This window comes from Salinicoccus luteus DSM 17002 (assembly GCF_000712035.1).
GTDB lineage: Bacteria > Bacillota > Bacilli > Staphylococcales > Salinicoccaceae > Salinicoccus > Salinicoccus luteus.
In genome coordinates this window covers 1-57,671 of sequence record NZ_JONV01000008.1, presented here as the reverse complement: position 1 = coordinate 57,671, position 57,671 = coordinate 1, and the positions used below count along the sequence as shown (strand labels likewise).

Genomic DNA, 57,671 nt, shown 5'->3' with positions numbered 1-57,671 from the left:
TCGCCGGTGGACACGGCACAATGTATGACTTCCCCAATCAGCCCGATATCCAGAACATCCTGGCATTCTTCAAGGATGACGGCCGCATCATCAGTGCGGTATGCCATGGTCCCGCGGCATTCGCCGATGCCAAGACCAAGGATGGCAAATATGTTGTGGACGGCGTCAAATTGACAGGCTTCACGAATGAGGAAGAAAAAGCCATGGGACTTCTGGACGATATGCCGTTCGCACTGCAGTCGAAGCTTGAATCCCACGGAGCGGGATTCGTTGTCGGAGAAGCGATGGAGGAACATGTCGTTACAGACGGAAACTTCATCACCGGCCAGAATCCGGCATCCGCAGAAGCTGCAGCGAGAGCTGTCGTCAACAGGCTGAAGTAGCACACTCCCCCCGGATGACCGGGGGTTTTTCTAATACATATGCCTTACACTAAAGATACTATATAATCATCTTAAAATGAACATCCAAATCTGCCCATTAAAAGGGAGCATCTTTTGATGCTCCCTACTTGTTATCCAATACCCTTTTCATCTCCTGCACTTTGCCCACGTGCATCGCTTCATGCAGGATGATGAAGGCGAACTGCTCCCTGCGGGTCGTCATGCCCATGAATTCCCTCGGAAGATCTTCTTCGAGAACCGCTTCGTCCAGATCCTGAAGTCGTTCAGGCTGTCCTTTGAGCAGTGCTTCGATTTCATCGGTCCCGGGCGTGTCTCCATCAAAATCATCCGGGCTTGTACCAAAAGCAAAATATTTCTTATACCGCTTATGCGTATCGGTGTTCTTGTCCGTCAATGCGGCAGTCACCATTTCCATCATCGTAGCGATATGCCCGAGCTGCCAGTGGACGCTGTTCGGAAATCCTTCCGGAATGATATGCATGTCTTCCTCTTTCATCCCATCGAATAGATCAAGCGTCCATCCTCTCGTCTTTTCCAGTTCAAACAATAGAAGTTCCTTGCTCATAAAAATCTCCCTTCCTGTTTTTATTCATTATTCCTCTACCCTGATTCGGGAATTTCATTCATGGTCCCCACCCTGAAACTCTGGACCGCTTTGATGGACAGCCGGTCCCCTTGAAAGTTATATTCGACATAATAAACAATGGAGGTAAAAATATGACACGCCTACTGCTGAACCTGGTGCTCATGGGCATCATCACGCTCGCAATCTACTGGCTCATCACTGCATTCGTGCCGACGATGGGCACCTACGCCATACCGATCGCACTGCTTCTCGGCATCACCCTGGGATTCTTCATCTATATCACAATCGACAACAGGATTGGATGAATCCAGGCAAAATCCTTGATTGTTTCGAAAATCGGAATATAATAGTAATATTGATTTTAAAGAAACAGAGGTATTTGCATGGAAACATCCGAAAGACCCACGCCGGACTACCGCCTTATATTCATACTGCTCTCCGGCGCTTTTGTCGCACTCTTGTCCAATACGTTCCTGAATGTCGCCCTGCCATCCATCAAGGATGACTTCGGCATCACCACTTCCACAGTACAATGGGTCTCTACAGCATATATGCTCATCAGCGGAATCGTCATACCGACGACCGCCTTCCTGATGCAGAGATTCAGCGCAAGGAAACTTTTCCTGGCAGCGATGCTGCTCTTTCTCTCCGGCACGCTGATCGCAGGCTTTTCGCCCGCCTTTTTAGTCCTGATCCTGGGCCGCATGATCCAGGCTTCCGGCTCGGCCATTCTCATGCCCCTCTTGATGAACGTCATGATCACAAGTTTTCCTCCGGAACGCCGGGGGACTGCGATGGGCATGTTCAGCCTGGTCATGTTCTTTGCACCGGCGATCGGCCCGACCCTTTCCGGGTTCATCGTACAGAGCTACTCCTGGCATTACCTGTTCTTCATCATGGTACCGGTACTTCTCGTTGTGCTAAGCATCGGATGGTTCAAGCTGCCCGAGACGGAGACTGCATATTCCACCAGGATCGACATTCCATCCGTCATACTGTCGACCCTCGGGTTCGGCGGCATACTGTACGGCTTCAGCTCCGCAGGAAACAGCGGATGGCTGAGGGCTGATGTCATCGTCGCACTGCTCATCGGCTTCATCAGCGTGTTCTTCTATATCCGGAAGCAGACACGCATGCGTGAACCGATGCTCAACTTTTCGGTATACAAATTCCCGATGTTCACACTGTCCTCCCTGCTGATCGGCACAATGAACATGGCCCTTTTCTCCGGGATGATCCTCATGCCGATATACCTTCAGGATATCCAGGGGATCTCCCCGCTCGAAACGGGTCTCCTGCTTCTGCCGGGGGCGCTGATCATGGGGTTCATGAGTCCGGTCTCCGGAAAGCTCTTCGACATGTTCGGCCCGAGGAACCTCGCCATATTCGGACTCGTCCTGACCGTCTCGACGACATTCTTCTTCAGCCGGCTCACTTTTGATACGAGCTATACGTTTCTGATCATGCTCTACTCGGTCCGTGCATTCGGTATGACGCTCGTCATGACACCGGTGATGACGAACGGAATGAATCAGTTGACGCCGAAGCTTACACCGCACGGCTCCTCCATCAACAGCATGCTGAACCAGGTATCCGGCGCCATCGGCACGGCGCTCCTGATCACCATCATGCAGAACACGATGAATGCAAGGCTCTCGGGTGTCTCCCAGCCGGATGCGATGATGATGGACCAGGCGATGCTCGACGGCATCAACTTCGCTTTCCTGATAGCCACCCTGCTGCTCGCAATCGCGCTCATACTGTCGTTCTTCCTGAAACGCGTCACGACCGATGAAGTCCTTGGGGACTCGATGACGAAAGCACGGCCGATAGAGACCGCAGAAGAGAAATGAAAAAATCGCTGACCCATTTTTATGGGTCAGCGATTTTTTTAGTCATGTGACACCGGCTTCCTCAGTGTGAATGAAAGCAGCAGGCCGATGAGTGAAATGATGGCCGCTGCAAGGAAGGCCGTGTTCACCCCATCTATCATGCCCTGCATCCCTTCTGACGGGTTGGCGGTATGGGTCATGATCGATACGAGCAGTGCCGTGCCGACCGCCCCTGCAATCTGGCGCATCGTATTGTTCATGGCTGTGCCGTGCGGTACGAGCTTTGGAGACAACTGGTTCAATCCGGCTGTCGTCACGGGCATCATCACCATCGCCACGCCGAGCATTCTGAAGACATTGACGGTTGCCAGGTAGGTGAAGGTGGTATCCACTGTAATCATCGTGAACAAGTATGTCGTAATCGTCACGAAACTGAGGCCAATGATTGCCAGCCATCTTGCCCCGAACATATCGAACAGCTTTCCGGTGACCGGACTCATCGAACCCATGACCAGCGCCCCCGGCAGAAGCATCAGTCCGGATTCAAGCGGTGTGAACCCCATCATATCCTGCATCAGGATCGGCAGGATGACAGCCCCGCCAATCATGGACATGAAGACGACCATGCCGAGACCCGTCGTCAGCGCGAATATCTTGTCCTGGAAGACCTTGAATTCGAGAATCGGCTGTTCGAGCTTCTGCTGGCGCATGATGAACAGGAACAGGGTCACTGCGCCCAGCGCGAGTGAACCGAGCACCGGTGTGCTCAGCCAGCCGCTGCTGCCTGCGATGCTGAAACCATAGAGGAGCCCGCCGAAGCCGAAGGTGGACAATATGATCGATGGAATGTCGAGCTTCGGATTCGTACGCTCCGTCACATTCCTAAGTATGAAATAGGCGACGATCAGGTCGATGATGACGATCGGTATGATGATGAAGAAGAGGCCTCTCCAAGGGTAGCTCTCGACGAACCAGCCGGACAATGTCGGGCCGATGGCCGGCGCGAAACCGATGACCAGGCCGAACATGCCCATCGCCGTGCCCCGTTTCTCAAGCGGATAGATCAGGAAGATGATCGTCTGCATCAACGGCATGATGATGCCTGCCCCCGAGGCCTGGAGTATCCTTCCGACAAGCAGGATCTCAAATCCTGGTGCGAGTCCGCAGACGAGTGTACCGAACCCGAAAAGGCCCATCGCCGTAAAGAATAGTGCCCGTGTCGTAAACTTCCCGATCAGGAATGCGGTAATTGGAATCATGATGCCGTTGACCAGCATGAATACCGATTGGAGCCACTGGGCGACATCCGCTTCGATCTCCAGATCCTCCATGATCGGCGGTATGGCTGTAGCCAGCAGCGTCTGGTTCAGGATGGCTGCGAATGCGCCGGAAATGAGTACAGCCATCAGCGGCAACCTTTTTATGGGCGCTGAAGACTGCTGTGCACTAGCTGACATAAAAATCCTTCTTTCTATAAATAAAACGAAACAATATGATATTTTTCAAAAACAACATATATAATACTGCCTCAACGAGGAATAAATATCAACTACTTTTGTTCGGCGGCATTGCGGCTGATGCCGGTGATCACCTTCACCGCCTGCTCCATATTATCTACTGAAATATACTCGAATTTTCCATGGAAGTTCTCTCCACCGGTGAAGAGGTTCGGTGTCGGCAGCCCCTTGTAGGACAGCTGAGAGCCGTCCGTACCGCCCCTGACCGGTATGATGACAGGGGTGATATCGAGGGCTTCCATCGCCTGTTTTGCATATTCGACGATCTCCATATGCGGTTCGATCCGATCCCGCATGTTGTAGTACTGGTCATTCATGTCCAATATGACACGGTCTTCTCCGTACTGTGCCTTCAGTGCATCGGCATGGGAGGCCATCTGCCCTTTACGGTCCTCGAATGCATCTTTGTCGAAGTCGCGGATGATGAAGTTGACTTCCGTCTTCTCCACATCCCCGGTGATGTTGATCAGATGGAAGAATCCTTCATACCCTTCCGTATGCTCGGGTGAATCTTCAGCATTGAAGCGGGTGATGAATTCGGCAGCCATGCGGCCTGCATTGACCATCTTGTTCTTGGCTGTGCCGGGATGGACGCTGTTGCCGATGAAGGTCACTTTGGCCGCTGCTGCATTGAAGCTTTCGTACTGCAGTTCACCGAGCGGTCCCCCATCCACGGTATAGGCGAAATCCGCACCGAAACGTTCGACATCGAAATGGTGGGGGCCACGTCCGATCTCCTCATCCGGAGTGAATGCCACCCTTATCTTTCCGTGCTTCACTTCCGGATGGCCGATGAGATATTCCATTGCCGTCATGATTTCTGCGATGCCCGCCTTGTTGTCGGCGCCAAGGAGTGTCGTCCCATCCGTCGTAATGAGCGTGTGGCCCCTATAGCCTTCAAGCTCCGGGAACTGCTCTGGGGTGAGTGTGACTCCAAGCGCTTCATTCAGCACAATATCCCCGCCTTCATAGTCGACCACCTTCGGATTGACACCCCTGCCCGTAAAATCCGTCGCGGTATCCACGTGGGCGAGGAAGCCGATGACCGGTGCCCCATCGGTATTTGCAGGCAGTGTTGCCATCAGATAGCCGTTCTCATCCGTTTCCACTTCCTCCATACCGATCTCTTTCAGTTCTTCCTCAAGCAGGCGGATCAGATCCCACTGCTTGTATGTAGAAGGTATGGAATCACTTGAGGCATCGGACTGTGTATCGATTTTGGCATATTTTGAAAGTCTTTCAATCAGTTGAGTACGCAATTCATTCATCTCCCATGTTTTTTCTTCATTTTACCATACCATCCGTCCGTTCTTTTAATGAAAGGAAAGATTCAGTGGTAGAATGGAGGCAATATGATAAGGGAGGAATCTTATGGAACTCGGAATCAGTACATTTGCAGAAACATTGCCGGATCCGCACACCGGGGAGACGATCACCCATGCCGAACGGCTGAGGGATATCGTCCGGGAGATCGAGATGGCGGACCAGGTCGGACTCGATGTCTATGCCGTCGGGGAGCACCATCGCTCGGACTATGCCGTCTCCGCGCCTGAAGTCATCCTGGCAGCAGGCGCCGCACGCACCAGCAGCATCAGACTGTCCAGCGCAGTGACGGTGCTTTCCTCGGACGATCCTGTGAGGGTGTACGAACGGTTTGCGATGCTTGATGGCATCTCCCGCGGCCGGGCGGAAATCATGGCCGGCAGAGGATCCTTCATCGAATCGTTCCCCTTGTTCGGATATGACCTGAATGACTATGATGCGCTTTTTGAAGAGAAGCTCGACCTGCTGCTCCGGCTCCAGAAAGGCGGTCCCATCCATTGGAATGGGAGACATCGTGCACCGATCAACGGACTCGAAGTATTCCCAAGGCCGGAGCAGGAGACGCTGCCCATCTGGATCGCCAGCGGTGGTACGCCCGATTCCACAGTCAGGGCCGGCAGGCTCGGACTGCCGCTCGTACTGGCCATCATCGGCGGACGGCCACAGAATTTCGCACCCCTTGTCGAACTGTACAAGCAGACGGCGGCCCAGGCCGGCCACCGAATCGAGTCGCTCGGCATCGCCTCCCACAGCCACGGTTTTGTATGGGATACGGATGCTGAGGCGGCGGACCTGTTCTTCCCATCGACCCAGCAGGGCATGAACAGGATCGGCGCTGAGCGCGGCTGGGGCAACTACACACGCCGGAGCTTTGATATAGCCCGGTCGGATAAAGGAGCGCTCTACTGCGGCAGTCCCGAAACCGTCGCCAGGAAGATCATTGATTTGAGGAAGCATGTCGGCATCAAGCGGTTCCTGCTTCATACACCGCTCGGGACGATGCCCCATGACCAGGTCCTGAAATCCATCCGACTGTTCGGCGAAAAGGTGGCGCCCATCGTAAAGGATGAAATTGCACGATGGGAAGGAAGATAGAATACAAAAATGCATCCCTTCAGCGGAAGGGATGCATTTTTCAGGAAAGCACCTTCAGATCATCAAATCCATATACCAGTTCGACATGGACAGAATTGCCGATGGCCGTCTCTTCCTTGCCGATCTTGTGTCCTCCGAGCTTTTCATAGAACCCGCGTGCAGGATTGTCTTCAAGGACGGATATGACCATCTTTTCAAATCCGCGCTCCAGAAGGTCTGCAGCCACCGCGCCGACCAGCTGCCTGCCTCCACCGCTCTGCTGGGCGGATTCATGGATGTAGATGGCATAGAGTTCCCCGTCATACCCCACATATTCGCCTGAACGTTCAGGGCCGCCGATCGCAAAGCCCACAACTTCACCGGAACCATCCTCAAGGAGGAATATCGGATTCTCCTCAATTGCACGTGTCCATACTTTTTCACGGTCCTCATACTTCAGGTTCTCCAGATAGCCTTCATCAATGATGCCACGATAGGTCGTGCGCCAGCTGTCGACCTGCACCTTCGCAATGGCAGCCGCATCATCGGCCTCGGCCTTCCTCATATTGAATTCCATATTCCCATCCCCCTCAGAAATTTATAATAGATCGGTCTTCAGCCGGCTGTTCAGCCGGTGGCGTTCAACCGCCAGTCCAACCAGACGGTCCAGCAGTTCAGGATAGCTGATGCCCGATGCTTCGAGCAGTTTCGGATACATGCTGATGCTGGTGAAACCGGGAAGCGTATTGACCTCATTGACGATGACCTCGCCATCCTCAGACAGGAAGACATCCACCCGCGCCATGCCTTCGCAGTCGAGTGTCCTGTAGACTGTGCGGGCAGTCTGGCGTATCTTTTCAGCAATCGGCTGTTCGAGCTTCGCCGGGATTTCCAGTGCCGCCCCGCTCTCATCGATATATTTCGATTCATAGGAGTAGAACTCGGTATTCGCAACGATTTCACCCGGTACGGAGACGGTCAGGTCCGTATTGCCGAGGACGGAAACTTCTATTTCGCGCCCCTGGACTGCACTTTCGACCATCACTTTCGTATCGAATTCGAATGCCAGTGCGAGGGCTTCATGGAACGTCTGCTCATCCGTCACCTTCGATACCCCAACAGAAGAGCCCTGGTTCACCGGTTTGATGAACATCGGCAGGCCGAGATCCGCTTCCACTGCGGCGTAGTCCACCGCGTCCTTCTCCCCATGGTGGAAGACCACCCAGTCGGCCACATTGATGCCCTCAAGCTTCAGGAGACGCTTTGTCATATCCTTGTCCATGCAGACCGCCGAACTCCTCACGTTGCAGCCGGCATAGGGGACGCCGATCATTTCAAGCACGCCCTGGATGATGCCGTCCTCCCCGGCCGTTCCATGCAGTATCGGCAGTACGGCATCTAAGTGGTGCGTCCCCTTTTCGGAGACGAACTGCTGGGACGGCACAATGGACAGGCGGACGCCATTATCCCCATCGGTCAGTGCTTCAATCCGCTCGGACTGGTCCGCAAGAATCCACTCCCCCTGCTTTGATATATGGATCAGATGGATATTGTACTTTTCCCTATCGAGTGCACCCAGTACACTTTCGGCAGAACGCATGGACACTTCATGCTCCGTCGACTGCCCCCCATATAAAATTCCTAAATTCAGCTTTTCCATTTTAACACTCCCAGATCGAGATTTTCTATGTTTGCAAGTCTCCATGATTCATCAATGGAATGGTACTCCTATATTATCACAGAGCACCCGCCACTTCCCTCATTTACATACGCCCGAAAAGAAAAAGTTCAACTGTCCGACGAAATATATTGACAATTCAAAATTTAATTGATAGGATTGGACACAACTTAAAGGAATTGGGTGATTCATATGGACAGCATGTATTATGAAACTCAATTGAATACCTTTTTCTTCAGCTATTTTAGATAGCGTCTATATTCCATCGTGGATATAGGCGGACTGTATCTATGATGGCTGATTTGAATGGAAATTTTCATTCTTGGCCATTTATGAAATCTAAATGGCTGAGATTTTTATTTTTATGGACCATTTGGATTTCTCTTGTATATAGAGCAGTCCGGATGGTCTTTTATTTTATAGATTGGGAGTGGTAGGGATGCTGATCGGATATCAAGGTGTAGAAGGTTCATATAGTGAAATGGCGTGCGGGACTTTTGCAGAGGACGAATCATACGAAATGAAGGGATACCCGACCTTCAAGGCGCTTGTCGACGACTTGATGCGGGACAGGGTCGATTATATCGCCCTCCCCGTCGAAAACTCCACGAGCGGTCCGATTACACGGACGATCGACCTGATGAAATACTTGGAAGTGGATGCGGTGGAGGAGATCTATGTCAAGATCGACCATGCACTGATTACCAGGAAACCGGTGGCCATCGGGGACCTGACGGAGGTCTATTCCCACCCCGAAGCACTCGAACAGTGCTACAGTTATCTGAGCAGCCACCCGCACCTCGCAGTCCGGGAATATTCGGATACAGCGGATGCGGTCAGGATGGTCAAGGCTGCCGACGACCCGACTGTCGCCGCAATCGCCGGCAGCCATGCTGCAGAGATGTACGGCATGCATGTTGTACGGGAGAACATCAGTGACAATCCATACAACACCACACGGTTCCTCTTCTTCAGAAAAGCGGAGAAGCCACGGCTGAAAAACACAAACAAGACATCACTCTACATCGAGACGGACCACAGCACCGGATCACTGAATGGAATACTCAACATCTTCAGCAGTCACGGCATCAATCTGCTGAACCTGACTTCACGGCCGATACAGCACAAGCCATTCTCCTACGGCTTCTTCATCGATGTCGAAAAGGGCACTGACGGCGCACTGCACGATGCCCTAGAAGATATAGAAGCTGTCAGCAGGTACATCAATATTCTCGGCACTTACCAGAAAGGGAAGATCCCCTCCTACGAGGGCGCCCTCATAAACGAATAGGAACCCATCCCCTTTCTTGTGTATAATGGATTCAAATACACAGGAAAGGGTTTAAATATGAAGGACAACAATGCCCAGAAGCTGATTATGGTCTCCATTGCAGGCGCCCTTGCATTTGCAGCACTCGGCATCATCTGGGGGCTTTATGCAGAGAGCCAGATGATTCAGTTCGACGGCTACTACTCATTCATCAGCGTCCTCCTGTCGACGATGTCGATGATGGCACTCCGCTTCATTTCAAAGGAGGACCCAGAACGCTTCCCCTTCGGCAAGGAAAGTTTCATCCCGCTGACCATCGTCATCAAATATTTCGGCATACTGGTCCTCATCCTCATCTCCCTCGTCCAGGCCTTCGTCGCCCTATTCTCTGGCGGCAATGCCATGTCGATGGGATCAGGGGTGCTCTATGCCTTCATATCAGCCGTCGGATGCTACGCTGCCTACTACTATTTCAGGTCGAAGGGCCAGGGCGACGCACTCATCGCCGCCGAAATGAACCAGTGGCGTATGGATGCCCTGCTCAGCATCGGTGTACTCGCCGGCTTCATCATCGGATGGCTCCTGAGCCTGACCGTGCTGGATACGATTGTTCCCTTCATTGACCCCGTCATGGTGATTATTGTTGCCGGATACTTCATCAAAGTCCCCCTGTCCGAGCTGTATGCAGCCCTCAGGGAACTGCTTGAAATGGCACCGCCCCGCCCCATTGCCGAGGCGGTCGAGACGCAGGTCCTTCGCCTCAGCAGGATTCACGGATTCGATGATCACGCACTCAGACTGCAGAAGATGGGCACCAAGCTCTATATTGAAGTTGACTTCATCGTCCCCATGGAGAATGATCTCACCATATATGAGCAGGACGAAATCCGCCATGAACTGAAAAACGGGCTCCGTGGACTCACACTCGATCCGTGGACCACGGTTGTATTCACACATGAAAGCCAATCACAGCAAAAATCCCGATGACAGTGTCATCGGGATTTTTCAGTCTGTTCTAGCTGTTCCTGTACTTCAGCTTGTAGTAGAGATAGTACAGGCTTGGGGTTGCTATCAACGAGAGTATTGTGGAGAACGCAATACCTGCGATGACGGTTACCGCAAGCGGCACGAATAGTACGTCGCCGCTGAATGCCACTGGCGTCAGAGCGATGATGCTCGTGATCGTCGTCAGCAGGATCGGCTTGAAGCGGGCGCGTCCACTTTCATATATCGCTTCGTGTATGTCGAATGCATCACTCTTGCGCCTGGCTTCAATGAAGTCGAGGAGTACGATGGCATTCCTGACCACGATACCGGACAGTGAAACCATACCCATGATGCCGAGGAAGCTGATCGGCGTCTGGGTGACGAACAGGCCGATGATGCCACCACTGATCGCAAGGAAGATGCTGAATACGATGATCAGCGGCATGACGATGGAGTTGAACTCGATCGCAATGACCAGGTATACAAGGACGAGTATGATGCCGAACAGGATGCTGATTTCAACGAAGAAGTCCGTCTGGTCGGAAGTCTCTCCGCCGATGACCAGCTCGCTTGAATCAGGCAGTTCTCCGCGGAACGCTTCGATCGTCTCTTCCGCAGCCGCTTCATCATCTGCATAGACCTTGAGCTCGACCATGCGGTCCCCATCAGTATGATGGATGTACTTGGAGCTTTCCGTCTCCGTCTCTTCGATGAAGTCGGAAAGCGGGAATGTTTCCGGCTGTTCTCCGGTCATCTTGATGATCTCCACATCTTCGATGCTGTAGTCATTCGAATACTTCAGCGTCGTTTCCCGGTTTTCACCATCGACGATGATGCCCTGGATCGGTATGCCCTCAGACAGCATGTTCAGTTCATTCTTCACCTGGGAGATGGAGACATCATTCTCTTCAAGTGCATCGTAATCGATGCTGTAGTTGATGGTGGGTACCAGATCCCCGATATTCGTCGTCACCAGGGCGCCCTCATCCTCGAGTGTCGCCTGGAGACTGTTGGCCCCGTCATTGAGCTGCTCGAGATCCGATTCATAAAGCTCCACTGTGATCGGCGCACCGGCTGGCGGCCCCTGGATGATCGTCTCCATGAATACCGTCGCTTCCGGGAAGGCTTCCCTCAACGGTTCTTCAAACTGGTTGATGGTTTCCGAGGCACTGATCTGCTCCTTGTCGATCTGGAGCGCAATCTGTGCTGTATTGGAGCCCGTCTGATCGAGTGATGCACCAAACAGATTCGGCAGCCCCGTGCCTGTAAACAGCGAGGCCGCTTCCACATGCGGCATTTCATCCAGCATGTAGTCCAGCACTGCGTTCGCGTCTTCATGCGTCTGGTCTATCGTCTGGTCCTCGTCGAAGATCAGGTCGACGGTCACTTCAGAACGGTCCGCTTCCGGGAAGAACTCGAACGGTGTGAACCGTATCAGCCCGAGTGACAGCACACCGATGACCAGTACCGTAAGGAATGTGATGAGCGGCCGCCTGATGATTGCAGGCAGCACCCTGTCCGCGTATAGATTGCCGCCTTTTGTGAACAGCTTGCCCAGCAGGCCCGGATGTTCAGGCACTTTTTTGCGCTTGAGCAGATACCTCGCTGCCGGTACGAATGTCAGTGCCAGCACTGTGGATACGACCATCGTAGTGATCAGTATGCTCGGCAGTGCCTTGATGAAGTCCCCGTTCGCACCGGAGAGCAGCAGCAGCGGCGAGAAGGTGAATACGATCGCCAATGTGGAGGCGACGACGGAGGGTGCGACTTCCTTCACGCCGTTATAGACGCCATCCAGACGGTCATCGCCCAGTGTGAACCTTCTTTCGATATTGTCGTTGACCACAATCGAATCATCCACCAGTATACCAAGTGCGATGATCAGACCGATGACGGAAATCTGGTTCAGGTCCACACCGAACCATGGCACCGGTATGAGACCGATGATGACGGACAGCACCACCGTCGTCATTACAGTGATCGATCCGAACAGGGATAGGCCGAGGGACGCACTGATGATGACGGCAATCAATGCGAGGGCCAGTGACATATAGAGGCCGACGAATATTTCCTCCACATTTTCCCTTTCTGAAGAGATTGTTGTGACATCGATTGAATCAGGAAGGGCGGATATGCCCTCGTCCATGACTGCTTCAACATCTTCCGATACCGAAGGGACATCCTCACCGCTCGACAGGAAAACGGTAAACGAAATCGCCGGCTCCCCTTCATACTCGACGATATCTTCAGGCTTCCCCGTCACCTCTTCGATTCCAGCAATCTCTGGAAGGGCGGTGCTGTCCGCCCCCACCCTCACCTGCTCGAGGACGGAGAGCGGCGGCGCGTCCTCAAAGGACAGCCGGATGATGTTGCCATCATCCTCTTCCTGCCCCAGGATGACCGGGTTCAGCGAGTTTTCTATTTCCCCGAGTATTTCATTCGGATTGACCTGTGCTTCCGCCATGGCATCCCGGTCCAGATTGATTTCGTACTCCTGATCGGTATAGCCTTTGACGGTGACATCACTGATGCCCTCCATCTGGGAGACTTCCCTTTCAAGATTCTCGAGATCACTTCTTATTTCATCCAAGTCTTCCTGCCCGCCGCCATGGAACTGGTAGCTCAGCAGCGGGAACGTATTGCTGATGGACTGGACTTCCGGTTCAGCCGCATTCTCCGGCAGGTCGCCGGAAAGACCGCCGACGAGGTTGTTCACTTCATTGAGGACATCCTTCGTTTCCACCGCATTCGAAACTTCCAATGTCAGTACCGAGACATCATCCTGGGAGACGGACGATACGCTGTCGACTCCGTCCACACTGAATATTTCCGCTTCGATGATATCCGTGATGTTCGATTCGACATCACTTTTGTCGGCTCCGGGCCAGGCTGTTGTCACGTTCACCAGGTTGACTTGGGTCTCCGGTATTTCACGCTGCTCAATCGTTAAAAATGTATAGATGCCAAAGACTGAAACTGCAAATACCATGATGATGAACAGGAGGCTGCGCTCCATGATCATTCCGAATGCTTTCTTCATCCATTTTCCTCTTTCCTGCATGTTTATGTTTCTTCAAGTCTTATATATCATACGATTTAAAAATGAAGTCTGCCAGAGGACAGACTCCATCACAATTCACTGCTGTAGCTGAAATAGATGCCCACAACAAATAATAGGAATGCCGCCATATAGCCCAGAACTGCATATTGGTCCGGTATGACCGTCTGCAGGCCGACCATGGTCAAAAATCCCAGCAGATAGCATATGCCCGCTGCATACTTCATTTCAAGTCCTCCAACTCCGCTGCATAGCCTGATGCCTCCACTACAGTATGAGTGACAGTATGAACAGCACAATCAGGACGACTACAACGATATAGATGATATTTCTCATACTCTACCTCCTCCGGATACGCAATTAGTACACTATACCCGGAGTTTGGAAGAAATAGCGTCCATGGCTCAATTTATTCATCCGCTTCAAGCCATATCGTCTTTTCCTGGAACGGAGTGCGCTTTGCATTGTCCTTCACCACGTCGGGTTCACCGAGGAACACAAGGCCCAGGATCTCCTCCCGCTCGTCCAATTCGAAATACTCCTTGACCTTCGGTGTATTGTATATCGGTCCGCTCCTCCATATCGCGCCGAGGCCCATTTCGTGTGCGGCAAGGAGCATATTCTGCGTCGCTGCTGCCACCGCGCAGACATCTTCGGTGTAGATCGCCTTCGGGTTGTCATCCGGTGAAAGTGCCACGACGATGACCGTCGGTGCGGCAAAGGGCTTTCTGCTGATTTTTTCTATCCGCTTCATCCCCGCCTCGGATTCCGGATCCTCGACACGGCCATGTGCCACTTCCTTCAGCACACGGGAAAGCGGCTTTCTGCCCTCTCCGCTGAGTACGAAGAACTTCCATGGCTCCGTATGATGGTGGTTCGGCGCCCATGTTGCCGCTTCGAGCATCCTCTCGATCTTATCCCGCCCCACCGGGGTATCCTTCAGTTTGGGAATGCTGCGACGGTTCTTTATTGCTTCAAAGACTTCCATTTCCATTGCTCCTATACTATGTATTATAATGACTAATTATAGGTTACCAAACTTTGATGATGCTTTACAAAGCAAATGACAATAATTATCAATTACAATTTCCAGAAGGAGGCCGCATTTTGATACTACTGCTGATACTCGGCATCTTTGCCGGCATGCTCGTTCCGCTGCAGACATCCGTGAACAGCCGCCTGTCCCTGTTCACTAAGTCATTGATACTCGCTTCCTTCTACTCGTTCCTCACCGGAACGATCCTCCTGGCCATCGTCAATCTGATCATGAATCCTGAAAAACTGGCACCCGGCTACATATTCTCCAGGGACCTTTCATACATATGGTTCACCGGCGGCATGCTCGGTGTCGTCTATCTGACGGGGAATATGGTTCTTCTGCCAAGGATCGGGGCTGCACTCACCGTCATCATGACGGTGGCCGGCCAGATGGTCATCGGGCTCTTCATCGATACGTTCGGCTGGTTTGAAGCACCCGTACAGCCGCTCAACGCCTACCGCATCATCGGCATCATCGTAATGATCGGCGGCATCATCTTCATGAACTATAAGAAGCGGAGTGCCCGCATCGCTGAAAGCCGCTCGAATGGATGGCTGCTGCTGGGGCTCTTCACCGGCGCACTGCCACCCATCCAGACCGCAATCAACAGTGCACTCCGGTATGAAGTCTCCTCCTTCTTCCTCGCCTCACTGATATCCTTCGCAGTCGGCACACTGGCACTGCTCGTCCTCTCCCTCGTAATCGCCCGTCGCCTGAGCCTCGCCTTCTTCATTGAAGGCGCCGGCCGCCTGAAGTGGTGGTACCTCGCCGGCGGCCCACTCGGTGCCGTCTATGTCACGACCAACATCATACTGATGCCCCACCTGGGAGCGACACTGACATTGATGAGCGTGATATTCGGCCAGATGCTGATCGGCCTTGCCATCGACCATTTCGGCCTCTTCGGCATACACCGCCACCCGGTGGACGCAAGACGGGTATTTGGTTTCGTACTGATCCTCACAGGCATCATACTGCTGCAGATATAAAAAAGGAAGCGGAGTATCCTACTCCGCTTCCCTGTCTGTTGATTCGTCGTTATTCATCCTGTAAATGAAATAGCCAAAGCCGCCCGCTGTCGCCAAAGCAATGAACTGTACCAGAAAATCTGCCAGGTTCGCCTCCATCTCGATCGCCCCTTCTAAAAAATGTTAAACGAATTATAGCATATGGTGAAAGTGTTTTCACTAGAAAATATTCATATCCTAAAAATTTTTATCGGGCCGGCTTTTTTCCGTACCTGTTGTCCCCCTCACTCGGCATGAGTGAGAATACGAGACCGATGATGTTGACGGCTGCCATGACGGTGATCGCCGTTATTTTCATCCACTTTTTCGTAAACTTCATGAAGACGATCGGAAGAAGGAGGAAGGAGAGCATCTGCGGCAGCTGATACCACCCTGTAATGCCTGCATCCTGATACCGCCGTGCCGTAACGCTCAGGGAAGGAATCATCACAATTGCCGTGAATGCCCCGTCCAGCGGATTATCCCCCTTCCCCTTTGCGCCCACCAGTGCACCGACGGCCGCCATGATGAGGCTTGGAATCCAGTATTCCCTGCGCGTCGCCCTGCCCCTGAACTGGAATGCCTTTTTGAAAAACCGGATCAAATATGTAAACAAGATCTTCCACTCCTTCTGATTTTATTCATTCCGATTATACATCACTCTGCAGCAATGTTTCCATTCCGGGAATCAGGGGCATATAGGGGTGACACCATACAATGGAAAGGAATTTCAGAATGAAAAGGATTCTCATGGGCACCGTGTTCACCATCGCAGGCATTGCGCACTTCCTGAAACCGGAAAAGTTCGCCAATATTACACCGCGTATGCTTCCATTCAGGACATTCATCGCATATTTCACCGGAATGATTGAACTTGTATTCGGCCTCCTTCTGCTGACGAAGAAAGCGACGAACTGGCAGCTTGGGGCCATGCAGAAGTTCCTCTGGGCGGTCTTCCCGGCCAACATCTACATGTATACGCACCAGGATAGGCTCGGCATCTCCCACCTGCCGGACTGGGCACTGCTCGGCAGACTTCCCCTTCAGAAGGTGATGTCCGATACACTTGAAGACATGAAAAGATAGGGCACAGTCACATGTGCCCTATCTTTTTCCCTGTCCCCTTCGTGAGGGCCATTATTTTTTCGGGATAGTCCGTCATGAGCGTCTGCACGCCATGATCGATCAGCTTTTCCGCCTCCCACATCTCATTGACAGTCCATACCCGAATCCGGTCCTCTATGCCGGCAATCCGCCCCGGCTTTTTCAATATCGATTTGTAGCCGACATGCAGCGCCTCAAGCGACAGATCTTCCATCTGGTCTATCGGCCATAAGGGCACTTTGCTCGTCAGCCAGGCAATCCGGGCTTCAGGATCGATCGCCTTCATCCGTATTATGCTCGGCAGATGGAATGAAGAGTAGATGACCCTGTCCGAGCAGCTGTACGCCTCCACTATGTCGTGGACTTTCCCCTCTATCCCTTCATACTCGAAGACATTGGTCTTCAGCTCTATATTCAGCTCAATATCATGATCGACAACCAGTCCCATGACTTCCTCAAGCGTCGGAATCCGTTCCTGCGTCCATATCAGGGGGTCATACTTCTCGAAGGCCCCGAAGCTGGATCCTGCACTGAGTCCCCTGAGTGTCTGGAAACTCATGTCCTTGACTGCGCCGATCCCGTCGGTTGTGCGGTCGACATGCTCATCGTGGATGACGACCACTTCCCCGTCCTTCGTCAGATGGACATCTATCTCCAAACCATCCACGCCGGCATCGATCGCCTTTTGGAATGCCAGCATCGTATTTTCCGGATATTCCCCCATAGCGCCTCTGTGACCAAAGATTTTTGCATGCATCCGTCTTCCTCCCGACCAATGTTATCGTGCAGGGGTGCCTGCGCAGCCCTTCCGATGCTCCGTATACGTTCACAAACCTTCTACCATACACATACCCGCCGAGGCAGCGTTTCTCACTTCCGCTTCCCTGAATCAGTGGAGCCCCTCTTCTCATCTCCCATTTAATCACAGATCAGACGTCCATAATGGAAATTTACATAATCTTAAAGAATATTTACCTGTCTTTAACCATTCTTTCCATACAAAAAGGACGGGCGTCTCCGCCCGTCCCCGCCGCATGCATCAGTCCATGAGCGACCTGATGCGTGCAGCCTTTCCCTTTTTGTCCGCCGCCTTCGTAATGCCGCCGCCCACGATCACGACAGCAGGATCGAGCGGCAAATAATCCGCCAGGTTATCCTCATTGATGCCCCCTGCAACATAGATTCTGAAACTGGAGGACTCAAGGCCGGCAAAACGCTGCTCCGTCATCGCCGAGTCGCCCTGCTGGTCCTTGCCGATATGGGCACTGACCGAAGCGGCGCCGATCGATTTGAGCATTTCAAGCACTTCTGGACCGGAATGGTTCAGAAGATCCACAACCACTTCCCTGCCCTCTCCTGCCGCCACTTCAAGACAGTCCATAATGGTCTTCCTGTCCGCAAACGACATGACTGTGATGATATCCGCCCCGTATGAGAAGGCGACTTCGCTTTCACTTCTGCCGGCATCACATATTTTGATGTCGGCGAGTACTTTTTTATCCTTATACGCATCCTTGATGTCGCGGACGATGCCGAGTCCGTACTCCTTGATGACGCCTGTGCCCACCTCGATGATGTCGACATGGTCCGCCACTTCCTCCAATGTTTCAAAACATTCGTCATAACTCATTCTATCGAGCGCAATCTGAAGTTCCATGATATCCTCCTTACCGGTCTTTTTCATATTCCTGATAGGCGCCCTGATCATCAAAACTGAAGATGTGGCTGACCCTCCTGTTGAAGATCCCCGTCTCTACAACACCCGGGATGGCGACAAGGTTATTATGAAGCCGGTCCATATCCTTCGGATCACTGAAATGGCAGTCCACGATGTAGTTGCCATTATCAGTAATGAACAGGCCGTCCGCCCCGGTACGCATTTCAGTCCGGGCACCAAAGTCCTTTTCGATTATCCCAACTGTCATTTCATATAGATAGGTATTGATCTCAACCGGAATCGCAATGCCATTGAAATCCTCCACCTTCTTGTCCTGATGGGCGATGATGACGATCTGATCCGAGAAGTATCCGACCTGCTTCTCCCTGAGCAGTGAGCCGCCGCCCCCTTTTATCACCATGAGCGCCTCGTTGAACTGGTCCGCCCCGTCTATCGTGACGGGCATCCGCTCTGCATGGTGGACGACGGCGAGCCCATGGCGTTTCAGCTGGTCTTCGGTCTTTTTCGAGGTGGGGATGAAGGCGATACCCAGGCTGTACCTGTCGACGTGTTCCTTTATATAAGGGATGTATCCTTCGATCGTCGATCCGGATCCCATTCCCACCACGCTTTCATCTACGAGAAATGCATTCAGTGCATCATAAACCTCATTCATCTTTCATTCAGCCTCCTTCAGCAAACATGTCTGGAATAATGAATACTATGGCGGGTACGAAAGCGACGAGCAGCAGTACAACCAGTATGATCAGGAGATATGGGATGACGGCGGCAAATGAACGCTCCACCGTCAGCCCTCCGATCTTGCTGGCAATCAGCAGGCACAGGCCATACGGCGGTGTCGCCAGTCCGACCGCCAGTGTCAGAACAACGATGATGCCGAGGTGCACCGGGTCTATGCTGAATGCTTCTGCTGCCGGCAGTACGATCGGAACGAACAGGATCATGGCCGGTATCGCATCCATGAATGTGCCCACAAGCAGGAAGAACACGATGATCAGTAGCAGGAAGAGCCATTTCGCCCCGATGTTTTCCGTGAAGAATTCCTGTGCCAGCGTGCCGAGACGGTAGTAGCTGAGCAGTTCACCAAGCGCACTCGCCGTGGCCAGCGCAAACAGCGAGAGGGCGCTGAGTGACAGTGTATCAAATATGATCTTCGGCAGATCCTTGAGCCGGAGCGTCCTGTAGTAGAACATGCTGATCAGGAGCGCATAGATCGAAGCGATGGCCGCCGACTCCGTAACGGTGAAGACGCCCGTCGTGATGCCGCCGATGATGATGACGATCGTCAGCAGGGCGGGAAATGCAACGAAGAATTTTTTCATCAGCTCTTTGAATGGTACCCGCTTGAATGTCGGATACCCTTTTTTGACGGAGATGAAATATATGAATATCATCATGCCGAGACCAATCAGGATGCCGGGAATGATGCCGCCGAGAAACAGCGCGCCGACGGATGCATTCGCGATGCCGGCGAATATGATCATGGGGATGCTCGGCGGAATGACCACACCGATCGTGGAGGAGGCTGCCGTCACGCCGACGGCAGTCTCACGGTCATACCCGTTCCTGAGCATGCTCGGTATGAGAACCTTCCCGGTCCCGGCGGTATCCGCCTGTGCAGCACCTGACACACCCGCAAACATCATCGATACGAGTACGTTTGCCTGGGCAAGCCCGCCTTTGAGCGGACCGACGACCGCCAGTGCAAGGTCGATCATCTTTTCGGATATCTTCCCGGAATTCATCAGGTTGGCAGCCAGAATGAACAGCGGTACGGCCAACAGGACGAATGAATCCAGTCCATTCAGCATCTTCATCGGCACGATGAGCCCCGGAATGTCGGGAATCGTCATGATGCCGAGCAGAGCCGTAATGCCGATGACGAAGGCGATCGGCACACCGATCACCAATAGTAGTATGAAGACGGCAACAAGTATATAGCCCACTAGCTATCCAGCCCCTTTCCATTCAGATTCCTCAAGTAGCCGAAGGCCCTGCCGATATGCCCCGCCGAATACAGCAGCATCGTCGCCGACATGATCGGCAGCGACAGCCACACGTATCCCTTTTTGAGGAACGGCAGCGTCTCCCACGTGTAGTTCCAGAAGTGGCTGAGGATGACCACGCCATACACCAGCAGCACAACGTTGAATGCCAGCAGCAGGACATCTATGAAGATATCCAGGTAGAGCTTCATTTTCCGCGGCAGCTTCATCTGCAGGAAGTCGAACGTAAAATGCTCCTTCCGGTTCACCATCACAGCAGCCCCCATGAATATGGCCCATATGAAGCTGTAGTTCGCGAGCTCCTCCGTCCAGATGACCGACCACCCCATGAAGCGGGTCAGGATCTGGATCAGTGTCGCAAGAAAGAAGACGAGCAAAAAGAATACCCCGAGTCCAATCTGCACTTTTTCAACCGATTGTATGATTGTTTTCATTTTTCCACCTTCCACTACCCATATTATTTATTCGAGGCTTCTGACTTCCTCGAGCGTCTCTTCCATGTCCAGTTCCTCTGCAAGTCCGTCCTGGATTGGTGCTGCAATCTCCTTGAACGGCTCCGTGTCGATCTGGTTGACCTCTGCCCCTGCTTCCAGTGCAATTTCCTTGTACTCCTCCTCCTGGGCCATCAGCGCCTCCCTTTCGGCTTCGACGGAAGCTTCCGATGCCTCAAGCAGAATCTGCTGGATATCCTCAGGATACTTGTCGAACCGTTCACCATTGGCCAGCAGGAAGCGTGTCGTGTAGTCATGGGCCGTTTCGGTGATGTATTGTCCGTTCCGCGTCGTGTGGTGGTTCTGCTGGACGAAATATGGATAGGCATTCTCGGAGGCGTCCACTACATTCTGCTGAAGTGCCTGATACAGCTCACCCCACGCAACGGAAGTCGGAATCGCACCTGTCTGCTGCCAGAAATCGGCCACCACGCCGGAAGCCTGCGTCCGTATGGTCATGCCGTTCAGATCGGACATCTCCTCAAGCGGCTTCTTGCCGTAATAGTGCCTGGCACCTGCGGACCAGTAGCCGAGCATCTTGAAATCATTGTTCGATTTCTCGTTGACCATCTCGGCAATATCCGCACCGACCGGTCCATCCACCACCCGCTCCCAATGGTCATAGCTGTCGAAGAGGTAGGGCAGTGCGAAGAAGTCGAACTCCGGAATCCCCGTCTGGGTCATGAACCCCGGTGAAACCAGGACGACATCGGCTGCGCCGATCACCAGCTTCTCCACCAGTTCCGATTCTGCAGTGCCGATGGTGCCTGCATGGACTTCCACAGTGATTCTGCCGTCCGACTCCTCCTCTGCAACTTCCTTGAATTTCAGCAGCCCGTCGTGATATGGATTCTCCGTTGACGTCTGGTTGTGTGCAGCAATGATTTTGATCGGTTCCCCTGCCCCTGCATCCGGTGCGCTTCCGCTGCTGCACCCGGCAAGGATGACCACTATGGCAAGCAGTACTGATGTGATGATTGCTCTTTTCATTCAATACACTCCCCTATTCCAGATTAAAATGTTTCGATTTCAGCGCTTCCCTGCTTTTGCCTGATGCTGCATTAAGGTGGATGACCATCGCATCCAAAATCAGGTGCATCGACTGGTCGAACTGGTTGCCGAGCGGCTGGATTGTCGGTATGTCGTTGTTCTTGGTACTCGCTTCAATGAAGAGCACACTATCGAACTGCGCCTTCAGTGCCTCGTCCGGGGACGCTGTAACGAGTGCGCTTCTGCCACCGATATCAGCCACCTTATCCATCATGCTTCCGATCGTCCGCCCTTTTCCCGAACCGCTGAGCACAATCAGCAGATCCCCCGCCTCAAGTGCCGGGGTCGTCGTCTCGCCGACGACATGGACCCGGTAGCCGCTGTGCATCAGGCGCATGGCGATCATCTTCCCGACAAGCCCGCTGCGGCCGTTGCCGTAGATGAATATGCTCCCCGCTTTTTCCACTTCCTGTGCGAGCTGCTCAAGCTCCCTGCTGCTCACCCTGCTGCATACCTCTATTGCTTCTTTGGATACTGTTGAGAGAATTTCATTGATCTTCATATTGTTTCACCGACTCCCTTTCTATCAGATATGGTTGGAACCTTTCTATTCCTGATGCATTTTTGCTGCCGTTCATCATTTCAAATAGTGCACTGACGGCGGCGGTACCGATTTCCACTGCGGGCTGGGCGATGACGGTGATGCCCGGATTGAAGAAATCCGCAAACTCGATGTCATCGATGCTGATGATGGACAGCTCCTCGGGGATCAGAATATTCCTCTGCTTTGCCATCTTCAGCAGTTCGAACAGCGCCAGGTCATTGGCGACGATCAGGGACTCAGGCAGACTGCCCTGGGCAGCCGATTGATCCAGTGACGATACCATCCCCTCCTTCTCCACCTGGATGGATATCGGGCGGATGCCGTATGAACCGCAGAGCTCAAGATATGCATCATACCGCTCCTGCCTTGCGACGATGGCTTCGACAGGCTCGGTCAGAAAACCGATCTCCCGGTGTCCCCTTTCTGACAGGTGGTCGAACGCCATCATGACCGACACCCTGTTATCCAGCATATGGGACTGGATCGGCACGTTTTCTATATACCGGTCGACGAATACGACGGGATACCCCTTTTCGGCAAGTTCCATAAAAAGCGCTTCATTTTTGGCGGTGGGGATCACCACCAGCCCATCGACCTGCTTGGCCATCAGCATGCGGATATAATCCGCCTCCTTATCGGAACTGTTGTCCGTGTTGCAGACGATGACATGGTAGCCATGTCCATGCGCAAAATCCTCAATGCTCCTGATCACCCGCGTCGAGAAGTTGTGCAGTATATTGGCGACGATCACCCCGATCGTCATCGTCCGTTTGTTCTTTAGGGATTTCGCTATATGATTCGGGCTGTAGTCCAGCTTGCGGACTGCCCGGGCAATCCTCTCCCTGGTGTCCGGCCCCATCTTCGTAAAATGACCGTTCAAATAATGTGATACGGTGCTCTTGGAAACATTCGCCTCATGTGCGACATCATTGATGGTGACGTTTTTCATGTAACACTCCTCCGGTTTGGTAAACCGTTTCACTAAAACGATTTACTAAAGTATAAAGGACATGAAAGCGTTTTACAACCATGAATTGATCAAAAACTGAAAATTCATCCCCTTTCGGATATCTGCATATCTGTTGAGTTTACCGGTGGAGTAATGCCATAATGAAAGGGCGGAATCCTGTTATACACCGTGTAATTCAGGGAATAGACAGATTGATGGATCAATATACCAAAGGAGTGGAATTCATGAATCAGGAACAATTCGACAAAGTCAAGAATGGAAAAGGCTTCATCGCAGCCCTCGACCAGAGTGGCGGCAGTACACCAAAGGCACTGCTTGCATATGGTGTCCAGGAGGATGCCTATTCAAGCGAAGATGAAATGTTCGACCTTGTACATGAGATGCGCACCCGCATCATCACTTCCCCTTCATTCAATGCGGACCAGATAATCGGGGCCATCCTGTTCGAACAGACGATGGACAGGGAAATCGAAGGCAAGTACACTTCCGAGTATCTTGCCGACAAAGGCATCGTACCTTTCCTGAAAGTCGACAAGGGTCTTGCTGATGAAAAGGACGGCGTACAGCTCATGAAGCCGATTCCGGACCTCGACAAACTGCTTGAACGTGCAAACGAAAGAGGCGTATTCGGTACGAAGATGCGCTCCAACATTCTTGAGCCGAATGAAAATGGCATCAAGGAAGTTGTAGACCAGCAGTTTGAAGTGGGCAAACAGATTCTGGCAGCCGGCCTCATGCCGATCATTGAGCCCGAAGTCAATGTCTACAGTGACAACAAGGAGAAATCCGAGCAGATCCTTAAGGAAGAGATTGAAAAGCATCTCGATCAGCTGACGGATGATCAGCAGGTCATGCTGAAGCTCTCCATCCCGACAAATGCGAATGAGTACAAATCACTCATTGAGCACCCAAGGGTCCTCAGGGTCGTTGCACTGTCCGGTGGATATTCCAGGGATGAAGCGAATGAAAAGCTCAAGAAGAACGAAGGCCTCATCGCCAGCTTCTCCCGTGCCCTCGCTTCAGACCTGAACGTCAACCAGTCTGATGAAGAGTTCGACAGGAAATTGAAAGAGGCTGTAGATACGATCTACGACGCTTCCGTCAATAAGGAATAGGCTTGTGGCGCCCCTTCCCATGGAGGGGCGCAATTCTTTTTAATTTATTTTGCATTAAGGGTAGACAGGATGCTCTGGATGATGTATAGTAACTGTAATAAGATTTTTAAGTAATGCAAAGCAGTATCTAATTCACATGTTACAAAGAGTAATCGTGATTTGGCCGGTACTTTTTGTAACGTGTGAATTTTTTTATGTGTTAGTGCGCTTAAGATATTATTAAATTTATTTTTGGAGGTCATTTATATGACACAAGGTACAGTAAAATGGTTCAATGCAGACAAAGGTTTCGGTTTCATCGAAGTTGAAGGCGGAGACGACGTATTCGCTCACTTCTCCAACATCGAAGGCGAAGGCTACAAGACTCTTGACGAAGGTCAAGCTGTAGAATTCAGCGTTGAAGAAGGTCAGCGTGGACCACAAGCTGTTAACATCGTTAAACTCTAATAATATTTTAGATAATATTTTAGTAAGTTTATGTTAATGGAAAATCCCCTCTCATAATGAGAGGGGATTTTTTGTGGGCAATTCCAGATTCATGTCACATATGACCAATTTCCATTCTTTACGTATAGAACAGCACCCCGGGGCTCACTTTGCCCCGGGGTGCTGTTTTCTATTATTTTTACATTATGTTCCTAGCCCTTCGTCTGACCCATGCCTTCCACTACATACTTGTAGCTTGTCAGTGCTTCCAGACCCATCGGCCCTCTGGCATGGAGTTTCTGCGTGCTGATGCCGATCTCTCCACCGAAGCCGAATTCTGCACCATCTGTAAAACGGGTGGATGCATTGACGTACACAGCGGCTGAATCCACATCGTTCAGGAAGTCCTGGGCGTGCCCGTAGCTTCCCGTGATGATTGCATCGGAGTGCCCGGAAGAATACTTTTCGATGTGCACGATTGCATCTTCATAGTCCTCCACCACTTTCACGGCGATTTCATTGCCGAGGTACTCCTTCTCAAAGTCCTCTTCTTCTGCCGTTACCGCTTCATTGGTGATGCTGCAGACCGTCTCGTCTCCATGGATGATGACGCCCTTCTGCACCAGGGCATCAGCAAGCGCCGGCAGTGCTTCCTCAGCAATGCTCCTGTCGACCAGGAGCGTCTCAAGCGCATTGCAGACCGAAGGCCTCTGCGTCTTGCCATTGATCAGGATCGATTCGGCCATTTTGAGATCCGCCTGTTCATGGACATAGAGATGGCAGTTCCCCGTACCCGTCTCGATGACCGGCACAGTCGCATTTTTGAGCACCGACTGGATCAGGTTCGCCCCGCCGCGCGGAATGAGACAGTCCAGTCCTTCATTGAATTTCATGAATTCGGCAGCCAGTTCCCTCGACGGGTCAGTGATCAGCTGGATGCTGTCGGCAGGGATGGACGATTTGGAGAGTCCCTCCTGCAATACCTTGACGAGCGCCTTGTTGCTGTTGACTGCTTCCTTGCCGCCCCTCAGAATGACGCTGTTGCCCGCTTTCAGGCATAGGCCTGTAGCGTCGACGGTCACATTCGGACGGGATTCGTAGATGATGCCGATGACGCCGAGCGGCACACTCCTCTTGCTGATTCTGAGGCCGTCCTTGTTCACCCACTGGTCCTGTGTCTTCATAATCGGATCAGGCAGGGCAGCCATCTGCTTGAGGCCATCCTTCATGCCTTCTATGCGGGACTCATTCAATGCCAGGCGTTCCACCATCGCATCCTGGTATCCCGCCTCCTTGCTGTGCATCATATCCTTCTTGTTCTCTTCAAGGATGAATGCCTTGTTCGCTTCCAGTGCTTCCGCCATGGCCAGGAGTGCTTCGTTCTTCTCCCCTGTGCTGCTCTTGCGCAGTGCTTTCGCTGATGATTTCGCAGCCATTCCCATATCTTTGAGAATGTCGTTCATATCGGTTGTAATTTGAACCATCATATCTCCTCCCCTTGCAATGCTGTCTCAAGTATGTTCTTCTTAAATAGCGTGCCTATTTCTTCCCCTTCGAGTATGTTGAATATCAAGGCAGGATTCTCCGCGCTTGTGATGATCATGCTCTTATTGTTTTCTATTAAGTATTTGGCCGCCTTAAGCTTCGTTTCCATGCCGCCTGTGGAGAACAGCGAACCTGTACCATTGGCCATGCTCAGTATATCCGTATCCACCTGGCCGACAGCTGGGATCAGTTTGGCGAATTCGTTCGTGTGGGGATTTTCATCATAGAGGCCATCGACATCGCTCATAATGATCAGCAGGTCTGCATCAACGAGCTCAGTGACGATCGCAGCCAGTGTATCATTCTCGCCGAATCTTCTGTTGTAGGTCTTCTCATCCACCGATATCGCATCATTTTCGTTGATGACCGGTATGATTTTTCTTTCAAGGAGTGAGTTGATTGCGGATTTGCAGTTTGTATAGGAAATCGGGAAGTCGATGATATCTCGGGTCATAAGGATTTGTCCGACATATTGATCGTAATGCTGGAAGAAGCGGCTGTAGAGGTTCATGAGGGCACCCTGCCCGACTGAGGCCAGTGCTTGTAGATCTGAGGTTTTTTCAGGGTATTCTTTCATGTTCAATGTGCATGCACCCACACCGACAGCGCCTGAAGTCACGAGTATCACTTCTTTGCCCTGCTGCTGGAGTGCTGAACAAACAAAGGAAAGTCTGTCCAACTTATGGTAATCAATTTCATCGGTAGTCTTCATAATGGAATTTGTGCCAATTTTAATAACGACGCGTGTACTGTCTTTTAGAAAATCTCTATTCATCTAACCCCTCCTATGAGTGTGTGTAAATGATAATATCTATTAATTATACATAATACTGCATATAAATCCACCTTTTTTCCGAAATTCTTCAAATTATTTCAATGAAAACGTTTCCTTTGTGCTTTTACATAAAAAAATGACCCGGAACATCGAAGTTCCAGGTCATATATCCTTCTTCTATTCGTTCAGCGCGTCATGGATTTCTGCGAATTTTTTGGCCGAGTACTCACTCATGCCCCGGTCCTCCACATCCTCCACATAGAGACTCATAATCATGTCCTTACTGTTCTGGTCATATCCGATGAACCAGCCGGTCTCTTCGCCCCGGGTATCCTGTGATGTTTTGTTTTCACTCGTTCCAGTCTTGCCGGCGAATTGTGCGTACGGCCTTTCGACATCGTCCGGGTGGTTCAGCCTGACGACATCCCGCATGGCTTCTTCAAGATAATCCAGATTCTCCTGGCTTGTGATGCCTTCAATCTGCACATTCTCTTCAGACTCCATCAGAACATGCGGTTCATAGATATCTCCTCCGTTCAACACTGCACCATATATTGCAGTGATCTGGATTGGCGAGATCATCAGCTCCCCCTGTCCATACCCGGTATCTGCAAGGAGTATATCGCTCTCTATCGTGCCGTCATTGGAGACTTGGCTCGTATAGATCGGATAGTCCGTGTCGTACTCCTGTCCGATGCCAAGCGCCTCCATGCCACTCACGAACTGCTCGGCCCCAAGTTCAAGTGCTGTCCGGGCAAAATAGATATTGTCCGAATAGGTCAGTGCCTTCTTCAGGTCGAATGACTCATCCATCACATGGTAGCGGTTCACCTCATAGCCGCCCCATGATTCATCCTGCTGCCAGCCCTTGCCTGTAATCTCCATCTTTTCGTTCTTGTCGAAGTCATCCGAGTTCATTGCAATAATGGAGGTGAGGATCTTCTGCGTCGATCCGGGTGATGTTGCCCTGTTGAATTTGTTCAGCAGTGGATTATCCTCATCCGTTTCAAGCGCTTCATACTCCTCCTGAGAAATGCCGTACATGAAATCATATGGGCTCGGACTCGGATAGCTGACGGTCGCCAGCATCTCCCCGTTGTCCGGATCCATTGCGACACTGGCTCCAGAATCCTCTTCAAGATGGGAATAGATCGTCGACTGGAGGGATCCATCGATCGTCAGATGGATATCCTCCCCATCCTGTGGTTCTGCCTTCATGAGTTCCTCCACTGTATTGCCGGATTCATCGACGATTGAGACGGTATGCCCCTGTTCAGGGCTCAGACGATCTTCATATAGCCGCTCGGCGCCCCTTTTGCCGATCATGTCGCCGGAAGTGTATTCATCCCGCTCTTCCAGTTCTTCCGCCGTTATCGGACCGATGTAGCCAAGCAGGTGGAATGCAGCATCCTCGAGCGCATACTCCCTGGCCTCGGATTCCTGGATTGTCAGGCCGAGATCCTGGAATTCCTCCCGTGCCTCTTCGTCAAAACGATGGGTGTCCTTCACGGGAACGAACATGCCGTCCTCGATCCAGGATTCGTTGAATATATTCCGGAGGCTTTCCTCACCCATATCCAGCGCTTCCCCGGCTTCAAGCAGCTCCGCTTCATCCAACCGGCCGGCTATGTAGCCTACAGTTTCCTTCGTTCCGTTGAAGGCAAGCCTTTCTCCGTTGCGGTCCAGTATTTCTCCCCGCTGGCCTTTGGAGACATCAATCCTCAATTCATTGTCGGCCAGACCCGGGATGATCATATCCGGCGTCCATTCAATGAACCAGTCATTCTCCTCTTCATTGTATGACAGGTCGATCGTGTACTCCCTATTCATTTCTCCATATCGGGTATCCAGCACAAGGTCTCCTGTATACCGCTTCTCCTGGTCATTCTCCTCATTCGACTCCGCACCTTCGATGTTCTCAAGCGTTGCGGTCTCCACGCCCAGGGATTCGTACAGGCTTCTGTTGCGTTCAACGACTTCCTCCTCCGGGTAGTCATCTTTTGCAGATGCACTCAGAAGTGGATATATTTCCTCATAATTTTCATTCTGATAAGCTTCCGTGAACCGGTCGAGCGTCTCCTCCTCCGATTTCTGGAACAGTCCAGAGGTCATCAGAAAATAAAGACCCGCAGCAAGAATCAGCACCGCCGGTATGACCCATATAAATTTTTTCATCTTCACCTCTCCAAACTTTCATTTTCCTCATTATACCAATCATGACCACACCACGAAACCGCAAACGTGCCCCCATTCCAGTGACATGGTACCATAAGGGTACTATTAAAAATCGAGGGGATGCATATGTGCCTGATCATTTTTCAAAAAAACAGTCATCCGGAGTATAAGCTCATCGTCGCGGCGAATCGGGACGAATTCTACGAGCGGCCGACCGCTTCCGCCGGATTCTGGCAGGATCACCCTGAAGTGCTCGCTGGCAAGGATTTGAGCAAAGGCGGCACCTGGCTCGGACTCACAAAGAGCGGCCGGTTCGCTGCCGTGACGAACATCAGGAAGCCTGGGATGGATGGCACCGACAAGAAATCCCGGGGTGCCCTTGTGAGCAATTACCTTACCGGTGACATGCCGCTGGAACAGTACCTTCAATCCCTGGAAGCAGAAAAGGATGAGTACTCTGGTTTCAACCTCCTTGTAGGCAACCAGAATGACATGTACTACTTGAACAATGACGGCATCAGCCCAGAAAGCGTGCCTGACGGTACACACGGCCTCAGCAACCATCACCTCAATACGCCCTGGCCGAAAGTAGTCAAAGGAAGAAGCAGGCTCGAAGAATATCTCCAGAATGAGAGATCGATAGACCCTGATGTCATTTTCGGCATCCTCGCCGACTCTGAGGAAGCGGAGGACAATCTGCCTGATACCGGACTGCCCGAATCGCTCGAGCGGAAACTTTCCTCCCCCTTCATCAGCACACCGGAGTACGGCACCCGGTCATCCACGGTCATTCTCATTGATCACGAAGACAATGCAACCTTCATCGAACGCACCTTCTCCAAAGGTGTTCAGACGGATGAGCAGCGTTACAGCTTCAGAATCGAATAACAAATGCTTCGTTTCAACCAGTGGTTTTGAAACATTTTGCTTCAAAGAATTGTCATGTAAAATTGACCTCAGCCCAAATTTGCCTTATCATTGAAATATAATAAGCTGTCTGAAAATAGCATTCATCTGAAGAATGATCTACATTTTCAGGTTTCCACATAAGTTTCCTGTATCATCAGGAGTTGCAACAGATTGATATCTTTATATAAGTGAGGAGGTCGTCCCATGGCATATGTTATCCTTCAACCGTGTATGTCTGAGAAGTCCGGAGATTGTGTTGAGGTTTGCCCGGTAGATTGCATCGAAGAAGGTCCGGATCAGTTCTACATCGATCCAGACATCTGCATCGACTGTGGCGCATGCGTTGCTGTCTGTCCCGTAGACGCAATTGTCGAAGAGTACGAAATGAACCCGGAAGATGAACCATTCCTGGAAAAAGCAGAGAAGTTTTTCGGAAATAAATAAAAATAAAACCTTTCCGGAGCAGTTTGAGGCTTCGGAAAGGTTTTTTATTTCGAACTTTTAATAAACGACTTCCACACGCATCATAATTTTAATGTTAGAAATAATTCTTTTTATTCAAAGTTAGATATTCTTCAAGACAGCCTGGGTTTGCCAAGGAAGCTTTGTTTTTAACGTCTTGTCCATGTAAGATTGAGCGTACGGCCCCTTCCACTTTTTTGCCATTATTCGTATACGGAATTTCATTTACAAGATAAATACGCCGTGGCACGTGACGTGGGGAAGCCTTCATCCGTATATTCCGACGGATTTCCTCGACTACCTCCTCATCTAGGCCCTCATTTTCCGTCATAATGCACAATGCAACTTCTTCATCATTTTCAATTGGGTAGCCAAATACAAGGGAATCTTTTATTTGAGGCATTTGCTCGACAATCCGATAAATTTCTGATGTTCCAATTCGAACTCCGCCTGGGTTCAGTACTGTATCCGTACGTCCATAAATAATGAATGTCCCTTCTCTTGTTTCTTTCACTAGATCTCCATGTGTCCAGATACCTTCATTTTTCGAAAAATAGGTGTTGAAATAACGATCATCTCCTCCTTCTCCCCAAAAAGTAAGCGGCATGCTTGGAAATCCTTGGGTGCACACCAATTCGCCTTTCTCTTCAATAACAGAACTGCCCGCATCATCCAGAATTTCTACTGCCATTCCCAGAGCTTTGCATGTGATCTCTCCTCGTATAACAGGATGGATGGGTGTTCCCATGAAAAAACAACCTATAATTTCAGTACCCCCCGAAACGGATTCCAATAAGAGATCTTCTTTTATTTTGTCATAGACCCAATCATACTGCTCACCAATGAGCGGCGCTCCTGTTGTCATCAATGCCTTCAGGGCCGATAAATCGTGATTTTCTCCAGGTTCATATCCGCATTTCTCCAATGTGGCAAGATATTTTGGACTTGTTCCGAAATGTGTAATGCCGATTTCTTCAGCAATCTCCCATAAAATACTGTTGCGATTCTTAAGAATTGGTGCACCATCATAAACGACAATGCTCGCTTCGCTGGCAAGACCCGACACAAGCCATGGATACATCATCCATGATGTACTCGTATACCATGACAAAATATCGTCTTTCTTTACATCACAATGAAGCTGATGTTCCTTCACATGTTGAAGCAAAACACCACCGACAGAATGGACAATGCATTTTGGCAGCCCCGTGGTTCCGGATGTATATAAGATATAGAGAGGATGATTGAATGGTACACGTGTGAATGTCGGCTCCTCCATATCATTTGCCAATAATTCGCACCATGTTGACAGTTGAACATCAGAATTCAATGCAAAATCTGTTGTTTCTGAGAGCGAAACCACTGCAGACACACTTTCCAATTCATCACTGACCGCCATTATATTTTCACGAACATTAAAAGACTTACCGTTGTATTCGTACTCCAGAGCAGCAATGAGTACCTTAGGTTGAACTTGACCGATACGATCGATGATTCCTTTGCCTCCAAAATCAGGCGAACACGAACTCCAGACCGCACCAAGTGAAGCCGTTGCAAGTAAAGAAACCAACGATTGCAAGTCATTCTTCACTATACCTGCAACCCGGTCGCCTTTCTCTACACCCAGCTTGCGTAAACCCTCCTGTGCTTTTGCAACCATGCTTCGAAGCTCTGACATTTTAACGCCCTTCTGGACACCATGCTCATTTGCTTCATAGACCGCAATACGGGAATCATTCCCGCGCAGTAGGTTTTCTGCTAGATTTATATCAGCTTCGGGAAACCATTTTGCACCTAACATGCCATCATCTTCTGCCGGAAGGAGAATGGTTTCCCCTTTATCTCCGATAATACCGGCAAAATCCCAAACTGTTGACCAAAACGCTTCCGGCTGTTCTATAGACCAGCGGTGCAGGTTTTCATAAGGTTCAAACGGAATGCCTATTTGATCAGAAAACTTTTTTATATTCGACTCAGATACTCTTCGTTCAGACGGTTCCCATACTATGGAAGCAGCGATCATCCCGGGTTGTCGTTCATTCATTCTTTATCCTCCTTGCTAAAACATGGCCCAATCAAAATGGAAATGCATACTATATTGAATAATCTAATAATTACTATTTTCGGAAATTGCAAGAGACTCTTGCTTATGCTCGCTAGCTACGGATTGCGTTGCCAAACATGTGCCCACCATTACGATAAATGCCAGAACAGACGCAAAGAACATTGCAATATATATATTTTCAATGATATTTAGATTTGTAAAAAATACATACAAGACCGTGCCGGCAATCAAAGATGCGATGGCACCAGGTGCGTTTGATTTTTCCCAGAAATACCCTAATGTGACTGGAGCAATGATGCCGCAAATGATTGCAGAGAAACTGAATTGAATTAGAATAGACAGTGACTCAGGACGCTCCAGCGAAAGATATAATGTTATGAGTCCTGCAAGTATTAAAGAGACTTTCGATATATTTACTGCATTCCTGTCCAGCACACTTAGAGCAATCGGCTTTTTTGATATGACCGGAGCCAGGACCTTATAGAAGTCATTGCCAATACTTGTCGTCAGCCCCAAGTAAAGACTATCCGTACTTGATAGAATCGCAGAGATGAGACCTACAACAATAAGTGCTGCAATGATAGTCGGGAATGACTCAAGGACATATACTGGAATTGCTGCATCTGCACTGGATAAGGATGGGGCGACCACGCGTGCTGCAAGACCTCCGAGCACCATTAATGTTGAAATTAAAAACAGAATCAAACCAGCGGATAATGTAAATGGAGCAAGCTGTTCCTCACTTTCAAGGGATAGTACCTTATTTAGTAGATGAGGCATTAATACAAAACTGAACAATAGAAATTGAACAGCCATTATCGCCATTGGACTATCGTAAGGACCACCTACTGAGAGGAAACCTGTCAGATTCGGATCAATCGCTTCGAGTTTATATGAAAGTTCTCCAAATACGTTCAATCCTCCACCTATTGTCCAAAATAAAGAAATGAAAATAAAAATAGAAATGAGTGCCATCAAAATACCTTGTACACCATCTGTGATGAGCTGTGCAAATGCCCCTCCCAGTCCAATATAAAGAACCGTTATGAGAACCCCAATAATGACTCCCCAGAAATAAGGAATGTTCAAGATGGATTCAAAGATGGTAGCCAGTCCCACATTTTGACCTACAATATAATACACGTTGAATAAAATCAAAATGGCAACAAGCACTTGAAGGGTCTTGCTGTTATATCTCCTTCCAAGCCATTCAGGCAGTGTGGAAACCCCTCCGAATTTTTTGCTGTATCTCCAGAAAGTTTTGGCAAACAAGAGAAGACCAAGCCATGAAACGCCAAAACATCCCAAAGTATACCACAGGACTGACGTACCATATTGATAAGCAAGACCAGGAACGCCAATAAACAGATTGGCACTTGCATATGAAGCTGCAAAGCTTGCTCCAACAATCACAGGGCTCACTTTGCCACGGGCCGTTGCAAACCCAGCCATCGTCCGACTAAAATGAGATCCCTTTTTCCCAATCCATACAACAAGGCAAAAATACCCAACCAGCATAATAGCAATTGTCCAAAATAATGCGTCTGTTGCTGTCGTCATCGCTTATCCTCCCCTCTTTCTTTCATCACATAAATTTTTTTCCATATCAGTAGACCAACTGTCCAAAATAATGCAAGCAATATAAAATATACTCCTATCATGAGGCTCACCCTTCCATCTTATTAGACTCTATTTACACACTGCACGAAAAATCTCTGCTATTCCTGTTCATGTAGGTGAGGGTGAAATGCCTACTTTTGATCATTACTCCCAATCACCAGTTTTTCGGAACTTCTATCAGCAGCGCCATGCCTTGACCGCCTCCACCACACAGTGAAGCAATTCCCTTTCCGCCTCCCCGACGCTGCAATTCTTTTGCTATAGTCAAGACAAGTCGGAATCCGGTTCCACCGAGTGGATGGCCAATTGCTATCGCACCTCCATTGACATTTACTCTGTCATAACCAATTCCAAGGTCTCTGCAACTCGCAATCACTACACTCGCAAAAGCTTCATTGATTTCGAATAAATCAATATCATTTAACGTTAGATTCGTTTTCTCCAGAACTTTTCTGATTGCTTGGGCAGGTTTCGTTTGCAAGCTCGTATCCGGACCAGCAACTTCAGCCCACCCAAGTATGCGTGCCAATGGCATTTTACCAAGCGCATCTGCATTTTTTTTAGATGAAATAATTCCAACACTTGCACCGTCTGTCATCTGGGATGCATTTCCGGCTGTAATTGTTCCTCCCTCAGCAAATGCGGGTCTCAAACTTGCCAATTTATCTATAGAAGAACCGGATCGTATACCTTCATCACTAGAAAAAAAACTCCCAGCCACTTCTAAAGGAACGAATTCTTCCTGAAGACGCCCCGCTTCACTCGCAGCTGTCGCGCGTTCCTGTGACATCTGTGCATATCGATCCTGAGCTTCTCTGTCAATTCCAAAATCCTTATTTTTTCTGTCTGTCATCACGCCCATCGATTCATCCTCCAGTGCACACCATAGACCATCATTACTCAATGTATCCGTCAATTGCAGTGCACCCATGGACTGTTCTTTACGAACCGCAGCAGTATAAGGGGCATTGGTCATCGAATCAAATCCACCTGTGATGTACAACTCTCCTTCATTAAAATGAATACGACGAGCAGCATCAGTTATGGAGGCCAATCCACCTAGGCATACATTATTTAAAGTAATGGCGGGCACAGATAGAGATACTCCAGCCTCTACTGCAACGCTTCTTGCCGGATTCTGCCCCTGGCCTGCCTGGAGCACCTGTGATAGTAGAACACCATCCGCTTCTTTGGCTTCAGGTAGCCGATGCAATAGTTCCCTGACAGCTAAAGTACCTATCTCCTTGGCTTCGAACTCTGATAAGGACCCTTTCCATTTGCCAAAGGGTGTCCGGAGCCCCTCTAAAATCACAATATCCATATACTTCATCCTTTCTTATAACGGTTGCATTCCTTTTGCACAAAACCCCCTTTCTTTAGGAAAGAGGGTTAAGATCGTAAAACATAGTGGCTTCTTCCTCTCATCTTTCAGACATCCCTGTCTGTTGGAAGTAGCATCATTCCCATAAAAGGCGGTTGCCGGGCTTCGTCGACCAGTTCCCTCAGCCAACTCATGATAAGAGCGATCTAATAAAATTGTCTAAATGATACAATGCCTATTTTCAAATTTACTTTTATTCATATCCGCCACCTAAAAATTTATATGTTAAATTCAAATAGTAGTATATTTTTGAATTATTTAATGAGTATAAGCATATCATTTTGGTATGATATTGTGTAACACTTAAAAACTATCTCTCACTATAGTCTCAGACTATAACCAATTTCGTGTAAGGACCTCTGATATGTAAATTTGAGTACAAAAAAGACTACTTCCTGAAATGAAAGGAAGTAGTCTTCAAATTTTTAATACAGACAGCCTCTCAAGTGAGAGAAATCTTTATTACATCATGCCTGGCATGCCGCCCATGCCGCCTGCATCTCCGCCGCCATTCTCTTCTGGGATGTCGGCAACTACCGCTTCTGTAGTGAGGAACATTGCTGCAACGGATCCAGCATTCTGCAGTGCAGAACGTGTAACTTTTGTAGGATCCACAATACCTGCATCGATCATGTTCACCCATTCGTCAGTTGCTGCATTGAAACCGATGCCCGGTTCCTGCGTCTTGAGGCGTTCTACGATGACGGAACCTTCAAGGCCGGCGTTTTCCACAATCTGACGAAGTGGTGCTTCGAGTGCCTTCAGTACGATGTTGATGCCTGTCTTCACATCGCCTTCGGCTTCGATTTCGGAAACTTTGTTGTAGATGTTCACCAGTGCAGTTCCCCCACCGGCTACGATGCCTTCTTCCACAGCAGCGCGTGTGGAGTTGAGTGCATCTTCGATGCGGAGCTTACGCTCTTTCATTTCCGTTTCAGTTGCTGCACCGACTTTGATGACTGCAACACCACCGGAGAGTTTCGCAAGACGCTCCTGAAGTTTTTCCTTGTCGAAGCTAGAAGAAGTCTCTTCGATCTGGGATTTGATCTGACCGATGCGTGCTTCGATGTTGTTCTTTTCTCCAGCCCCTTCGACGATTGTCGTATCGTCTTTTGTCACATTGACTTTGGATGCTGTACCGAGCATGTCGACAGTCGCGTCTTTCAGGTCGAGTCCAAGGTCTTCAGTGATGACCTGGCCGCCTGTCAGCACTGCGATATCTTCGAGCATCGCTTTGCGGCGGTCGCCGAATCCAGGTGCTTTGACTGCGATTGCAGTGAATGTGCCGCGCAGTTTGTTGAGTACCATGTTCGCCATTGCGTCGCCTTCGACGTCATCAGCGATGATGAGGATCGGACGGGACTGCTGCACGATCTGTTCGAGCAGTGGCAGTACATCCTGGAAATTGGAAATCTTCTTATCCGTGATAAGAATATAAGGGTTATCGAGATCCGCTACCATCTTCTCGGAATCCGTCACCATGTAAGGTGAAGTGTAGCCACGGTCGAACTGCATACCTTCCACGACTTCGAGTTCAGTCTTGAACCCGCGGGATTCTTCAATTGTGATGACACCGTCGTTTCCGACCTTCTCCATTGCTTCGGAAATGTATTCCCCAACTTCCGGATCGTCTGCTGAAATTGCACCGACCTGTGCAATGGATTCCTTATCCTGTACGGGACGGGAAATGTTCTGCAGTTCTTCCACTGCAACTTCCACCGCTTTGGAGATACCAGATCTGATGCCTACAGGGTTGGCACCGCTTGTCACGTTCTTGAGGCCTTCCTGGATCATTGCCTGTGCAAGGACTGTTGCAGTCGTCGTACCGTCACCAGCGATTTCGTTCGTCTGGTTCGCCACTTCTGCGACAAGTTTTGCACCCATGTTTTCATATGCATCTTCGAGTTCGATTTCCTTTGCGATCGTCACGCCGTCATTTGTGATGAGCGGTGAAGTGAAGGATTTATCAAGAACGACATTGCGTCCCTTTGGTCCAAGTGTGACTTTCACAGCATTTGCCAATTTATCTACACCAGCGAGCATGGACTGGCGTGCATCTTCAGAGAATTTCAGTTCTTTAGCCATTATCAATCATTCCTCCTATACGAATCTAAATCTAATGCTTTGCGCTTTAATTTTTGGATGTCCTATTCGATGACTGCCAGAATGTCGGTATCGGAAAGGACGAGATAGTCTTTATCATCGTGTTTCAGTTCAGTACCAGCAAACTTGGAATAGACGACGCGATCTCCCTCTTTGACTTCAAGCTCGACGCGGGTTCCGTTATCCAATACTTTCCCTGGACCTACTGCTACCACTGTACCTTCCTGTGGTTTCTCCTTGGCGGATTCAGTCAGAATGATGCCGCTCTTTGTAGTTTCTTCCTTTTGAGTCAAATCGATGACGACTCTGTTGCCTAATGGTTTCAACACGTGAAAGCCCTCCTTTATATAGTACAAACATCATTAGATTTAGCACTCAGGCATTCGAAGTGCTAACAATTAAATAATAATCAAAGTTGGTCAATATTGCAAGTATTTTCTCTTTGCTTTATCACCATTAATTTTTAGGGTAGAATAGCTGTATTGGAAAATGGAGGGTTTATCTTGAGACAGTTATATAGTGCATTGATCATCGTAATATTTTTGGCAGTACAGTTTGCCGTCGTGCCGGTTTCCATCGTCATGGCTGCAGTCAATCCTTCAATTACTGAAGCACAGCTCCTTGACCAGATATTGCCGTATCAGGCGATCGCTTTCGCCATCGGAGTGATTGCCGTCATCGCAATCGGACAGCTCCATAAGAACAAGAACCGGATCGAGCGCGGCCGCCAGGCGGACATTCCCGTAACAATCGCATGGATTGTCGGTGGTGTCGTCCTCGCCTATGCCACACAGGTGATTGCGGGACTTGTGAACGTCTATGTGCTCGGCAATCCGATGGAGAGTGAGAACACCGCCGGAATCATAGATATGATACAATCCGCTCCATTCATGATACTCGTCGTCGCACTGCTCGGCCCCATACTGGAAGAGTACGTATTCCGACGTGCCATATTCGGGGAGATATACGAAGTGGTGCCCGGGCCGAAAGTGGTTTCCTTCCTTGTCGCCGGCCTCGTCAGCGGACTCATCTTCGCTGTCGCCCACTGGGACTTCACCCATGTACTCATCTATGTCGTCATGGCCTATACATTCAGCTTCCTGTATGTCATCACCGGCAGGCTGATTGTGCCCATCATGGTGCATATGCTCATGAATGGACTGGTCGTCCTGCTTCAGCTGATGTTCCAGGATTATATCGAACAGCTTGAAGATATACAGAATGGCATCGGCATGATCATCCGTCTGCTGATGTAGGGGTGCATGTGGCGGGAACGGGAGTGATCCTGTTCCCGTTCTTTTTTGCCCCTGCGACTGCAGGTCCACACATATATTCAAATTAGAACGGATTCCATGAGACAGTCCTCATGGAATCCGTTTTTCAATCGCTTTAGTTTTGTTCTATCACTACATATGATGATGGCACCGTCGTCTCTATCACCTGCTGCTTCTTGTTGTATTTGGATTTGATGACGGATTCTGCTGCGATGTCATATACATCAAAGTGTCTGCCTGGCGCTTCGATCATGATGCGCATCTCGGAATCAAGCTGTGTGATGGTTTCTTCCGTTTCCCCGCTGATGCCGGTGAGCACGACTTCATAGATGTCACTGACATGATGCGCTTCATCAGATGGTGAACGCATCACAGTAACCTCCACGCTGTCGTATGATGCAAACTGCTGGAAGTTCTGGACGGTCAGCTGGACGGCGGAACCTCCGACGTTCAGCACCACCGTCTTGTTTGGACGCATTTCTGCAAATTGGGAAATCAGCGTATCGGAAATGCTGACGGTTGCGGAACCATCTGCGATATATTCATCCGGTACGGCGACATGAATATCCTTGATGTTGTTCCTCTTTATGCCGTCCCCAATATCCGCTTCAGTGACTGCGTAGGCGTCAATCGGCGCCTCCCCTCCCGGAAGCTCGTCCTGGCCTTCGGTAATCACGTCCTCATCGAAATCGACCGTGTATGGATAGGAGGTGCTGTTGCCGGCGGCATCTGCGAATTCAAGCGTCAGATGATATGTGCCGGTATAGCCTGTGAAGTCCATTGCCAGACTTCCATCGGCATTGAGTTCCACTGCTCCTTCCTCTTCCGTCGTGCCATTTGAAAGCAAGTAGGTTGCGTTGATCATGTCGTTCGGATGATAGCTCATGCCGTACATCTCCTGCAATGAAGGCAATGCTTCGATATACAGGTCTGTGACATCCGCAGTGATGATTCCGGATGCAACTGCCGGCTCTGCAACTTGTGTGGCTTCACGTTTGACGAACAGCGGGCCGTCATACTCGAGTTCTATGCCGCCCTCATGCAGTGAAATGGCATCGATGGTGTAGACGCCGTCCGGCACGTCGGAATAGACATACTCGTCATTTTCGATATTGTACATCGTACCGTCGATCGGGACCGTGATGTCGGACTGGATACCCGTTTCGAAGGCGAAGTCTCCGATATAGCCGTCAGCTGCAGGACCGGCTGACGGATTCAGCAGATCGAACCAGCTGAACTGTGTCATTTCCTGCGGGTTGTGGAATGCGGCATATACGGATGTTTCATCCTGTACGCCGTCCCCATTTGGTGACATATGGTAGTCATTCAGTGCGAACTCTGCAAATCCTTGCTTCAGCGGTTCCCCGAATCCGACAGCAAATGGTACGGAATACGTACCGGATCCGCTGGAGACGTTGATGTAGCCCAGGAATTCATTACCCGGCTCTGCTGTTCCTGCAGGGATATCCAGTGTGAATTCCACAGTCTGGCTGCCGTTCACCGTCACCGAGTTCATGCTCGGTGTCAGGGTAGCACCTGCCATGGCGCCTGTCGGTGCCTTGGTCGTAACGACTTCAAAACTGTATGTGCCTCCGGATCCGCTCTCGATGATCAGATCCTTCGTCACCGTCCTGGCAGTGTCTCCCGGACTTTCATATCCGAATGACATCGTTCCCCGAGTATGGGTATGCGTCGTGCCATCCATCGTGGATTCATGCGGCACTTTGATTAGTGTATCCGTCGTTGCTGCCGCGTATGGCTGGACAAGTCCGGCCCCTTGGGCAAACACATCGAATGCTGAAGTATCCAGCACTTTTGCCGTGTTGCTCATTGCGGATTTGACATCGAATGGACCCCACTCAGGATTCAGTTCCAGGATCAGTGCTGCTATTCCGGCAGCATGTGGTGTCGCCATTGAAGTACCCGTGTACTGCGCGTATGCTTTCTCATAGCCGTCTCCGGAAGATGCGAATACCGGAATCGTTGAAAGGATGTTCGTTCCAGGTGCTGTGATATCCGGTTTGATATCGAAGTTTGGTGTCGATGGTCCTCTTGAAGAGGATGCATTCACCTGGTCTCCTGCCGTCATTGTGTCCTCGAAGCTGTTGAACGTAACCTGTCCGCTTCCGGATTCCAATGCAGCGGCAAATTCAGCACCGACTGTGTGTGATATATCCAATGTCGGGATATAGTCGAATGCCGTACCGAGGAATATATCCACCGGCCCCGGCGCATTTGACCCATCTGCCGAGTTGTAGATGATGACGCCGCGGGCGCCATTTTCACGTGCATTCCATATCTTGTCGACAAATGCGATCTCACCGCGCTGGATCAGCGCAATCCTGCCTTCGACATCCACACCTTCAAAGTCTTCAGATGCACCGATTCCCGGTACATTGGCCACTTCCATTGCCGTGTCGAGCTGCGTTTCAGGGTGGGTACCCATCATGAATGCCATGAAGTTGGCATCAAGCGTCTCTGAAAATCCTTCCGCTTCAAGCGTGACGTTGGAAGCGACACGCTGTTCAGGCAGTGTCGTATTGCCGACGCTGATTGCCATCGTACTTGTCGCCGGTCCGCCGACCGTCGACCGCTCAGGACCCGAGTTCCCCGTCGCTGCAAGGGATACGGTGCCAAGCAACATCGCATTGTTCAATGCAAACGAGTTGGCCTGGCTTTCGTCACTCAGCGTATTGCCGAGTGAGAGGTTGATGACATCCATGCCATCCTCCACTGCACCCTCGACGCCCCCGACGATCCATGATGTATAGCCGCTGCCGTATGCGCCGAGCACACGATAGGCATACAGGTCGACTGCAGGCGCCACACCGATCATGCCGTAGTCGTTGTTGCCCTGCGCTGCGATCGTGCCCGCTACGTGCGTACCATGGGTCGTCCAGTAGGAGCTGCCGTTCTGGTCGTATTCAGGCATCCCTTCCGGGCGCTCCTCCGGTTTTGTTTCATACGGGTCATCTGCGGGACGCTCTGTATTGTAGTCTGGGCCGTTTACATAGTTCCTGCCGCCCTTGTATACGCCGGCAAGGTCAGGGTGGTTATAATCTATGCCCGTATCGATGACACCGACTTTGACGCCCTGCCCCCTGTTGCCGAGTTCCCACACCTTTGGAATGCCAAGATGCGTGATGCCTTTGATGTAGTTTGGTGATATGTCTTCATCCGACACATCCGTAAGGCCTTCTATATCCTCATCATGTCCATTGCCTGTCTCAGGATCCAGATGGACGTAGAAGTTCTCTTCGACGAGGGCCACTTCTTCAACTTCGAGCAGCTTGTCTAAATCTTCTGCTGCAACAGTCATAGACTGGGCATTCAGCACGGTATTATATGTACTCCCCTTGGAAAAGTTGATGTTTTTATTCCTCATGCTGTGTTCTGCCTGCTGCTGCTGCTTCTCTATCTTCTCCTTGACCTTTCCAGCATCAAGATTGGACCATTTCTTCCCCTGCGACTGGACAATGCCTTTTTGGAGTCCGACGGAAGGTTCCCTGAAATGTACAATGACATTCACGTTCCCCGACTTGTCCCTCAGGCTTTCCCCAAGCTGGGCCGGCCCGGTCAATACTTCCATCTGGGCCTCTACATTTTCATATTTCTCCAGGTGCGATTCATCCAGTGATGGCGAACGCTGCGGTTTACCGAGCTCATTTGCAAGCACTTCGGAACTAAAAGTACTGAATATCATGAGCATGACGGCAAACAGGAGAAATATCCGTTTGGCTGACTGCATCTATTCTTCCCCCTTTATGTTTCCAACTATTTAAAATATTCTAAAATAAATAGTTGCCATTTATAGGATATACATTTTCGGGGAAAGCTGCAAGAATTATTTCGAATTCCGTAAAAAAACCGGCCGAAGCCGGTTTCTATTCCTTTTCCAGCCGCGCTTCGCATGCTTCAATGACTTTCCTGAGCGCGGTGATTCTGGCGTATTTCTTGTTGTTCCCTGCAACGATGTGCCACGGCGCATGGGCTGTATGTGTCCTGCGCACCATATCTTCACTCGCCTCGACATACAAATCCCACTTCTCCCGGTTCCGCCAATCTTCGTCGGTCAGCTTCCACTGCTTGTCGGGGTCTTTCTCCCTGTCTTCGAAGCGCTCAAGCTGTTCATCCTTGTCCAGGGACAGGAAGAACTTCACGATGATTGCCCCGGAGTTGTACAATGATTTCTCAAAGTCATTGATTTCCTCATAGGCCTGTTTCCATTCCCTGTTCGAAGCGAACCCTTCGATGCGTTCCACCAGTACCCTGCCGTACCAGCTGCGGTCGTAGAAGCCGATATGTCCGCTTCTCGGCACATCCGTGGCAAAACGCCACAGGTAGTGATGGGCAAGTTCGATATCCGTCGGCGCCCCTGTAGCGTTGACCGTGTACCCCGTCGGGTCGAGTGGTTCCCTGATGCGCTTGATATTGCCGCCCTTCCCTGCAGCGTCCATCCCTTCATAGACGATGACCAGGGGAATCTTCCTCTCATAGAGCTGGAACTGGATCTCCCGCATCCTCTCCTGCAGTCCGGGAAGTATCTTCTTGTATTCCTTCTTCTTTATTTTTTCCTTCTCAAAATCGAAGTTGAAGAATTCAGCTTCATAATTCTCGGTGAATTCCCCATCGACCTTCGGCGCTTCCGCCTGTTCCTCCTTCTCAACCCGCTCTTCCAGGCGTTCGATGATGGTTGAGAATAGAGTGTTGATCGCCTCTCCCTTATCTTCAAAATCGATCACCGTCCACGGGCACCGGGTCGGCGCTTCCAGAAACTGCTTCATTTCATTCTCATAGTCGAATTTATCCAGCCGCTCCTCGAATTCCTCCGCCTTCCATTTCAGGACCGGGTTGGACTTGAGCTTTTCAATATGATGATTCCTGACCGCCTCGCTCGTATGCACATAGAACTTTATGATTTCATAGCCATTGTTCATCAGCGTCTCTTCAAAATGGTCGATGTCCTGCTTGATATCCACGTAATCCGTTTTGACATTCTCCTGTATGTTCCGTGTCTTGTAGTCGATGTATTGGGCATACCAGCTTCTGAAATGGATATTGATGTTCCCATTCTTTGGCAGGTGGTTCCAGTACCTCTGCAGGAAAGGGTATCTCAAATCGATCTCCCTCGGCGGACGCGTCGCCATGAAGTCCGTATATTTGGCATCCAGCGCCATATACAGTGCATTCGAAAGGCGTGATTTCCCTGAAGCCGGCGGCCCTTCGATCACTATCATGAGAGGGATGCCCATTTCTTTCGTCTTCCTGGCCATCTCTCCAATTCTGCTTTCCAACACTTCATCTACATCTACCATACAATTCTCTCCTTTTTATCCTTCTCTTCCCTACACTACCCATAAATCAAATAATCTGAACATATTAATAATTTGGATGATTCATCAGCCGATGTGGTAAAATATAACTGTATAAACATTTAGGGGGATGCATATGGCACTTACTTTTAAAGACTATCAATATGAAAGACCCGACCTCGAGAAGATCTCTTCCGAGGTCGATGACCTGCTCAACACATTCAAGACAAAGACATCTGCTGAGGAACAGGGCAGTGTCATTGATGAACTGAACAAGCATTTCAATCATCTGTCCACGATGAGCACCCTTGCCTACATACGGGCATCGATCGATACAAAAGACGAGTTCTATGACGGAGAAAGGGATTTCTTCGACGAATATGGGCCTGTAATACAGGAGATCGACCATAAATACTATCAGGCACTATCTTCGAGCCCATACAAGGATGCACTTGCAGAGCGGTATGGAAAGCAGCTGTTCGCCCTTGCAGACAACGCCATCAGGGGCTTCGATCCGAAAGTGAAGACGCTGCTCCAGAAGGAGAACAGACTCGATTCCGAATACTCCAAACTGCTGGCTTCTGCTGAGATCGAATTCGATGGAAAGGTGCTCAACCTCTCGGAATTCGGTCCCTACGCGCAGCATACGGACCGCTCCATGAGAAAAGGGGCCACTGAAGCGGTGCAGGGCTTCATGGGGGAGCACCTTGAGAAGATAGACCGGATATTCGATGACCTGGTCAAGACCCGGCATCAGATTGCGCTTGAGCTCGGCTATAAGGATTTCGTCGAACTCGGCTACATCCGCATGAACCGCATCGATTATGATCGGGAGATGGTTGAGAATTTCAGGCGCCAGGTGGCGGAGCATGTCGTGCCGCTTGTCACAGAGCTCAAGGAAAGGCAGCGCAGAAGAATCGGTCTTTCCGAATTGAAGTCGTACGATGAATCCTTCGACTTTGTGACCGGAAATGCAGCGCCAAAAGGCGGGCCTGAAGAAATCCTCAAAAATGGAGAGAAGATGTACAGGGAACTATCTCCAGAAACGGATGAATTCTATACGTTCATGAGGGAACGTGACCTGTTTGATGTCGAAGCGAAGAAAGGCAAGGAAGGTGGCGGATACTGCACATTCATTCCTGAATATGAGTCACCGTTCATCTTCTCGAATTTCAACGGCACCCTGGATGATGTCACAGTACTCACGCATGAAGCGGGCCATGCATTCCAGAGCTATATGTCCCGGGGATTCGAAGTGCCGGAATATCAGTTCCCGACGCTCGAAGCCGCTGAGATCCATTCCATGAGCATGGAGTATTTTACCTATCCCTGGATGGAGCTCTTCTTCAAGGAAGACACGGACAAGTTCAAATTCACCCATATGGCGGACAATATATCCTTCCTGCCTTATGGCGTCGCCATCGATGAGTTCCAGCATATCGTTTATGAAAATCCATTCCTGACACCTGAAGAGAGGCGCCAGGAATGGAAGAAGCTTGAAGACAAATATCTGCCCCACCGGGATTATGATGGCATCGAGCCACTTTCCAGCGGATCATTCTGGCACCGTCAGGGCCATGTCTTCGGTGTACCATTCTATTACATCGACTACACACTCGCCCAGGTTTGTGCGCTGCAGTTCTGGAAGCGTGCGAATGAAGACTTCGAGGCAGCCTGGTCGGACTATGTCCAACTGTGCAAATTGGGTGGCTCCCTGCCATTCAATGCATTGGCACGGTCTGCCAACCTTACCTCTCCATTTGAAGACGGATGCCTCGAATCCGTTGTCGGTGAAGTCAAAGACTACCTGAACTCAATAGATGACAAAGCTCTATAAAAACATACTAATCGTAAGAAAAATCCCCATTCACTTGAATGGGGATTTCCTGTTATTTGCATTTATGATTATTCGGCCTTCTTGTAATGAAGAGCAGTATGGCACCTGCAATCAGGAGCGTCGTACCGTATAGGAAAGTATAATCGGCTTCGCCTGTATCAGGCAATGATTCCCGATCTGTTGAAGCCATCACACCCTCTTCATTCTTGATTTCATCTTCAATTTCCAAGATATCCGCGTCATCCACTTCATCTTCAGGTATGATTTTGGACGACATCAGACGGTTGACCCTTTTGTCGAGCAGGTTCAGCTGTTCATCAGAGGTGCCTGGGCTCAATGAAATGCCTTCCAGAATATTGCCATGGTCATAACGGTAGTAATTCTGCCTGTTCACACTTTGAACTTCTGAAGTTTCCTTCTCTGCCTCTTCCGAAAGTGGCTGCTCATCCGAATAGGTTTCAGCTCCACTTTCCTCGTTTCCATAATCTGTGGCTTCGTCATATTCGATTGCCGGCTCTTCTGTGGAAGGTTCGGCAGATGATTCGTCGGTGACTTCCTCTTCCATCGGCTCATCCGACGGGACTTCAACTGTCGGTTCAGATGTTTCCTCTCCAGTCGGCGCCTCGACCGTAGGTTGTTCGGTCGACTCCTCGAGTGTCTCTTCCCCAGTTGGCTCTTCCACCGGTTCAGATGATGTCTCCTCTTCCGGCTCTGTTGGCAGCTCTTCGGTTGAAGTTTCGGATGTTACTTCTTCAGTCGGCTCATCAACCGCCGATTGTTGGATTGACTCTTCAGAGGTTACTTCCTCTGTCTGCTCTGCCACCGGCTCAGATGATATCCCTTCTTCCGGTTGTGTTGCAGGTGCTTCTTCTGTAGAAGCTTCTTCCGTCACTTCTTCGGAAGGCGGTTCAGGTGTCTCTTCAGTGGTCTCCAGAGCAGATTGTCCGGCAGGCTCCTCCAGGGGCTCGAGTGTCTCGTCTTCTTCCTCAACCGGAACATCATCCTGGCTCTCATGGGCAGGTGCCGTTTCATCGGCTTCTGTCTGCATATTGTACTCTGTGATGGCCTCCTGCTGTACTTCCTGTTCTGGTGCATTCTCCGGCGATGATTCGACCAGCAGGTCCTGTTCTGCCGCTTCTTCTGCAGTCTCTTCTGAACTTTCTTCAGTGGATACCGCTTCTTCGATTAATTCCGTACTCTCTTCCGTACTTGGAACTGTTTCTGTTTCATCAGCTTTTATTGTTGTGTTCATATTATATGTGAATATTGTTGATGCGATCAAAAGGGATGCGACACTTGATTTCATCAGTTTTTCTCTCAAAATAATTCCCCCATCAGGCTTTGCCACCAATTTACGAATATCATCATTATATTGGAATGGGGAGACGGTATCCACCAAATTTCCATCTTGTTACATAACCTTAATATAGCAGGAAAATTTGGAATGAATATTTCAGTAGTATTTCAATAAGATATCTTTTATTGAGAAGCCTTTACTATGTAAAAACCCCTTTCATAGTGAAAGGGGTTTGGATCAGTGGGTAATGTCATATGTCTTGATGATCGTATCATAGGCAGAGGCGCCAAGCTCCCGGCAGATATAGAAGAATAGTACATCACAGATGACAAGCTGGGCGATGCGGCTCGTCATGTTCATGTATTGGATATTCGTCTCTTCTTCAGTAATTTCTATTGCGATATCCGCGTTCCTCTTTGCGATGGAGGCATGGTTCTGTGTCAGGATGACCGTTTTGACCCCGAGCTTCTTCGCCAGCTTCACTACTTCCACAATCTCCTTCGTCTTGCCGGACAGAGTGATGAGGAAGAGCACATCATTTTCCGTCGCGTTGGACAGCCGTGTCATGCACAGGTATTTGTCGGCGGTGAAGAAGGCGTTTATATTGACCCTATGTAACTTCTGTTCGAGTTCATTTCCAACGTTCGCCGAATCCCCCACTCCGAATATGAAAGTATTGTCCGATTTGGCAAAAAGATGTGCCGCCTCCTTCATTGCTTTCCGATTGACGATCTTTTCCGTGTTGTAGAGTGCTTGGATGGTGTTTTTGAATACTTTGTCAAAAATATCCTTATGCGTATCCTGTTCAAGGTCGATGACTCTGGATATATTCTCCTTTTCCAGTGTATGGAGCTCTTTTGCAAGCTCCACCTTCAATTCCTTGATGCCTGCAAGGCCGATTCTCTTGGAGAACCTGACGATTGCCGCATCACTGGTATTGCTGTTTCTCGCGATGTCCTTGACCGGCATGTTGATCACTTTCGTGGGATTGTCCAGCATGAAGTTTGCAATGCGCTGCTCCACTGGTGTCATATATTCAAAACGTTTACGAATCTGGCTCAATACCGAAAACATGTCTTCCCTCTCCTCTCACCCTAACCGTGTGTAGATTAATAATAACAAAATAATCAATCAATTATAAGCAGAATTGAAATAAAATTATGTTTAAATACTGAAATTAAGTTTGCTCTACTTCTTTTCGATTACAGGATTGGATGATAGCTGTTTCAGACTATACCTGGTCATCTTGACATGGCAGCTGCCGATCTCCGTGGATACCTCCATGCCCGTTGCCTTTTCTGAAGGAAAGATGCGTGCCGTCATTGCCGCCTCCCCATCATTGGCAAAAACTTCGATGCTTGAGGCATCGACGAATATGTGCAATTTGGAGAGCGGGGAATCAAGCATCACCTTCCGTTCTGTTCCGTCTACATTTTCAGGCATTTCACCACTGAAGGCCGTATCAAGAATGAGCGTCCGGGTGGCGGTATCATAGATAAGGCTTGTCTGTTCCCGCCTGCTCACCCTCAGGTCGATATGAATACGGGTCGCATCGTTCTCGAGCATTTCCAGGACAAGCTCATAGCTGTCTCCATAGAAATCCCTCATCTTTTTTGGTCGATGATCGAAGTATCCCTCGGCGGTCATTTCCGATTCCCTCAGGTTTTTGAGGGCCGCAGCCGGTTTCTGCCTCAGTTTCCCCCATTCAATCGAGAGTTCACGGGGCAGAGTCAGACAGTGCGACCATGCACCATCGGTCGGATAGCCGGTTTCCTTCATGCCCATCCATCCGAGCATCAGGCGTGTGCCGTTGCCGTTGAGGGTTGTCTGGGGCGCATAGAAATCGAATCCATGATCAAGTTCATGAAAAGGCCCGTGGTCCATCGTCAATGAGTCATAATCCATTTCCCCAATGATATATCCCGACTGGTAGATGTTCCAATAGCTGTTCCTGTACCTGTCGAGGCCCTGGGGACAGAACATGAGCACATGGTGACCATCCAGTTCAAAATGATCCGGGGCTTCCCACATGAAGCCGAACTGGTCGAGTTGTGTTGTCAATTCCCCCCTGTACTCAAACGCATCCGGTGCATTTCCGGCAAAGACGAGAACACGGCCATAGTCTTCTGATGTCGCTGCCCCGAGCATCATGAAATATCCACCATCTCCACGCCAGACTTTGGGATTCTTCATCAGCCATCCATATTCGGCTGGTGCGCCCTTTATGATTGGCACAGTCCCTTCGGGGTGGAAGCCATCCAATTTCATCTTAAGGGAGGTGTACTGCTGGAACACTGCATTTGACCGCACTTCCGTATGATAGAGGTGGATATCCCCTTCCCTTACAAAAGCGGAGCCCGAATAGGCTCCGTCCGACAGCATCTTCACTATTCCCCTGTTTTCAAAAGAGACGAGGTCATCCGAAGTCACATGATACAAACATTTCGTCTTTTTGTCTTCAAATGGTGACCATTGATAGAGGATATGATAAGTGCCTTCGTGATAAACGAAGCCAGCAATGGAGTTCATACTGCCGACAATAGGCTGCAAATGATATTTCTGCCTCCACTGGTCTTCCTCGATTCGTTCATTCAATGCTTCGCTGCCTTTTTCATCCAATGCTTTAAATGCTTCAGTGTTCGAATCGAATGTCACTCTGAATACCTCCCTAGTCGGAATCCAAAGATTCTTCTATTGCCTTCTGTTCTGCCTTCAAGTGCCTGCGGTAGCCGATTTTGGAAATGTAGATGCTGACTTCGTAAAGGATGATCATTGGTATAGTCAGCATGATATGCGTCATCAGGTCCGGTGGTGCAATCAGTGCCGCGATGACCAGCAGGATGAAGTAGGCATACTTCCTGTTCTTCCTGAGGAACATCGGCGTCAGCAGCCCAAGCTGTGTAAGGAACAGCACCAGGATCGGCATCTGGAAGATTGCACCGAATGGCAGGACTGTCCTGAACAGGAACCCGAAGTACTGATTGATACCTATGGTCGTCTCGATTCCCATCTCTTCCGAAAGGTCGAAAGTGAACTGGATGATGTAGGGAACAAGAACAAAGTAGCCAAAGGCCATCCCGATCAGCATGAGGACCATGACAATTGGGATATAGCTCAATGTTAATTTCCTTTCATTACCATACAGCCCCGGCGCCACGAAGGCCCAAAGCTGGTACATGATGACCGGCAGGACCACCACAAGGCCGATTATGACGATTACAAGCAGGTAGATCTTCAGCGGGTCCGTGACCTGGAACGCGTGCATCTGGATGGATTCCGCCCATGGTGCATTCTGCATCTGGTATATCAGGGGCTTGGACAGGAAAAATCCTACGATCAGTGCCCCAACAAAGAAATACATGACAATCAGCAGACGCTTTCTCAATTCTTCCAAGTGCTCGGTAAACTCTCTTTTTTCCGAGTCTGCCATCTTACTTTTCACCTCTTTAAAATCTTTAAAAAAAGGTGGCTTTCGCCACCTCCAATTCTCTATGCTTATACTCTAGTTTCTTCAGCTTTTTCGACTTCAACTGCTTCTATCTGCTTCGGCTGTTTTTTCTTTTCTTCTTCTTCTTCGTCGTCATCGTCTGTAGCAAGACCTTTTGTTGCATCTTTAAATTCCTTTAAAGTGGAGCCCATTGCACGTCCAAATTGAGGAAGCTTCTTGGGTCCGAATATGATCAATGCTACAACAGCAATTACAATCATACTTGTCGGTCCTACTGCCATAAGCGTCACCGGCATTAACAGTTCGAGCATAATACCCCTCCTAAATATGTTTCATATAAAAGAATAGCGCCTGCAATTCAACACTCAAATCTATATTGTGTACATAGATTCCATCAGCTACGTCCAATCTGATTGGTGTAAAGTTCAGTATACCTTTAATACCCGCATCAACAAGCCGTTCAGCCATGTCCTGGCTGACCTCTGCCGGCAAGGTAAGTATCGCAACGTCTATGTTATGTCTACTGACCATATCCTCAAGTTCATCTGGATGATATACTAATGTATTATTGATGGATGTTCCAACAATTTCATCATTGCTGTCGAAGGCAGCAACTATGTTCATTCTATCATTTATGTTACTGAATTTGTAGTTTAATAATGCGCTGCCCAGATTACCTGCACCAATGATCGCCACGTTCCTTACTTCGTTCCCCTGGATATGTTCCATGAAGAAGTTCAGAAGGCTTTTGACGTTGTATCCATAACCTTTTCTACCAAGTTCACCAAAATAGGAGAAGTCTCGCCTTATAGTGGCAGAATCAATATCCAATGCTTCACTGATTTCTCTGGAGGATACTCTGTCCACACTGGATTTTTCAGCATTCTTAAAAAATCTATAGTATAAAGGGAGACGTTTCATAGTTGCATTTGGGATTTTCTTTTTACTGTTCAAATGTCCCACACCTCGTTTATTACACTCTGTTGGTACATTATAGCATATCTCAATTTTCATGGTGTAGTCAATGTCATTTAATTTCATCGTTTTTTTAATTTATTTATTGTAGACTTGAAGAAAGTGAGGTAATCAATATGATAGTAATGCAATTGGGAAATGTAAAGAAATCATTCGGTACGGATATGATTTTTGAAAATATAAATCTGGAGATAAAAAAAGGGGAAACCGTCGGCATTGTTGGAAAAAACGGTGCCGGAAAGACGACGCTCATGAAAATAATGGCGGGAGAACTCGGGCTTGATGAAGGTCAGGTCACTACGCCTAAAGGCATCTCCATCGGCTACCTGACCCAGCAGATGACTCTGGAATCCTCCCAGACCGTCCGGGATGAAATGATGCGCCCCTTCTCCCACCTGCTCAATCTCCAGGAGGAGATGCAGAAAGTGACCACCTGGCTCGCGGAACATGATTATGATAATCCTGCCTACAGCGATCAGGTGGACCGGTACGATACCCTGCAGAATTCATTCGAGTCCCAGGGGGGCTATACAATCGATGCCCAGATCAAGACGGTCACAACCGGACTCAATTTCACAATCGATGACCTCGACCGCAATGTCGATGAATTCTCCGGTGGACAGAAAACCCGCCTTGCCCTCGGACAGATGCTCCTGTCGAAACCAGACCTCCTCCTTCTTGACGAACCGACCAACCACCTGGACATGGACACCGTGGCATGGCTCGAACAGTATCTGAATAGTTTCACAGGTGCAATCGCAATCATCAGCCACGACCGGTACTTCCTGGACCGGACGGTCGACAAAATCTTTGAAGTGGAGATGTACAGGGGCACACTCTACCACTCAAACTATACGAGATACGTCCAGGAAAAAGAGAAGAACTACAGCCTTCGGATGAAAGCCTATGAACATCAGCAGAAGGAGATCAAGCAGCTTGAAACATTCGTCGAGAAGAATATAGCGCGGGCCTCGACAAGCAACATGGCAAAAAGCCGCCGCAAGAAGCTTGAGCAGATGGACCGGATGGATACACCGCAGATCGACAGAAAAAGTGCACGCTTCTCCTTTGATATAAAAAGGGAGAGTGGAAACGATGTCCTCCGGATCAATAAACTCGCCATCGGCTATGAGGAGACGCTGAACAGCGGCATCACATTGAATGTCGACAAGGGGGATCGCCTGGCGGTCATCGGGCCAAACGGCATAGGAAAATCGACACTCGTCAAAACCATTGCGAAGAAGTTGCCACGGCATGCCGGAGAAGTCATCTATGGTACAAATGTCTCCATCGGATACTATGATCAGAAACAGGCCGAATTCACTTCTACCAGAAATGTCCTGGAAGAACTGTGGCATGAGTATCCGAACATGAACGAAAGCGATGTCCGCAAAGTGCTCGGACGCTTCCTGTTCACCCAGGATGAAGTGATGAAGAGTGTCAATGATCTGAGCGGTGGTGAGAAGGCGCGTATCCAGCTTGCGAAACTGATGCTCGAAAAGAATAACCTTCTCATCCTCGATGAGCCGACCAACCACCTGGACATAGACAGCAAGGAAGTCCTGGAAGAGGCGCTTCAGAATTTCCCGGGGACCATTTTGTTCGTCTCCCACGACCGCTACTTCATCGATCGCATCGCCACAAAAATCGTGGAAATGGACCTGCAGCATCTCAAGACCTACAACGGCGACTACAGCTACTATCGCCACAAGAAGGAAGAACAGGCCTCCCTCGATATCAAAGTGGAGAAGCAGGAGGATAAAGGACACAATGGCACGGATTATGAACAGCAGAAGCAGAAAAGGAATGAGATGCAGAAACTGAAGCGCAGTGCGAGCAGAATGGAAGAACAAATACAGGCATTAGAGGACGAAATTGCAGAGACTGAGGCGACACTTGCCGACCCTGAGGTATACGAAGATTACGAAAAAGCATCAGAATTCAATCAGCAGTTGAATGTGCAGAGGGAACAGCTCGACACGCTGATGATGGAGTGGGCCGCATTGGAAGAAAAGCTGGAAGAGATATGATCATATTGCGAACACAGGTTCCATTCATGTCCATTTCCCCCTGAATGGATTTAACCACACTTTTATTCACAGCAGGAAGTGCACAGCCGTGCATAATTCAGCCCTTAATCCACAGTCATTAAAACTTATGCACATAGTTATACACAATTATATCCCCAGTCTCCCCGGCGATTGAGCAGTCTTTTTCATTTCTATCAACAAGTTATCCACAGTCTGTTTAAAACAGACGTTCCGTATTGACAAATGGTCAGCACCTAAAAGAGCCATGTCCCCATTTTTTGAGGACATGGCTCTTTACATGCTGTATTCTTCTATATCGATGAAATTCCTTCCATTCAGGTCCAGTCTGCCGAAGGCGTTTTTGTTGTAAAGATGGTAGGCCGCCGCACCGATCATGGCTGCGTTATCCGTGCAGTACTTCAACTGGGGGATGCTGAGCTTTATTCCCTGCTCCTGACAGAGCATTTCAAAGCGCGCCCTCAGTCCGCTGTTTGCGGCTACACCCCCGGCAATGATGAGGTTCTCCACACCGTAGTTCTCCACAGCCAGCATCGTTTTTTTAGTCAGTACATCAACAACGCTCTCCTGGAAGCTCCTTGCCACATCCGCCTTGTCTATTGTGAGGTCCTTCTGCCTATGGTTGTGCAGTGTATTGATCACTGAAGACTTCAATCCACTGAAACTGAAATCATAGCTTCCCGGTTCAAGATAGGGCCTTGGGAAATTGAAAGTGTCTTCCCCCTCCCTGCTCAGACGGTCGATATGGGGGCCGCCGGGATAAGGGAGACCGATGACTCTGGCCACCTTGTCATAAGCCTCACCCACTGCATCGTCTCTTGTCTCTCCGATGACTTCAAATGACATATGATTCTTCATATAGATCAATTCCGTATGCCCTCCGGAAACAATGAGAGAGATGAGCGGAAATTCAAGATCCTCCTCCAGTTGGTTTGCATAGATATGTCCCGCAATATGATGGACTGGAATCAAGGGTAGATCATGGGCAAAGCTGAATGCCTTCGCAGCATTAATGCCGACCAGCAGTGCGCCAATCAGACCCGGTCCCTCAGTCACTGCCACAGCTGAAAGGTCTTCTGGAACGAGTTCTGCTTCTTCCAGCGCCTCCTCTATCACCACCGTAATGGTTTCAACATGATGTCTTGAAGCGACTTCTGGGACGACACCTCCGAAACGCTTATGGCTTTCGATCTGACTGACCACAACATTGGACAGTATTTCGTTGCCGTTCCTGACGATACTGCATGCTGTTTCATCACAGCTCGTCTCAATGCTCAGTATGATCACTTCTTCATTCATTCAAGCTCACCCACATGACATGTGCATCCTTTCCCGGTCCATAATAGTCCTTGCGTATTCCTCCATAGAGGAAACCTTCCTTTTCATACAGCTTCATGGCTCTATGATTATCTATGCTCACTTCCAATGAGAGTATATCTGCAGATTGGCCAGCATACTCCTTCGCATGCTGAAGAAGCCGACGGCCATAGCCATTGCCCTGTTCTTCTTTTGCCACAGCGATGGTCGTAATCTGGCTCTGATCGATGACGAGCCATACACCACAGTAGCCTACTATTTTATCTTCTTTTTCAATGACAAAATAGTACGCGAACTTATTGGCTGTCAGTTCCCTTAAAAACGACTCGATGTTCCATGACGTATTCGGAAATGAGGCTGATTCGATTTCATATACAGCTTCCAGGTCATCGATCTCCATTTTTCTTATGACTGTTTGCGCTCCATCCAATTTTTTTCAGCCTCCGATATTTTTAAGTACTCAGGCACCATCTGATGAACATCTTCACGGCGTAATATTGACTCGAACTTTTCGACGGTGCTGATGCGTGGCGTGGCATGGGTGTATGTACCCAGGTTTCCACTGAATTTTTCCAGGGCATCCGCCAATATGATACCCCCATCGTATTTTTTCAGCTGTGAAAGTACTGTATCGAGTGACATATACCCTGCTTCCATCACTTCTTCAAACGATTTGTCATTCAGTCGGTAGATGGATGTATAGACATTACCCCTTCTGCCATCGAACATCGGTGTCATGATACCATCCCTGCCTGTTGAAGCAGCAATGACAGCCAGGGACGAAACAGAATAAAGGTCTATATCCAATGCCTGGGCCAGTGTCTTGGCAACTGTGACGCCAATCCGGACACCCGTGTAGGAGCCAGGCCCCCGTGCCACGATGATCCGGTCGACATCTCCGCGCTTGTAGCCTGTCATTTCAAAAAGCTCATTGATATATACCATCAATGTAGCAGAATGTGTCTTCTTCACAGTCGTATTTATTTCTGCCAGGCAATATCCATCCCTGTTCATAGCGACCGATAATGGCCTGTTGGAAGTGTCAATCAGAAGGGAAATCATTTTCAAGTGCCTCCAGTATTGTAGTGTATGTGGTGCCCTTTGCAGAAAATCTGAAGCGCCTTTTCTCTTCATCAAGTGTTTCTATCTCAATGGATAGATATTCTTGTGGTAGAAATTCTTCTATATATATCGGCCATTCCACAATAGATATATCATCTTCGTTAAAATATTCATCGAAGCCAAGATCTTCATCACTATCTTCAAGACGATAACAGTCCATATGATGGACAGTACATTTTCCGGTATAGCTTTTAATGATATTGAAGGTGGGCGAGCTCATTCTGCGTTTGACGCCAAGAGCCCGTCCCAGGAATTGGGTGAATGTCGTCTTGCCGGCGCCAAGGTCTCCAGAAAGGAGAATGATAGTTCCCGGCCCTATATTCTTTTCCAAAACACTCGCTAATTTCTCAGTCTCGGACAGGCCGGTGACTTCAATACTGTATTCCATGATCCAACCACCCTCACTAGATTATACTGTCATTATACAAAAAAAGAGACCTGTAAAGGTCTCAATGCGGCTCATCGCATCCATAATTTAATTATGTAAGTAATACTGCCCGGCGGCGTCCTACTCTCACGGGACGTCAGTCCAACTACCATCGGCGCTGGAGAGCTTAACTGCTGTGTTCGGCATGGGAACAGGTGGGGCCTCTCCGCCATTGCCACCGGACAATATAAGGTTGAATGATATACATTCAAAACCGGATAGAAACAATGCGTTGCGCAGAAAACCAACACGGTTTTCATTAATTGAATAAGTCATCGATCGATTAGTATTCGTCCGCTGAATGTGTCGCCACACTTACACGCCGAACCTATCCACCTCATCATCTCTGAGGGATCTAATGGGGAAATCTCATCTTGAGGGGGGCTTCATGCTTAGATGCTTTCAGCACTTATCCCGGCC

At 49.6% G+C, this 57,671-nt stretch carries 52 protein-coding genes, 2 rRNA genes and 1 riboswitch (1 of these 55 running past the window's edge); of the genes, 15 read left to right on the top strand and 39 right to left on the bottom strand.

The window, feature by feature from the left end; all coding sequences use genetic code 11:
- On the top strand, nucleotides 1–383 hold the 3' portion of the coding sequence (locus BO53_RS0105050; protein WP_031546154.1) for a type 1 glutamine amidotransferase domain-containing protein. It extends 283 nt beyond the left edge of the window; the window shows 383 of its 666 coding nt (coding positions 284–666); its start codon lies beyond the left edge, outside the window; it ends in the stop codon at nucleotides 381–383.
- Between the two features lie 124 nt (nucleotides 384–507).
- Here BO53_RS0105050 and BO53_RS0105045 read toward each other — a convergent pair whose 3' ends face one another.
- Nucleotides 508–969 carry a DinB family protein gene (locus BO53_RS0105045; protein WP_031546152.1) on the bottom strand — a complete coding sequence of 154 codons (462 nt, stop codon included), beginning with the start codon at nucleotides 967–969 and terminating at the stop codon, nucleotides 508–510.
- Nucleotides 970–1,121: 152 nt separating this feature from the next.
- Between BO53_RS0105045 and BO53_RS14020 the strand changes: the two genes are divergently transcribed.
- The gene (locus tag BO53_RS14020) at nucleotides 1,122–1,295 is read left to right on the top strand and encodes a hypothetical protein (RefSeq protein WP_169738726.1); all 174 of its coding nucleotides are present in this window, start codon (nucleotides 1,122–1,124) and stop codon (nucleotides 1,293–1,295) included.
- Between the two features lie 78 nt (nucleotides 1,296–1,373).
- Nucleotides 1,374–2,843, top strand: a complete 1,470-nt coding sequence (locus tag BO53_RS0105035; protein ID WP_031546150.1) for a DHA2 family efflux MFS transporter permease subunit — start codon at nucleotides 1,374–1,376, stop codon at nucleotides 2,841–2,843.
- A 38-nt stretch (nucleotides 2,844–2,881) separates the two neighbouring features.
- Here BO53_RS0105035 and BO53_RS0105030 read toward each other — a convergent pair whose 3' ends face one another.
- Together BO53_RS0105030 and pepT are read right to left on the bottom strand one after the other, a co-directional pair.
- The gene (locus tag BO53_RS0105030) at nucleotides 2,882–4,279 is read right to left on the bottom strand and encodes an MDR family MFS transporter (protein WP_031546148.1); all 1,398 of its coding nucleotides are present in this window, start codon (nucleotides 4,277–4,279) and stop codon (nucleotides 2,882–2,884) included.
- Nucleotides 4,280–4,371: 92 nt separating this feature from the next.
- Nucleotides 4,372–5,598 carry a peptidase T gene (gene pepT, locus BO53_RS0105025; RefSeq protein WP_031546145.1) on the bottom strand — a complete coding sequence of 409 codons (1,227 nt, stop codon included), beginning with the start codon at nucleotides 5,596–5,598 and terminating at the stop codon, nucleotides 4,372–4,374.
- A gap of 112 nt (nucleotides 5,599–5,710) precedes the next feature.
- On the opposite strand from pepT, the gene BO53_RS0105020 reads away from it, so the two are divergent.
- On the top strand, nucleotides 5,711–6,757 hold the full coding sequence (locus BO53_RS0105020) for an LLM class flavin-dependent oxidoreductase (RefSeq protein ID WP_031546142.1): 1,047 nt from the start codon (nucleotides 5,711–5,713) through the stop codon (nucleotides 6,755–6,757).
- Nucleotides 6,758–6,797: 40 nt separating this feature from the next.
- Here BO53_RS0105020 and BO53_RS0105015 read toward each other — a convergent pair whose 3' ends face one another.
- Together BO53_RS0105015 and BO53_RS0105010 are read right to left on the bottom strand one after the other, a co-directional pair.
- Nucleotides 6,798–7,313 (bottom strand): GNAT family N-acetyltransferase, encoded by a 516-nt coding sequence (locus tag BO53_RS0105015; protein WP_031546139.1) that lies wholly within the window; start codon nucleotides 7,311–7,313, stop codon nucleotides 6,798–6,800.
- A 21-nt stretch (nucleotides 7,314–7,334) separates the two neighbouring features.
- Entirely contained in the window at nucleotides 7,335–8,396 is a 1,062-nt protein-coding gene (locus tag BO53_RS0105010; RefSeq protein WP_031546137.1) for a D-alanine--D-alanine ligase family protein, read from the bottom strand.
- A 457-nt stretch (nucleotides 8,397–8,853) separates the two neighbouring features.
- Here BO53_RS0105010 and BO53_RS0105005 point away from each other — a divergent pair, with 457 nt between their 5' ends.
- Both BO53_RS0105005 and BO53_RS0105000 read left to right on the top strand, forming a co-directional pair.
- Nucleotides 8,854–9,705, top strand: coding sequence for a prephenate dehydratase (locus BO53_RS0105005; RefSeq protein WP_031546135.1), 852 nt, complete (start codon nucleotides 8,854–8,856; stop codon nucleotides 9,703–9,705).
- A gap of 57 nt (nucleotides 9,706–9,762) precedes the next feature.
- Complete coding sequence (locus BO53_RS0105000; RefSeq protein WP_031546133.1) at nucleotides 9,763–10,671, top strand: cation diffusion facilitator family transporter; 909 nt, start codon at nucleotides 9,763–9,765, stop codon at nucleotides 10,669–10,671.
- Nucleotides 10,672–10,699: 28 nt separating this feature from the next.
- Here the strand turns inward: BO53_RS0105000 and BO53_RS0104995 are convergent, their stop codons facing one another.
- The 3 genes from BO53_RS0104995 to BO53_RS0104985 all read right to left on the bottom strand — a co-directional run bounded on the left by BO53_RS0104995 (nucleotide 10,700) and on the right by BO53_RS0104985 (nucleotide 14,717).
- Entirely contained in the window at nucleotides 10,700–13,711 is a 3,012-nt protein-coding gene (locus BO53_RS0104995; protein WP_031546131.1) for an efflux RND transporter permease subunit, read from the bottom strand.
- 89 nt (nucleotides 13,712–13,800) lie between these two features.
- On the bottom strand, nucleotides 13,801–13,956 hold the full coding sequence (locus BO53_RS14015) for a hypothetical protein (RefSeq protein WP_169738725.1): 156 nt from the start codon (nucleotides 13,954–13,956) through the stop codon (nucleotides 13,801–13,803).
- A 182-nt stretch (nucleotides 13,957–14,138) separates the two neighbouring features.
- Nucleotides 14,139–14,717 carry a nitroreductase family protein gene (locus tag BO53_RS0104985; RefSeq protein ID WP_031546128.1) on the bottom strand — a complete coding sequence of 193 codons (579 nt, stop codon included), beginning with the start codon at nucleotides 14,715–14,717 and terminating at the stop codon, nucleotides 14,139–14,141.
- 119 nt (nucleotides 14,718–14,836) lie between these two features.
- Here BO53_RS0104985 and BO53_RS0104980 point away from each other — a divergent pair, with 119 nt between their 5' ends.
- On the top strand, nucleotides 14,837–15,757 hold the full coding sequence (locus tag BO53_RS0104980) for a DMT family transporter (protein ID WP_031546125.1): 921 nt from the start codon (nucleotides 14,837–14,839) through the stop codon (nucleotides 15,755–15,757).
- Between the two features lie 226 nt (nucleotides 15,758–15,983).
- Here the strand turns inward: BO53_RS0104980 and BO53_RS0104970 are convergent, their stop codons facing one another.
- Nucleotides 15,984–16,391, bottom strand: coding sequence for a DUF805 domain-containing protein (locus BO53_RS0104970; protein ID WP_031546123.1), 408 nt, complete (start codon nucleotides 16,389–16,391; stop codon nucleotides 15,984–15,986).
- Nucleotides 16,392–16,510: 119 nt separating this feature from the next.
- Between BO53_RS0104970 and BO53_RS0104965 the strand changes: the two genes are divergently transcribed.
- Entirely contained in the window at nucleotides 16,511–16,861 is a 351-nt protein-coding gene (locus BO53_RS0104965; protein ID WP_031546121.1) for a DoxX family protein, read from the top strand.
- Between the two features lie 7 nt (nucleotides 16,862–16,868).
- Here BO53_RS0104965 and BO53_RS0104960 read toward each other — a convergent pair whose 3' ends face one another.
- The 8 genes from BO53_RS0104960 to BO53_RS0104925 all read right to left on the bottom strand — a co-directional run bounded on the left by BO53_RS0104960 (nucleotide 16,869) and on the right by BO53_RS0104925 (nucleotide 23,597).
- Nucleotides 16,869–17,636: a glycerophosphodiester phosphodiesterase gene (locus tag BO53_RS0104960; protein ID WP_031546118.1), complete on the bottom strand. Its 768-nt coding sequence runs from the start codon at nucleotides 17,634–17,636 to the stop codon at nucleotides 16,869–16,871.
- 282 nt (nucleotides 17,637–17,918) lie between these two features.
- Nucleotides 17,919–18,536, bottom strand: a complete 618-nt coding sequence (gene hxlA / locus BO53_RS0104955) for a 3-hexulose-6-phosphate synthase (RefSeq protein ID WP_031546115.1) — start codon at nucleotides 18,534–18,536, stop codon at nucleotides 17,919–17,921.
- A 10-nt stretch (nucleotides 18,537–18,546) separates the two neighbouring features.
- Nucleotides 18,547–19,212, bottom strand: a complete 666-nt coding sequence (rpiA, locus tag BO53_RS0104950) for a ribose 5-phosphate isomerase A (protein ID WP_031546113.1) — start codon at nucleotides 19,210–19,212, stop codon at nucleotides 18,547–18,549.
- A gap of 7 nt (nucleotides 19,213–19,219) precedes the next feature.
- Nucleotides 19,220–20,503 carry a TRAP transporter large permease gene (locus BO53_RS0104945; RefSeq protein WP_031546110.1) on the bottom strand — a complete coding sequence of 428 codons (1,284 nt, stop codon included), beginning with the start codon at nucleotides 20,501–20,503 and terminating at the stop codon, nucleotides 19,220–19,222.
- Nucleotides 20,503–20,997 carry a TRAP transporter small permease gene (locus tag BO53_RS0104940; RefSeq protein ID WP_031546108.1) on the bottom strand — a complete coding sequence of 165 codons (495 nt, stop codon included), beginning with the start codon at nucleotides 20,995–20,997 and terminating at the stop codon, nucleotides 20,503–20,505. The genes BO53_RS0104945 and BO53_RS0104940 overlap by 1 nt, the downstream gene beginning before the upstream one ends.
- Before the next feature lie 27 nt (nucleotides 20,998–21,024).
- Nucleotides 21,025–22,044 carry a TRAP transporter substrate-binding protein gene (locus tag BO53_RS0104935; protein WP_031546106.1) on the bottom strand — a complete coding sequence of 340 codons (1,020 nt, stop codon included), beginning with the start codon at nucleotides 22,042–22,044 and terminating at the stop codon, nucleotides 21,025–21,027.
- A gap of 13 nt (nucleotides 22,045–22,057) precedes the next feature.
- Complete coding sequence (gene hxlB / locus BO53_RS0104930; protein WP_031546103.1) at nucleotides 22,058–22,606, bottom strand: 6-phospho-3-hexuloisomerase; 549 nt, start codon at nucleotides 22,604–22,606, stop codon at nucleotides 22,058–22,060.
- Nucleotides 22,593–23,597: a LacI family DNA-binding transcriptional regulator gene (locus tag BO53_RS0104925; RefSeq protein WP_031546101.1), complete on the bottom strand. Its 1,005-nt coding sequence runs from the start codon at nucleotides 23,595–23,597 to the stop codon at nucleotides 22,593–22,595. The genes hxlB and BO53_RS0104925 overlap by 14 nt, the downstream gene beginning before the upstream one ends.
- 245 nt (nucleotides 23,598–23,842) lie before the next feature.
- On the opposite strand from BO53_RS0104925, the gene BO53_RS0104920 reads away from it, so the two are divergent.
- Together BO53_RS0104920 and BO53_RS0104915 are read left to right on the top strand one after the other, a co-directional pair.
- Complete coding sequence (locus BO53_RS0104920) at nucleotides 23,843–24,733, top strand: fructose bisphosphate aldolase (RefSeq protein ID WP_031546099.1); 891 nt, start codon at nucleotides 23,843–23,845, stop codon at nucleotides 24,731–24,733.
- A gap of 246 nt (nucleotides 24,734–24,979) precedes the next feature.
- Nucleotides 24,980–25,180, top strand: a complete 201-nt coding sequence (locus tag BO53_RS0104915; protein ID WP_031546097.1) for a cold-shock protein — start codon at nucleotides 24,980–24,982, stop codon at nucleotides 25,178–25,180.
- Nucleotides 25,181–25,371: 191 nt separating this feature from the next.
- On the opposite strand, the gene BO53_RS0104910 is transcribed toward BO53_RS0104915, so the two are convergent.
- The 3 genes from BO53_RS0104910 to BO53_RS0104900 all read right to left on the bottom strand — a co-directional run bounded on the left by BO53_RS0104910 (nucleotide 25,372) and on the right by BO53_RS0104900 (nucleotide 29,654).
- Complete coding sequence (locus BO53_RS0104910) at nucleotides 25,372–26,643, bottom strand: glutamate-5-semialdehyde dehydrogenase (RefSeq protein WP_425414478.1); 1,272 nt, start codon at nucleotides 26,641–26,643, stop codon at nucleotides 25,372–25,374.
- Nucleotides 26,643–27,479 (bottom strand): glutamate 5-kinase, encoded by an 837-nt coding sequence (gene proB / locus BO53_RS0104905; protein ID WP_031546093.1) that lies wholly within the window; start codon nucleotides 27,477–27,479, stop codon nucleotides 26,643–26,645. Before proB ends, BO53_RS0104910 begins: the two co-directional genes overlap by 1 nt.
- A gap of 177 nt (nucleotides 27,480–27,656) precedes the next feature.
- Nucleotides 27,657–29,654, bottom strand: coding sequence for a penicillin-binding transpeptidase domain-containing protein (locus tag BO53_RS0104900; protein WP_031546091.1), 1,998 nt, complete (start codon nucleotides 29,652–29,654; stop codon nucleotides 27,657–27,659).
- A 126-nt stretch (nucleotides 29,655–29,780) separates the two neighbouring features.
- Here BO53_RS0104900 and BO53_RS0104895 point away from each other — a divergent pair, with 126 nt between their 5' ends.
- Nucleotides 29,781–30,542 carry an NRDE family protein gene (locus BO53_RS0104895; protein WP_031546089.1) on the top strand — a complete coding sequence of 254 codons (762 nt, stop codon included), beginning with the start codon at nucleotides 29,781–29,783 and terminating at the stop codon, nucleotides 30,540–30,542.
- Between the two features lie 225 nt (nucleotides 30,543–30,767).
- Nucleotides 30,768–31,007: a ferredoxin family protein gene (locus BO53_RS0104890; protein WP_031546087.1), complete on the top strand. Its 240-nt coding sequence runs from the start codon at nucleotides 30,768–30,770 to the stop codon at nucleotides 31,005–31,007.
- 94 nt (nucleotides 31,008–31,101) lie between these two features.
- On the opposite strand, the gene BO53_RS0104885 is transcribed toward BO53_RS0104890, so the two are convergent.
- The 5 genes from BO53_RS0104885 to groES all read right to left on the bottom strand — a co-directional run bounded on the left by BO53_RS0104885 (nucleotide 31,102) and on the right by groES (nucleotide 38,523).
- A complete protein-coding gene (locus tag BO53_RS0104885; protein WP_031546085.1) occupies nucleotides 31,102–33,069 on the bottom strand; it encodes an acetoacetate--CoA ligase in 1,968 nt (655 codons plus the stop codon).
- A 63-nt stretch (nucleotides 33,070–33,132) separates the two neighbouring features.
- Nucleotides 33,133–34,650 carry a sodium:solute symporter family protein gene (locus BO53_RS0104880; protein WP_031546082.1) on the bottom strand — a complete coding sequence of 506 codons (1,518 nt, stop codon included), beginning with the start codon at nucleotides 34,648–34,650 and terminating at the stop codon, nucleotides 33,133–33,135.
- Between the two features lie 214 nt (nucleotides 34,651–34,864).
- A complete protein-coding gene (locus BO53_RS0104870) occupies nucleotides 34,865–36,031 on the bottom strand; it encodes an acetyl-CoA C-acyltransferase (RefSeq protein ID WP_031546080.1) in 1,167 nt (388 codons plus the stop codon).
- A 97-nt stretch (nucleotides 36,032–36,128) separates the two neighbouring features.
- Nucleotides 36,129–36,233: riboswitch (SAM riboswitch) on the bottom strand.
- 320 nt (nucleotides 36,234–36,553) lie between these two features.
- Nucleotides 36,554–38,176 carry a chaperonin GroEL gene (gene groL / locus BO53_RS0104865; protein WP_031546078.1) on the bottom strand — a complete coding sequence of 541 codons (1,623 nt, stop codon included), beginning with the start codon at nucleotides 38,174–38,176 and terminating at the stop codon, nucleotides 36,554–36,556.
- A gap of 62 nt (nucleotides 38,177–38,238) precedes the next feature.
- Nucleotides 38,239–38,523, bottom strand: coding sequence for a co-chaperone GroES (gene groES / locus BO53_RS0104860; protein WP_031546076.1), 285 nt, complete (start codon nucleotides 38,521–38,523; stop codon nucleotides 38,239–38,241).
- Between the two features lie 174 nt (nucleotides 38,524–38,697).
- On the opposite strand from groES, the gene BO53_RS0104855 reads away from it, so the two are divergent.
- Complete coding sequence (locus BO53_RS0104855; RefSeq protein WP_031546074.1) at nucleotides 38,698–39,450, top strand: CPBP family intramembrane glutamic endopeptidase; 753 nt, start codon at nucleotides 38,698–38,700, stop codon at nucleotides 39,448–39,450.
- Nucleotides 39,451–39,583: 133 nt separating this feature from the next.
- On the opposite strand, the gene BO53_RS0104850 is transcribed toward BO53_RS0104855, so the two are convergent.
- Together BO53_RS0104850 and BO53_RS0104845 are read right to left on the bottom strand one after the other, a co-directional pair.
- Nucleotides 39,584–43,216 carry a S8 family serine peptidase gene (locus BO53_RS0104850; RefSeq protein ID WP_051683017.1) on the bottom strand — a complete coding sequence of 1,211 codons (3,633 nt, stop codon included), beginning with the start codon at nucleotides 43,214–43,216 and terminating at the stop codon, nucleotides 39,584–39,586.
- 136 nt (nucleotides 43,217–43,352) lie between these two features.
- Nucleotides 43,353–44,783, bottom strand: coding sequence for a phosphate--AMP phosphotransferase (locus BO53_RS0104845; RefSeq protein ID WP_031546069.1), 1,431 nt, complete (start codon nucleotides 44,781–44,783; stop codon nucleotides 43,353–43,355).
- A gap of 133 nt (nucleotides 44,784–44,916) precedes the next feature.
- Between BO53_RS0104845 and BO53_RS0104840 the strand changes: the two genes are divergently transcribed.
- Nucleotides 44,917–46,617, top strand: coding sequence for a M3 family oligoendopeptidase (locus BO53_RS0104840; protein ID WP_031546067.1), 1,701 nt, complete (start codon nucleotides 44,917–44,919; stop codon nucleotides 46,615–46,617).
- 52 nt (nucleotides 46,618–46,669) lie between these two features.
- Here BO53_RS0104840 and BO53_RS0104835 read toward each other — a convergent pair whose 3' ends face one another.
- From BO53_RS0104835 to BO53_RS0104810, 6 genes are all read right to left on the bottom strand, one after another.
- Complete coding sequence (locus tag BO53_RS0104835) at nucleotides 46,670–47,938, bottom strand: LPXTG cell wall anchor domain-containing protein (protein WP_031546064.1); 1,269 nt, start codon at nucleotides 47,936–47,938, stop codon at nucleotides 46,670–46,672.
- Nucleotides 47,939–48,151: 213 nt separating this feature from the next.
- Nucleotides 48,152–48,988 (bottom strand): MurR/RpiR family transcriptional regulator, encoded by an 837-nt coding sequence (locus BO53_RS0104830; protein WP_031546061.1) that lies wholly within the window; start codon nucleotides 48,986–48,988, stop codon nucleotides 48,152–48,154.
- A 114-nt stretch (nucleotides 48,989–49,102) separates the two neighbouring features.
- Entirely contained in the window at nucleotides 49,103–50,569 is a 1,467-nt protein-coding gene (locus tag BO53_RS0104825) for a glycoside hydrolase family 32 protein (protein ID WP_031546059.1), read from the bottom strand.
- A 13-nt stretch (nucleotides 50,570–50,582) separates the two neighbouring features.
- The gene (gene tatC, locus BO53_RS0104820; RefSeq protein WP_031546057.1) at nucleotides 50,583–51,344 is read right to left on the bottom strand and encodes a twin-arginine translocase subunit TatC; all 762 of its coding nucleotides are present in this window, start codon (nucleotides 51,342–51,344) and stop codon (nucleotides 50,583–50,585) included.
- A gap of 65 nt (nucleotides 51,345–51,409) precedes the next feature.
- Nucleotides 51,410–51,643 carry a twin-arginine translocase TatA/TatE family subunit gene (locus BO53_RS0104815; RefSeq protein ID WP_084184939.1) on the bottom strand — a complete coding sequence of 78 codons (234 nt, stop codon included), beginning with the start codon at nucleotides 51,641–51,643 and terminating at the stop codon, nucleotides 51,410–51,412.
- 40 nt (nucleotides 51,644–51,683) lie between these two features.
- Nucleotides 51,684–52,316 (bottom strand): redox-sensing transcriptional repressor Rex, encoded by a 633-nt coding sequence (locus tag BO53_RS0104810; RefSeq protein ID WP_031546053.1) that lies wholly within the window; start codon nucleotides 52,314–52,316, stop codon nucleotides 51,684–51,686.
- 137 nt (nucleotides 52,317–52,453) lie between these two features.
- Here BO53_RS0104810 and BO53_RS0104805 point away from each other — a divergent pair, with 137 nt between their 5' ends.
- Nucleotides 52,454–54,367 (top strand): ABC transporter ATP-binding protein, encoded by a 1,914-nt coding sequence (locus tag BO53_RS0104805; protein WP_031546051.1) that lies wholly within the window; start codon nucleotides 52,454–52,456, stop codon nucleotides 54,365–54,367.
- A 294-nt stretch (nucleotides 54,368–54,661) separates the two neighbouring features.
- On the opposite strand, the gene tsaD is transcribed toward BO53_RS0104805, so the two are convergent.
- The 6 genes from tsaD to BO53_RS0104775 form a co-directional block, all read right to left on the bottom strand.
- The gene (gene tsaD / locus BO53_RS0104800; RefSeq protein ID WP_031546048.1) at nucleotides 54,662–55,684 is read right to left on the bottom strand and encodes a tRNA (adenosine(37)-N6)-threonylcarbamoyltransferase complex transferase subunit TsaD; all 1,023 of its coding nucleotides are present in this window, start codon (nucleotides 55,682–55,684) and stop codon (nucleotides 54,662–54,664) included.
- A complete protein-coding gene (gene rimI / locus BO53_RS0104795) occupies nucleotides 55,677–56,102 on the bottom strand; it encodes a ribosomal protein S18-alanine N-acetyltransferase (RefSeq protein ID WP_051683016.1) in 426 nt (141 codons plus the stop codon). The genes tsaD and rimI overlap by 8 nt, the downstream gene beginning before the upstream one ends.
- Before the next feature lie 5 nt (nucleotides 56,103–56,107).
- Nucleotides 56,108–56,764, bottom strand: coding sequence for a tRNA (adenosine(37)-N6)-threonylcarbamoyltransferase complex dimerization subunit type 1 TsaB (gene tsaB / locus BO53_RS0104790; protein ID WP_031546045.1), 657 nt, complete (start codon nucleotides 56,762–56,764; stop codon nucleotides 56,108–56,110).
- Complete coding sequence (gene tsaE / locus BO53_RS0104785; protein WP_031546043.1) at nucleotides 56,745–57,212, bottom strand: tRNA (adenosine(37)-N6)-threonylcarbamoyltransferase complex ATPase subunit type 1 TsaE; 468 nt, start codon at nucleotides 57,210–57,212, stop codon at nucleotides 56,745–56,747. The genes tsaB and tsaE overlap by 20 nt, the downstream gene beginning before the upstream one ends.
- A gap of 107 nt (nucleotides 57,213–57,319) precedes the next feature.
- Nucleotides 57,320–57,434: ribosomal RNA gene (gene rrf, locus BO53_RS0104780) — 5S ribosomal RNA — on the bottom strand.
- Between the two features lie 80 nt (nucleotides 57,435–57,514).
- Nucleotides 57,515–57,671, bottom strand: a 23S ribosomal RNA gene (locus tag BO53_RS0104775); the annotation flags it as partial.

Excerpts from the sequence above, each read along its gene's own strand:
- BO53_RS0104885 (WP_031546085.1), bottom strand. The coding sequence starts at position 33,069 with ATGAATGAACGACAACCCGGGATGATCGCTGCTTCCATAGTATGGGAA.
- BO53_RS0104960 (WP_031546118.1), bottom strand. The coding sequence starts at position 17,636 with ATGCATGCAAAAATCTTTGGTCACAGAGGCGCTATGGGGGAATATCCG.
- BO53_RS0104890 (WP_031546087.1), top strand. The coding sequence starts at position 30,768 with ATGGCATATGTTATCCTTCAACCGTGTATGTCTGAGAAGTCCGGAGAT.
- BO53_RS0104920 (WP_031546099.1), top strand. The coding sequence starts at position 23,843 with ATGAATCAGGAACAATTCGACAAAGTCAAGAATGGAAAAGGCTTCATC.
- BO53_RS14015 (WP_169738725.1), bottom strand. The coding sequence starts at position 13,956 with ATGAAGTATGCAGCGGGCATATGCTATCTGCTGGGATTTTTGACCATG.
- BO53_RS0105045 (WP_031546152.1), bottom strand. The coding sequence starts at position 969 with ATGAGCAAGGAACTTCTATTGTTTGAACTGGAAAAGACGAGAGGATGG.
- BO53_RS0104815 (WP_084184939.1), bottom strand. The coding sequence starts at position 51,643 with ATGGCAGTAGGACCGACAAGTATGATTGTAATTGCTGTTGTAGCATTG.
- BO53_RS0104940 (WP_031546108.1), bottom strand. The coding sequence starts at position 20,997 with ATGAAAACAATCATACAATCGGTTGAAAAAGTGCAGATTGGACTCGGG.
- BO53_RS14020 (WP_169738726.1), top strand. The coding sequence starts at position 1,122 with ATGACACGCCTACTGCTGAACCTGGTGCTCATGGGCATCATCACGCTC.
- BO53_RS0104850 (WP_051683017.1), bottom strand. The coding sequence starts at position 43,216 with ATGCAGTCAGCCAAACGGATATTTCTCCTGTTTGCCGTCATGCTCATG.
- hxlB (WP_031546103.1), bottom strand. The coding sequence starts at position 22,606 with ATGAAGATCAATGAAATTCTCTCAACAGTATCCAAAGAAGCAATAGAG.
- BO53_RS0104900 (WP_031546091.1), bottom strand. The coding sequence starts at position 29,654 with ATGAAAAAATTTATATGGGTCATACCGGCGGTGCTGATTCTTGCTGCG.
- rpiA (WP_031546113.1), bottom strand. The coding sequence starts at position 19,212 with ATGAATGAGGTTTATGATGCACTGAATGCATTTCTCGTAGATGAAAGC.
- BO53_RS0104915 (WP_031546097.1), top strand. The coding sequence starts at position 24,980 with ATGACACAAGGTACAGTAAAATGGTTCAATGCAGACAAAGGTTTCGGT.
- BO53_RS0104870 (WP_031546080.1), bottom strand. The coding sequence starts at position 36,031 with ATGGATATTGTGATTTTAGAGGGGCTCCGGACACCCTTTGGCAAATGG.
- tatC (WP_031546057.1), bottom strand. The coding sequence starts at position 51,344 with ATGGCAGACTCGGAAAAAAGAGAGTTTACCGAGCACTTGGAAGAATTG.
- BO53_RS0105010 (WP_031546137.1), bottom strand. The coding sequence starts at position 8,396 with ATGGAAAAGCTGAATTTAGGAATTTTATATGGGGGGCAGTCGACGGAG.
- BO53_RS0104965 (WP_031546121.1), top strand. The coding sequence starts at position 16,511 with ATGAAAAGGATTCTCATGGGCACCGTGTTCACCATCGCAGGCATTGCG.
- BO53_RS0105000 (WP_031546133.1), top strand. The coding sequence starts at position 9,763 with ATGAAGGACAACAATGCCCAGAAGCTGATTATGGTCTCCATTGCAGGC.
- BO53_RS0104840 (WP_031546067.1), top strand. The coding sequence starts at position 44,917 with ATGGCACTTACTTTTAAAGACTATCAATATGAAAGACCCGACCTCGAG.
- BO53_RS0104880 (WP_031546082.1), bottom strand. The coding sequence starts at position 34,650 with ATGACGACAGCAACAGACGCATTATTTTGGACAATTGCTATTATGCTG.
- BO53_RS0104985 (WP_031546128.1), bottom strand. The coding sequence starts at position 14,717 with ATGGAAGTCTTTGAAGCAATAAAGAACCGTCGCAGCATTCCCAAACTG.
- BO53_RS0104845 (WP_031546069.1), bottom strand. The coding sequence starts at position 44,783 with ATGGTAGATGTAGATGAAGTGTTGGAAAGCAGAATTGGAGAGATGGCC.
- tsaB (WP_031546045.1), bottom strand. The coding sequence starts at position 56,764 with ATGATTTCCCTTCTGATTGACACTTCCAACAGGCCATTATCGGTCGCT.
- groL (WP_031546078.1), bottom strand. The coding sequence starts at position 38,176 with ATGGCTAAAGAACTGAAATTCTCTGAAGATGCACGCCAGTCCATGCTC.
- tsaE (WP_031546043.1), bottom strand. The coding sequence starts at position 57,212 with ATGGAATACAGTATTGAAGTCACCGGCCTGTCCGAGACTGAGAAATTA.
- BO53_RS0105020 (WP_031546142.1), top strand. The coding sequence starts at position 5,711 with ATGGAACTCGGAATCAGTACATTTGCAGAAACATTGCCGGATCCGCAC.
- tsaD (WP_031546048.1), bottom strand. The coding sequence starts at position 55,684 with ATGAATGAAGAAGTGATCATACTGAGCATTGAGACGAGCTGTGATGAA.
- rimI (WP_051683016.1), bottom strand. The coding sequence starts at position 56,102 with ATGGAGATCGATGACCTGGAAGCTGTATATGAAATCGAATCAGCCTCA.
- BO53_RS0104925 (WP_031546101.1), bottom strand. The coding sequence starts at position 23,597 with ATGAAAAACGTCACCATCAATGATGTCGCACATGAGGCGAATGTTTCC.
- BO53_RS0104995 (WP_031546131.1), bottom strand. The coding sequence starts at position 13,711 with ATGAAGAAAGCATTCGGAATGATCATGGAGCGCAGCCTCCTGTTCATC.
- BO53_RS0104830 (WP_031546061.1), bottom strand. The coding sequence starts at position 48,988 with ATGTTTTCGGTATTGAGCCAGATTCGTAAACGTTTTGAATATATGACA.
- BO53_RS0104910 (WP_425414478.1), bottom strand. The coding sequence starts at position 26,643 with ATGGTTCAAATTACAACCGATATGAACGACATTCTCAAAGATATGGGA.
- BO53_RS0104895 (WP_031546089.1), top strand. The coding sequence starts at position 29,781 with ATGTGCCTGATCATTTTTCAAAAAAACAGTCATCCGGAGTATAAGCTC.
- BO53_RS0104805 (WP_031546051.1), top strand. The coding sequence starts at position 52,454 with ATGATAGTAATGCAATTGGGAAATGTAAAGAAATCATTCGGTACGGAT.
- BO53_RS0105030 (WP_031546148.1), bottom strand. The coding sequence starts at position 4,279 with ATGTCAGCTAGTGCACAGCAGTCTTCAGCGCCCATAAAAAGGTTGCCG.
- BO53_RS0105035 (WP_031546150.1), top strand. The coding sequence starts at position 1,374 with ATGGAAACATCCGAAAGACCCACGCCGGACTACCGCCTTATATTCATA.
- proB (WP_031546093.1), bottom strand. The coding sequence starts at position 27,479 with ATGAATAGAGATTTTCTAAAAGACAGTACACGCGTCGTTATTAAAATT.
- BO53_RS0104935 (WP_031546106.1), bottom strand. The coding sequence starts at position 22,044 with ATGAAAAGAGCAATCATCACATCAGTACTGCTTGCCATAGTGGTCATC.
- hxlA (WP_031546115.1), bottom strand. The coding sequence starts at position 18,536 with ATGGAACTTCAGATTGCGCTCGATAGAATGAGTTATGACGAATGTTTT.
- BO53_RS0105015 (WP_031546139.1), bottom strand. The coding sequence starts at position 7,313 with ATGGAATTCAATATGAGGAAGGCCGAGGCCGATGATGCGGCTGCCATT.
- BO53_RS0105005 (WP_031546135.1), top strand. The coding sequence starts at position 8,854 with ATGCTGATCGGATATCAAGGTGTAGAAGGTTCATATAGTGAAATGGCG.